The sequence below is a fragment of the Rhodococcus sp. NPDC057014 genome (assembly GCF_042673295.1).
GTDB lineage: Bacteria > Actinomycetota > Actinomycetes > Mycobacteriales > Mycobacteriaceae > Rhodococcus_F.
Genome location: NZ_JBHUSF010000029.1, coordinates 1 through 48269 on the forward strand (window position 1 = coordinate 1; position 48269 = coordinate 48269).

Annotated in this window: 39 protein-coding genes and 1 pseudogene; 24 read left to right on the plus strand and 16 right to left on the minus strand. The window is 67.4% G+C overall.

Features of this window, described 5'->3' with window-relative positions; all coding sequences use genetic code 11:
- A partial coding sequence (locus ACFTZB_RS08950) for a hypothetical protein (RefSeq protein ID WP_378431158.1) occupies positions 1-351 on the minus strand: 351 nt, incomplete at its 3' end.
- Between the two features lie 158 nt (positions 352-509).
- On the opposite strand from ACFTZB_RS08950, the gene ACFTZB_RS08955 reads away from it, so the two are divergent.
- The gene (locus ACFTZB_RS08955; protein WP_378431159.1) at positions 510-1727 is read left to right on the plus strand and encodes a CaiB/BaiF CoA transferase family protein; all 1218 of its coding nucleotides are present in this window, start codon (positions 510-512) and stop codon (positions 1725-1727) included.
- Positions 1728-1794: 67 nt separating this feature from the next.
- The gene (locus tag ACFTZB_RS08960; protein WP_378431160.1) at positions 1795-2688 is read left to right on the plus strand and encodes a hydroxymethylglutaryl-CoA lyase; all 894 of its coding nucleotides are present in this window, start codon (positions 1795-1797) and stop codon (positions 2686-2688) included.
- Between the two features lie 351 nt (positions 2689-3039).
- Here the strand turns inward: ACFTZB_RS08960 and ACFTZB_RS08965 are convergent, their stop codons facing one another.
- The gene (locus ACFTZB_RS08965) at positions 3040-3774 is read right to left on the minus strand and encodes a haloacid dehalogenase type II (RefSeq protein ID WP_378431161.1); all 735 of its coding nucleotides are present in this window, start codon (positions 3772-3774) and stop codon (positions 3040-3042) included.
- Between the two features lie 133 nt (positions 3775-3907).
- Here ACFTZB_RS08965 and ACFTZB_RS08970 point away from each other — a divergent pair, with 133 nt between their 5' ends.
- Entirely contained in the window at positions 3908-4546 is a 639-nt protein-coding gene (locus ACFTZB_RS08970) for a GntR family transcriptional regulator (protein ID WP_124392389.1), read from the plus strand.
- Between the two features lie 3 nt (positions 4547-4549).
- Here ACFTZB_RS08970 and ACFTZB_RS08975 read toward each other — a convergent pair whose 3' ends face one another.
- Complete coding sequence (locus tag ACFTZB_RS08975; protein ID WP_378431162.1) at positions 4550-5761, minus strand: PucR family transcriptional regulator; 1212 nt, start codon at positions 5759-5761, stop codon at positions 4550-4552.
- A 132-nt stretch (positions 5762-5893) separates the two neighbouring features.
- Between ACFTZB_RS08975 and ACFTZB_RS08980 the strand changes: the two genes are divergently transcribed.
- From ACFTZB_RS08980 to hppD, 3 genes are all read left to right on the plus strand, one after another.
- The gene (locus ACFTZB_RS08980) at positions 5894-7228 is read left to right on the plus strand and encodes a Glu/Leu/Phe/Val dehydrogenase dimerization domain-containing protein (RefSeq protein ID WP_225858122.1); all 1335 of its coding nucleotides are present in this window, start codon (positions 5894-5896) and stop codon (positions 7226-7228) included.
- 13 nt (positions 7229-7241) lie between these two features.
- On the plus strand, positions 7242-8657 hold the full coding sequence (locus ACFTZB_RS08985; RefSeq protein WP_378431163.1) for an amino acid permease: 1416 nt from the start codon (positions 7242-7244) through the stop codon (positions 8655-8657).
- Between the two features lie 65 nt (positions 8658-8722).
- Positions 8723-9937: a 4-hydroxyphenylpyruvate dioxygenase gene (gene hppD / locus ACFTZB_RS08990; protein WP_378431164.1), complete on the plus strand. Its 1215-nt coding sequence runs from the start codon at positions 8723-8725 to the stop codon at positions 9935-9937.
- Between the two features lie 66 nt (positions 9938-10003).
- Here the strand turns inward: hppD and ACFTZB_RS08995 are convergent, their stop codons facing one another.
- From ACFTZB_RS08995 to ACFTZB_RS09010, 4 genes and pseudogenes are all read right to left on the minus strand, one after another.
- Positions 10004-11677: a sigma-54-dependent Fis family transcriptional regulator gene (locus ACFTZB_RS08995; RefSeq protein ID WP_378431165.1), complete on the minus strand. Its 1674-nt coding sequence runs from the start codon at positions 11675-11677 to the stop codon at positions 10004-10006.
- Between the two features lie 106 nt (positions 11678-11783).
- Complete coding sequence (locus tag ACFTZB_RS09000; RefSeq protein ID WP_378431166.1) at positions 11784-13232, minus strand: aldehyde dehydrogenase; 1449 nt, start codon at positions 13230-13232, stop codon at positions 11784-11786.
- Between the two features lie 172 nt (positions 13233-13404).
- Positions 13405-14121: a LysR substrate-binding domain-containing protein gene (locus tag ACFTZB_RS09005; RefSeq protein ID WP_378431202.1), complete on the minus strand. Its 717-nt coding sequence runs from the start codon at positions 14119-14121 to the stop codon at positions 13405-13407.
- Positions 14122-14142: 21 nt separating this feature from the next.
- A pseudogene (locus tag ACFTZB_RS09010) lies at positions 14143-14325 on the minus strand (LysR family transcriptional regulator); the annotation flags it as partial.
- A gap of 207 nt (positions 14326-14532) precedes the next feature.
- Here ACFTZB_RS09010 and ACFTZB_RS09015 point away from each other — a divergent pair.
- The 4 genes from ACFTZB_RS09015 to ACFTZB_RS09030 all read left to right on the plus strand — a co-directional run bounded on the left by ACFTZB_RS09015 (position 14533) and on the right by ACFTZB_RS09030 (position 20245).
- The gene (locus ACFTZB_RS09015; RefSeq protein ID WP_378431167.1) at positions 14533-15867 is read left to right on the plus strand and encodes an MFS transporter; all 1335 of its coding nucleotides are present in this window, start codon (positions 14533-14535) and stop codon (positions 15865-15867) included.
- Positions 15868-15902: 35 nt separating this feature from the next.
- The gene (locus tag ACFTZB_RS09020; RefSeq protein WP_378431169.1) at positions 15903-17168 is read left to right on the plus strand and encodes an alpha-hydroxy acid oxidase; all 1266 of its coding nucleotides are present in this window, start codon (positions 15903-15905) and stop codon (positions 17166-17168) included.
- 108 nt (positions 17169-17276) lie between these two features.
- The gene (gene mdlC / locus ACFTZB_RS09025) at positions 17277-18863 is read left to right on the plus strand and encodes a benzoylformate decarboxylase (RefSeq protein WP_378431171.1); all 1587 of its coding nucleotides are present in this window, start codon (positions 17277-17279) and stop codon (positions 18861-18863) included.
- A gap of 20 nt (positions 18864-18883) precedes the next feature.
- Positions 18884-20245 (plus strand): FAD-binding oxidoreductase, encoded by a 1362-nt coding sequence (locus ACFTZB_RS09030; protein WP_378431172.1) that lies wholly within the window; start codon positions 18884-18886, stop codon positions 20243-20245.
- Positions 20246-20284: 39 nt separating this feature from the next.
- Here ACFTZB_RS09030 and ACFTZB_RS09035 read toward each other — a convergent pair whose 3' ends face one another.
- The 5 genes from ACFTZB_RS09035 to ACFTZB_RS09055 all read right to left on the minus strand — a co-directional run bounded on the left by ACFTZB_RS09035 (position 20285) and on the right by ACFTZB_RS09055 (position 24563).
- The gene (locus ACFTZB_RS09035; protein WP_378431174.1) at positions 20285-21595 is read right to left on the minus strand and encodes an MFS transporter; all 1311 of its coding nucleotides are present in this window, start codon (positions 21593-21595) and stop codon (positions 20285-20287) included.
- 67 nt (positions 21596-21662) lie between these two features.
- Entirely contained in the window at positions 21663-22898 is a 1236-nt protein-coding gene (locus ACFTZB_RS09040) for an alpha/beta hydrolase (protein ID WP_378431176.1), read from the minus strand.
- On the minus strand, positions 22895-23140 hold the full coding sequence (locus tag ACFTZB_RS09045; protein WP_378431177.1) for a hypothetical protein: 246 nt from the start codon (positions 23138-23140) through the stop codon (positions 22895-22897). Before ACFTZB_RS09045 ends, ACFTZB_RS09040 begins: the two co-directional genes overlap by 4 nt.
- On the minus strand, positions 23137-23781 hold the full coding sequence (locus ACFTZB_RS09050; protein ID WP_378431179.1) for a VOC family protein: 645 nt from the start codon (positions 23779-23781) through the stop codon (positions 23137-23139). Before ACFTZB_RS09050 ends, ACFTZB_RS09045 begins: the two co-directional genes overlap by 4 nt.
- 23 nt (positions 23782-23804) lie before the next feature.
- The gene (locus ACFTZB_RS09055; RefSeq protein ID WP_378431180.1) at positions 23805-24563 is read right to left on the minus strand and encodes a maleate cis-trans isomerase; all 759 of its coding nucleotides are present in this window, start codon (positions 24561-24563) and stop codon (positions 23805-23807) included.
- A gap of 276 nt (positions 24564-24839) precedes the next feature.
- On the opposite strand from ACFTZB_RS09055, the gene ACFTZB_RS09060 reads away from it, so the two are divergent.
- From ACFTZB_RS09060 to ACFTZB_RS09085, 6 genes are all read left to right on the plus strand, one after another.
- On the plus strand, positions 24840-26942 hold the full coding sequence (locus ACFTZB_RS09060; protein WP_378431182.1) for a hydantoinase/oxoprolinase family protein: 2103 nt from the start codon (positions 24840-24842) through the stop codon (positions 26940-26942).
- Positions 26943-26954: 12 nt separating this feature from the next.
- Entirely contained in the window at positions 26955-29279 is a 2325-nt protein-coding gene (locus tag ACFTZB_RS09065; protein ID WP_072942631.1) for a hydantoinase B/oxoprolinase family protein, read from the plus strand.
- 40 nt (positions 29280-29319) lie between these two features.
- Entirely contained in the window at positions 29320-31017 is a 1698-nt protein-coding gene (locus tag ACFTZB_RS09070) for a (2,3-dihydroxybenzoyl)adenylate synthase (protein ID WP_072942630.1), read from the plus strand.
- Positions 31018-31175: 158 nt separating this feature from the next.
- Positions 31176-32759 (plus strand): FAD-dependent monooxygenase, encoded by a 1584-nt coding sequence (locus tag ACFTZB_RS09075; RefSeq protein ID WP_378431185.1) that lies wholly within the window; start codon positions 31176-31178, stop codon positions 32757-32759.
- Positions 32760-32797: 38 nt separating this feature from the next.
- Positions 32798-33598 carry a TetR/AcrR family transcriptional regulator gene (locus tag ACFTZB_RS09080; RefSeq protein WP_378431187.1) on the plus strand — a complete coding sequence of 267 codons (801 nt, stop codon included), beginning with the start codon at positions 32798-32800 and terminating at the stop codon, positions 33596-33598.
- Between the two features lie 210 nt (positions 33599-33808).
- Positions 33809-35830, plus strand: coding sequence for a GMC family oxidoreductase (locus tag ACFTZB_RS09085; RefSeq protein ID WP_378431188.1), 2022 nt, complete (start codon positions 33809-33811; stop codon positions 35828-35830).
- Positions 35831-36104: 274 nt separating this feature from the next.
- Here the strand turns inward: ACFTZB_RS09085 and ACFTZB_RS09090 are convergent, their stop codons facing one another.
- Together ACFTZB_RS09090 and ACFTZB_RS09095 are read right to left on the minus strand one after the other, a co-directional pair.
- Complete coding sequence (locus tag ACFTZB_RS09090) at positions 36105-36908, minus strand: sugar phosphate isomerase/epimerase family protein (protein WP_378431189.1); 804 nt, start codon at positions 36906-36908, stop codon at positions 36105-36107.
- Position 36909: 1 nt separating this feature from the next.
- Positions 36910-38067 carry a dihydrodipicolinate synthase family protein gene (locus tag ACFTZB_RS09095; protein ID WP_378431191.1) on the minus strand — a complete coding sequence of 386 codons (1158 nt, stop codon included), beginning with the start codon at positions 38065-38067 and terminating at the stop codon, positions 36910-36912.
- A gap of 167 nt (positions 38068-38234) precedes the next feature.
- Here ACFTZB_RS09095 and ACFTZB_RS09100 point away from each other — a divergent pair, with 167 nt between their 5' ends.
- The 4 genes from ACFTZB_RS09100 to ACFTZB_RS09115 all read left to right on the plus strand — a co-directional run bounded on the left by ACFTZB_RS09100 (position 38235) and on the right by ACFTZB_RS09115 (position 41207).
- The gene (locus tag ACFTZB_RS09100; protein WP_378431192.1) at positions 38235-38984 is read left to right on the plus strand and encodes an SDR family NAD(P)-dependent oxidoreductase; all 750 of its coding nucleotides are present in this window, start codon (positions 38235-38237) and stop codon (positions 38982-38984) included.
- Positions 38981-39814, plus strand: a complete 834-nt coding sequence (locus tag ACFTZB_RS09105; protein WP_378431193.1) for an aldo/keto reductase — start codon at positions 38981-38983, stop codon at positions 39812-39814. The genes ACFTZB_RS09100 and ACFTZB_RS09105 overlap by 4 nt, the downstream gene beginning before the upstream one ends.
- Before the next feature lie 90 nt (positions 39815-39904).
- Positions 39905-40549, plus strand: coding sequence for a dihydrofolate reductase family protein (locus tag ACFTZB_RS09110; protein WP_378431194.1), 645 nt, complete (start codon positions 39905-39907; stop codon positions 40547-40549).
- A 28-nt stretch (positions 40550-40577) separates the two neighbouring features.
- Positions 40578-41207, plus strand: coding sequence for an alpha/beta hydrolase (locus tag ACFTZB_RS09115; protein WP_378431195.1), 630 nt, complete (start codon positions 40578-40580; stop codon positions 41205-41207).
- Between the two features lie 14 nt (positions 41208-41221).
- Here the strand turns inward: ACFTZB_RS09115 and ACFTZB_RS09120 are convergent, their stop codons facing one another.
- On the minus strand, positions 41222-42004 hold the full coding sequence (locus ACFTZB_RS09120; RefSeq protein ID WP_378431196.1) for an IclR family transcriptional regulator: 783 nt from the start codon (positions 42002-42004) through the stop codon (positions 41222-41224).
- 86 nt (positions 42005-42090) lie between these two features.
- Between ACFTZB_RS09120 and ACFTZB_RS09125 the strand changes: the two genes are divergently transcribed.
- Genes ACFTZB_RS09125 through dmpG form a run of 3 tightly spaced genes read left to right on the plus strand, consistent with a single transcriptional unit; the run spans position 42091 to position 44902 of the window.
- Positions 42091-42906, plus strand: coding sequence for a 2-keto-4-pentenoate hydratase (locus ACFTZB_RS09125; protein WP_378431197.1), 816 nt, complete (start codon positions 42091-42093; stop codon positions 42904-42906).
- Positions 42903-43874, plus strand: a complete 972-nt coding sequence (locus tag ACFTZB_RS09130; RefSeq protein WP_378431198.1) for an acetaldehyde dehydrogenase (acetylating) — start codon at positions 42903-42905, stop codon at positions 43872-43874. Before ACFTZB_RS09125 ends, ACFTZB_RS09130 begins: the two co-directional genes overlap by 4 nt.
- The gene (gene dmpG, locus ACFTZB_RS09135; protein ID WP_378431199.1) at positions 43871-44902 is read left to right on the plus strand and encodes a 4-hydroxy-2-oxovalerate aldolase; all 1032 of its coding nucleotides are present in this window, start codon (positions 43871-43873) and stop codon (positions 44900-44902) included. The genes ACFTZB_RS09130 and dmpG overlap by 4 nt, the downstream gene beginning before the upstream one ends.
- A gap of 7 nt (positions 44903-44909) precedes the next feature.
- On the opposite strand, the gene ACFTZB_RS09140 is transcribed toward dmpG, so the two are convergent.
- Positions 44910-46367, minus strand: a complete 1458-nt coding sequence (locus tag ACFTZB_RS09140; protein ID WP_378431200.1) for a catalase — start codon at positions 46365-46367, stop codon at positions 44910-44912.
- 278 nt (positions 46368-46645) lie between these two features.
- Here ACFTZB_RS09140 and ACFTZB_RS09145 point away from each other — a divergent pair.
- Positions 46646-48269 (plus strand): methane monooxygenase (locus tag ACFTZB_RS09145; RefSeq protein ID WP_378431201.1); only part of this gene is annotated, 1624 nt, incomplete at its 3' end.

The following is a 48269-nucleotide window of genomic DNA, read 5'->3' on the forward strand; positions in this document are numbered from 1 at the left end:
GCGCGGAGGAGTTCGCGGCGGCGGGGACGCGTTCCAGCCTGCTTGGGCGGCCGAGAACAGGTGGTCACACCCGTCGCGCCGCTTCGTGACCTCGCGCTGAAAGACATTCCCCACCAAGCGAACTCCGGCCCCCAACTGAGCATTGTGGTCAGCCATACCTTCCACGGTGGCGATCAGTGCACCAGATCGCTCAGCCCGCATCGAACCGAGTGCCCGCAGCCTCATTGCATGTCTCAAAATGTAAGATTTACCCCATTTGAAATGGGTAAATACCATCCCAATATTCGAGATATTGGTCTTGCTCCGGTTGTGTTGGCGGGCACACCTTCCGTAGGGTTCATCGTGATTCACTGAAACGAAGGTCTTCGTTTCCTCGAGTTTTCTTGCCAGAGCATTCGGCTCTCCCGATCGGAGACGCCCAGCAATGCATCGACTTCTGCATCCTCGGCTCCGCCGTGATGCAGTCACCGTGCCGGCACCCGATCGGTGCCGATTAGGAGGTCATCACCATGGAGAAGACGGACATCGGTCCCCTCGACGGGATCCGAGTGCTCGAACTGGGCAATTTCGTCGCCGCTCCGTTCGCGAGCAGGCTCTTCGCGGACTACGGCGCCGACGTCATCAAGATCGAACGCCCCGACATCGGTGACGAACTGCGCGGGTGGCGCCGGTGGCGGGGAACGACGTCGATGATGTTCCGGACCATCGCCCGCAACAAGCGCTCGGTCACCCTCGACCTCCGTACCCCCGAAGGAGCCGATGCCATTCTCGACCTGGTCCGCCAGTCCGACGTGATCATCGAGAATTTCCGCCCGGGCACCCTCGAACGCTGGAACCTCGGACCCGACCGCCTCGCCGAGGTCAACCCCGACATCGTCCTCGTCCGGATCTCCGGCTACGGCCAGAACGGGCCGTACAAGGACAAGACCGGGTTCGGAGGCGTCGCCGAAGCCTTCGGCGGCCTGCGCCACATCACCGGATACCCCGACCGCGAATCCGTGCGCGCTGCCGCCCCGATCGGCGACATCCTCGCCGGACTGCACGGCGCCGTCGCCGCCCTGGTCATGCTCCTGGCAAGAAAACGCGACGGCGGCCACTCACGGCCCGCCGTCGCCGACGTCGCCCTCTACGAATCGGTGTTCATGGCCGTCGAATCACTGGTCCCCGACTACGACGCGTACGGCATCAACCGCGAACGCACCGCCGGCAACCTGCCCGGCGTCGTCCCCAGCGGCGTCTACCCCTGCCGCAACGGCTCGGTCATGATCGCCGGCAACTCCAGCCGCGTGTTCGGTCGCCTCATGGAAGCGGTAGGCCGGCCGGATCTCGCCAACGACCCCACCCTCGCCGACGGCGACGTCCGCTACCAGCGCGAAGCCGAACTCGACGAAGCGATCACCTCGTGGACCACGCAGCACGACGCGGCCGAGGTAGTGACCGCACTCGATGCCGCCGGAGTTCCCGTCGGGGAAATCCTTTCCGCCGCCGACATCGTCGACAACGAGCACTTTCGCAGCCGCAGCATGCTGCAAAGCCACAAGATCCGCATCGAAGACGACCTAGAAGAGGTACGAATGCCCGGCGTCGTCCCCCAATTCGACGGCGTCGCGACACCGGTGCGGTGGGTAGGCCCCGAACTCGGCGAACACACCGACGAGGTTCTGACCGGGCTACTCGGCCTCGACGACCGGCAACTCGCCCACTACCGCGAGCGGAACATCATCTAAGACCACCCATCGCTGGACGGTGCCCTGCACTCTGCCCACGGCGCCGTCACGCACCGAAAGGTTGCCCATGCCCGTCATCATCACCGACGTCGTGCTGCGCGACGGCCTGCAGGACGAGAACGCCATCGTCAGCACCGACGACAAGGTCGGCATCGCCGACGCCCTCATCGCCGCAGGCGTTCGCAAGATCGAAGCAGCCTCGTTCGTCTCCGCCGCCCGCGTCCCCCAGATGGCCGACGCGGAGACGCTGATCCCACGGCTTCCCCGCCGGCACCCCACCGTGGAGGTCAGCGCCCTCGCCCTCAACGCCAAGGGCGTGCTGCGCGCCATCGCCACCGGTGTCGACGTGATCGAAATCGCCGCTTCCGCGAGTACGGGACACAGCCGGGTCAACGCCGGCAAATCCTCGGACCAGGCGCTCGACGACCTCGCCGAAGCCGTCCGCGCCCACCCCGGCCAGCGCTTCATCGGCGCCGTCTCCACCGCGTTCGTCTGCCCTTTCGACGGCATCATCGCACCGGAACGACTCGTTCGGGTCGCCGAAACGTTCGCCGCGATGGGAATCGACCGCCTCGCACTGGCCGACACCCTCGGCACCGCCACCACCGAGCACGTCCTGCGCTCCGTGGGAGCCGTGCGTGACGACCTCCCCGACGTCGAGATCGGCCTGCACCTGCACAACGCCGACGGGCAAGCCCTCGCCACCGCGCTGGCCGCAGCCACCGAACTCGACATCGCCCACTTCGACAGCGCCATAGGCGGTTACGGAGGCTGCCCGTTCGCCCCCGGCGCCCATGGCAACGTCGCCACCGAACAACTGGTCTCCCACTTCCACGACCGCGGCATCGACACCGGCATCGACGAAGCCCGACTCGCCCTCGCAGTCGCCACGGTCAAGGACGCCCTCGCCCGCTCACCGCGCATCGTCGAACCAGCGCAGACGAATGTCCGCATCATGTGACTTGACCAGCCATCCTCCGACACCGGCGGCTACCAGAGCGTGTGAGGGGGTGCGGGCGTTCCGCGTCGGCCTGGCCGGTGGAGATGACGACCACCTTCTCGGGCGCGGCCTCGAGGGGTCTTGCCCTGGAAATGCGCTACCGTGCGGGGGAACTCACCGTCCGACTTTCCGCTTCCCATTCCCGCGGAGAATTGCTCGCGTCGCGACGAAGTCACTGGCGGAAACCGTCGGGGCGCTGGAGCAAGCCTTGCCGGTACTCGTCCGCGTGAACGCGAACCTACGCGAGCACGCCCCGCGACGAAACGGCGTCATCGACTCGGAGTGACGTGGCGGGATGGGCCCCGCGGCGCGTCATTCGGTCCGCCCCGCCTCCTTCGCGGCGCGTGCGGCGGCGGCGAATTCCGCCATGGTGGGGAATTCGAGGGCGTAGGTGTAGTCGTCGGAGGGTTCGGGAGTCGCGCCCCAGCCCGGGCGGTCGTGGCGGCGGTTGATCCACACCGAGGGCAGGCCGTGGCGCTTGGCGGGCACGTGGTCGTGAAAGAGGCTCTGCGCCACGTGCAGAAGACGCTCGCGGGGAACCCCGAGTTCCTCCAGTGCGCCGTCGAGAGCCTCGAAGTGGTTCGGCGCAGGCTTGTAGGCCTTGACGTCCTCGGCGGTGATGATCTTGTCGAACTCGACTCCCAGGCGTGCGTTGCTGCCGGCGAAGCCCGCACGGTGGACGTTGGACAGGATGATCAGCTTGTAGTCCTGCGCCAGGGAGGCAAGTGCTTCGGCGGAGTCGGGGAACGCCGGCCAGTCGGGGACCGATGCGCCGAGCCTGGCGGCCCATTCGTCGCTGACGTCCTTGCCGAGCGTCTTCCCCGTGCGGCGGAAGGCGTCGGCGAGGATCGCCGGGTAGAGCGCGTCGGGGGTCTCGCGTTCGGCCCGGGCCTCGTTGTCCGCGTACGCGAGGAGCAGTTCCTCGTCGGTCGACGCCAACCCGGCCTCCTTCGCCCAGGGCGAGAGGACAGCGGCGATACCTGCCTCCCAGTCGATCAGGGTGCCGTAGCAATCGAAGCTCAAGGCGTCGTAGTCGGCCAGATTCATGGTGGTTCTCCTAGCGGGTTTTCGTAGTGTCCCAGCCCGGCAACCAAGGCGGTAATACTGTTATACAGTACAACAGAGCGCGTGAGGGTGGAAGACGGTATAGCAGATATACTGCGGCCGGAGGAGAACGCTAATGAGCCCAGTGCTGCAAACCCAGACCACCCGCGACGCGCTGGTGGCGGAGATCCGTGCCCAGATCCTCGGGGGTGCCCTCGCGCCCGGGACCCCGCTCACCGAGACGGGCCTTGCCGCCATGTTCGACGTCGCGCGCCCCACGGTGCGGTCGGCGCTGCAGGTGCTGACGAGCCGTCACCTCGCCCAGCAGTCCCAGGGTCGGTCGCTGATCGTTCCGGTTCTCGATCACGAGGACGTCCGCGATCTGTATTTCGTGCGGATTCCACTCGAGCTCGAAAGCGTCCGGGTCATCGTCGAGAACGGCATCCCCCTCGGCGAGGCGGAGCGGCAGCTCGAGAAGATGGAACAGATGCCGGCCGACGCCAGTTGGGCGGACCGAGTCGAAGTCCACTCGGCATTCCACGTCGCCATCATCGACGCCGTCGGCAGCAATCGACTCAGCCGAATCTATTCGACACTGCAAGACGAAATGCAGTTGTGCCTGGCGCAGATCCAGAAGTCGTACCCGAATCCCCGCGACCTCGCGACAGAGCATCGAAAACTCCTGGACGAGTTACGATCCGCCGACCTCGATCGTGCGCAGGGCGAGATGCGCAGGCACCTCGAGCGCGCGGTGGAGAACTACGAGACCACCTGATCGTCACGCCTGTCGGTCGGCGAGGTGCTGGTGCAGTTTGAGTGCGACGTGCAGGGCCGTGGCGCGCCAACCGTCGTCGAGGGCTTGATCGCCGAGTAGTTCGCGTATTCGGTTGAGCCGGTAGTACAAGGTGGCGCGGTGGATCGAGAGGGCCTCGCAGGTGGCGTCGACGCGCCGCCCGGCGTCGAGGTAGGCGACGACTGTCTTCCAGTGCTCGATACTGCCGTTACGAAGGAGGCGATCGGCGTCGGCGCTGAGGTTTCGCACCGTGTCCTGTCGTAGCGGTCTGCCGTAGAGCAGGCGCCAGGATCCGAGGTCCTCCCACTGCCGGAAGCGCGTCGAGCCGGTGTGCGGGTTGGAGAGTTCCGCGGCGAACTGCGCTCGGTGACTGCACTCTTCGAGATCGTCGGCGGTGTCGGCGGCGGCGGTGCCGGCCCCGACCACCTCGTATCCGGCGGCGTGCACGGCGCGGGTCAGGGTCGATTCGACCTCCCGAATCTCCCCTGCGGTCGTGTTCATGGAGACGGTGACCAGTCGGTCTTCGGCATACCGGGCCAGGAAGGGTCGGGCGAGCCGGCGGCGGGCCAGCTCGAGTTCCAGGTCTTGGTTGTCCTGGTCCGCCGGTTTCCCTCGGCGGCGCCGGCGGACTTCGGCAACGTGCACGCGCAGGTCCCCACGCGGCGGTAGGCGACCGCTCTCCAACGCTTCTCGGACCGCGGCGGATGCGGTCTGCCGTGTGGTCGCGGCCGTGAGAAGGCGGGCGAGTTCGTCTGCACGCTGGCGGATTTCGGTGTCGTCGGACGCGAGGAGCGGCGCCAGCGCGGAGACGGTGCTGCCGGCGTCGGACATCTCGCGTTCGGTGACGGGGGGTTCGTCGAACAACCACAGGTAGCCGAGCAGCGCCCCTTCCCGTCGGATGGGGAAGCAGACCCGCGGGAGCATGCCGTAGTCCTCGTTCCGGGGGAGCCGCACCGGCTCGGTGGAGGTGGCGACCCCGAGACTGAGCATCCACGGCAACGGAGGTTTCGGGGGCGCGCGGTCGATGATCGCGGTGACCCGGATCTGGTCGATCGGCCCGGTCTGGGCGCTCGCGCACAGCAGCTCGAAGCGGGGATTGTCGACGGCAACCGAGCGGTGCAGAGCGTCGGCCAGGTCGTCGACGAGCGCCTGCATCTCGCTGAGGCGGCTCGGTCCGTTTCCGTCGACCTTAGACATATGTCGAAGGTACTCGAGATGCGTGGCTAGAGACAACGCACTGGTCAGAGCTCCACGATGGAAGTCACTGGAACTGCGACCCGGGTCACATCGGGAGTAGCCGGGTAGACGTGGAAGACGAGGAGACACATCGTGGATCAGAGCATTTTCGCCCCGCTGAAGGCCGCCGGCCTGACGTCGTTGAAGTTGCAATACGACTGGAGGACGGATCGGCACCGCCTGTATGCGGCGAAGGAGTGGGATGCCGATCTGGACTTCGCACAGTACAACCGCAGCTTCCATGTGGAGAGTCTGCTGACGTCGGACGCGGTGTACCTGGGTCACGAGCAGGTCCTCGCCCTCTACGCCGAGCACGGCCTCGCCGACTACCTGAACGAGATCCTCGAGCTGCTGCGCGGCGGCAAGCACTTCGGCATCGAGGTCTACTACCACCAGGGCCGCGACATCCGGTTCATGTGCCACCAGCACAGCAGACGGCAGGGCCTGATGAACAAGCGCCACGCCACCCTGGCCGGCGGGATCCGTCGCCATCCGCTCGAAGAGCGCGAGTTGGACGTGATCATCGACGGCCTGAACCTCGGCCGTGCGATGAGCTTCAAGAACATCGCCGCAGATCTGGACTTCGGGGGCTGCAAGACCACCGTGCAGATGGACCCGCTGAACCTCGACGACCTCGAAGCGCTGGGCTTCCTGTCGTTCGCGCTCGACCACTGCCGCACCATGACCGGCCCGGACATGAACTTCCCCACCGCGATGTCCGACGTCATCAACGCGCACTTCTCGAAGTCGTTCACCAGCGGCCCCGCGTCACCGCTGGGCGAGACCGGCAAGCCCACGGCATACGGCACCTACCTGGCCCTGAAGGAGGCCGTCCGGTTCGCGGAAGGCACCGACTCGCTGTCCGGCAAGACCGTGGCCGTCATGGGCCTCGGTGCGGTCGGCTGGTCGATGGCCGAATACCTGCTCGACGGCGGCGCCCGCGTCGTCGTCTCCGACATCGACACCGCCCGCGCCGCGGACTTCCTCGCCACCCACCCCGGTCGGGCGGTCGAGTCGGTGCCCGTCGGGGCGATCATGGACATCGAAGCGGATGTGTTCTGCCCCTGCGCGATCGGCGGAATCCTCGACGAGGACACCATCCGGCGAATCCAGTTCCGCTACGTCTTCGGACCGGCGAACAACCAGCTCAAGGCCACCACGCAGGACGAGGAGATCCGGCTGGCCGACCTGTTGGCGGAACGCGGCATCCTCTTCCAGACCGAGTGGTGGCACAACACCGCCGGCGTGATGTGCGGCGCCGAGGAATACCTGCACGGAGCCGACGCGAACACCGCCGACCTGATGGCCAAGGTCGAACGCATCGTCCCCGCCAAGACCCGGGCCAACCTCACGCAGGCGAAGGAACTCGGCATCACGCCCACCGAGAACGCCTACCGCACCTGCGTCGACACCATCTACCAGCGATAAGAGCGAGCACACCATGGACGAACCGACAACGGCCGCCCCCGCGCAGATGCAGCGCGGACTCCAGAACCGTCACATCCGGATGATCGGCCTCGGGTCGGCGATCGGCACCGGGTTGTTTCTCGTCTCCGGGTCCACCATCCACACCGCCGGACCCGCCGTCCTACTGGCCTACGTGGTCGCCGGGGCGGTGATCTTCCTGATCATGCGGATGCTCGGAGAAATGGCCGTCGCCCGCCCGGTCTCCGGCTCCTTCAGCGAATACGCCCGCGAGCACTGCGGCCCGATCGTCGGGTTTGTCGCGGGCTGGAACTGGTGGATGACGTGCATCGTCGTCAGCATGCTCGAGCTGACTGCGGTGGGCACGTTCATGAATTTCTGGTTCCCGGGCCTGCCGCACTGGATGACCGCCGCCGTCGCCCTCGTCCTGATCACCGGCGTCAACCTCATCCACGTCAGCGTATTCGGGGAGTTCGAATTCTGGTTCACCCTGATCAAGGTCGCCGCCGTGGTCGCCATGATCGTCTTCGGTGTCGCCATCGTCTTCGGGGCGGGGCACTACGACTCCGCGGCGTTGAGCAACCTGTGGGACAGTGGCGGATTCGCCCCGCACGGGGTGACCGGGATTCTGCTGTCCCTGGTAGCGGTCACGTTCACCTTCGGTGGCATCGAGTCGCTCGGCACCACCGCCGGTGAGGCCAAGGATCCTGCCCGCAGCATCCCCAAAGCAGTCAACGGCGTCATCGTCCGCATCTTGGTGTTCTACGTCGGCGCGATCGGGGTCATGCTGATGATCTGGCCCTGGGCCCGGGTCGGGGTGGACGGCAGCCCGTTCGTATTGATGCTCGACGGGCTCGGCGTCGGTGGCGCTGCAACCCTGCTCAACATCGTGGTGCTCGTGGCGGCCCTGTCGGTCTTCAACACCATGGTCTACAGCAATGCCCGGGTTCTGCACGGCATGGCCGCGAAGAAGCAGGCACCGGCGCTGCTCGCCCGGACCAATCAGCGCGGAGTGCCGGTCACCGGCATCGTGATCAACTCCGCGATCACCGGGATCGTGGTGCTGCTCAACTACCTCTTCCCGGGTCAGTTGCTGATGATCCTGGTGGCGATCATCCTCTCCGCCGAGATCATCACGTGGAGCACCATCGCGATCAGCCACCTGCGATTCCGGCGGACCGCCGGTGCCGGCGCCTTCCGGTCGCCGCTGTTCCCCTACGCCAACTACCTGGTGCTGGCCTACCTCGCCGGTGTGGTCGCCCTGATGACCCAGCTACCGGATTTCCGCGCCGGCGCCATCGCCCTCCCACTCTGGCTCGCGGGCCTGCTGCTCGCTGCTCTCGTCTACCGGAAGATTCGCCGCAGCCGCGGGCACACCGACACCGAGTCCGCCGAGACCGGGCGGCCCCTGATCGACCACACCCCCACCTGACACCGGCACACGCAAAGACACTGCCGCCAAGAGTTTTTCACCCCGTACAGAATCGGAGAACATCCATGCCCCACAACACGCTCACCGCCCAGGAGACCGAGGCCGAGCTCGATCTCGAGCAGCTCCAGCAGCTCGTCGGCCTGGTCGACTACGACGCGAGCACCGACCCGTTCCCGGTCAGCGGCTGGGACGCCATCGTTTTCGTCGTCGGAAACGCCACGCAGACCGCGCATTACTACCAATCCGTGTGGGGCATGGAGCTCGTCGGCTACTCCGGACCGGAGAACGGCAACCGCGACCACAAGGCATTCGTCCTCAAATCCGGCTCGATCCGCTTCGTCGTCAAGGGCGCCGTCGCCCCCGACAGCCCCCTCGTCACCCACCATGCCACCCATGGCGACGGCGTCGTCGACATCGCCCTGGAAGTACCCGACGTCGACAAGTGCATCGCCCAGGCCAAGCGGGCAGGCGCCACCGTTCTCGACGAGCCCCACGACGTGGCCGACGAGCACGGGAAGGTCCGCATCGCCGCGATCGCCACGTACGGGCAGACCCGGCACACCCTCGTTCAGCGCGTGATCGACGGCCGCCGCTACGAAGGGGCGTATCTGCCCGGCTACACCGCGGCGCAGAGCACCTACGTCAAACGCGAAGGCGCACCCAAGCGACTGTTCCAGGCCCTCGACCACATCGTCGGGAACGTCGAACTCGGCAAGATGGACGAATGGGTCGGCTTCTACAACCGGGTCATGGGCTTTGTGAACATGGCCGAATTCATCGGCGACGACATCGCCACCGACTACTCCGCACTGATGTCGAAGGTCGTCGCCAACGGCAACCACCGCGTGAAGTTCCCGCTCAACGAGCCGGCGATCGCCAAGAAGCGCTCGCAGATCGACGAATACCTCGACTTCTACCAGGGGCCAGGCGCCCAGCATCTGGCCCTGGCCACGGGCGACATCCTCCGCACCGTCGACGAACTACGCAAGGAAGGGGTCGAGTTCCTCTCCACCCCCGACGCCTACTACGAGGACCCCGAGTTGCGCGCCCGCATCGGCCAGGTCCGCGTTCCCGTCGAGGAACTGCAGAAGCGGGGCATCCTCGTCGACCGCGACGAGGACGGCTATCTGCTGCAGATCTTCACCCGCCCACTCGGCGACCGGCCGACGGTGTTCTTCGAGATCATCGAACGCCACGGCTCCCTCGGCTTCGGCAAGGGCAACTTCAAGGCCCTGTTCGAATCCATCGAGCGCGAGCAGGACAAACGCGGCAACCTCTGACACGCCTTCATTGGTTCCCGATCGGTCTCCACGCCCGGACGATCGAGGGATCGTCGGCCGCCTTCGTCAACGCTGACGATTACCGGGTAGTTCGGAGGGCGCGTCATCGGGCGCCGGCAGGCGCGGACCCGTTGGCGTGACGGCGATTCCGAAGGTTCGGATGGCGCGATAGAGGGTGGTGCGGCTGATCTCCAGCTGCTGCGCGGCGGCCTTCTTGTTTCCGCCGGAGTCCTTGAGCGCCTTGACGATGGTGTCGCGCTCGGCCTGCTCCAGCGCGGTCAGCTGACGGGTCATCCGGCCGCGCCACTGCTCGGGGAGGTCGCCGACCGTGATGTCGCCCGCGCTGCGGGTGTCGCTGGCAGTCTTCACCGCGGTGTGCAGTTCGCGGAGGTTTCCGGGCCATTGCTGACCGGCGAGCGCTTCGAGTGCGGCCGGGGTGAACCGCACCTGGGAGGCCGCGCCGAGGTCGTCGAGCATCCTGTTCACCAACGCCGGGATGTCGGGGCGACGGTGCCGCAGCGCCGCGAGTTCGATTCGCTCGGTGCAATGCGCGACCAGCGTCGCGTGCTCCGGTCGCAGATTCTCGACCGGTGCACTGGTCAGGATGGCCCGGGCGCGTGCCGTGCGGAGGACGTCGGCTGTGCGACGGGCCAGGGCCGCCGGGAGAAGATCCACCGCTTCGATCACGACACAGCCCGGTTCGGCGAGCTTGCGCCGTACCTGTTCCGCCCACGTCCGCTCACCCATCTCGACGACCTCGGCGGCATCGAACCAGGTGCTCGGCTCGCCGGCCGCGGCGCGGGCCGCCGTCGTGCGGCCGGTCCCCGCCTCGCCGGTGACGAGGACGGACCCGGTCGCCGCGGCGGGGCCGGGCGGCAGCACCATCGATCGCCTGGTGAGCTCCTCGTGGAAGCTGAACAGGGCGGCGCCGCTTCCCGGGATCCGGAGCACCGAGGCCGACAGGCACTGTCCCGTCGACAGGCGGATGTCGCGGGTCGACTCACGATCCAGCGGCGCCTCGACCGCCAGTGCGCGCAGCAGCGCATGATCCGCCGGTTCGAGGATCTGCACCGCCGCGGTGTTCGCGAGCAGGATGTCGTCGCCGATGGCGATCACCGCGCGGGTACGGGCACGGGCCGTCGCGTCCTGAAAGCTGCGGAAGATCCGTTGCTCCGCCTGACGCGACTCCTCGAGGAGCCGCTCCCCGATCTGCCGTGCCGACCGAATCACGAACGGCGCCAACAGGGGGCTGTCGTCCTCGCTCAGGCAGGTGATGTCGAGGACACCCTCGATCCTCCGGGTCACCGGGTTGACCACCGGTTGGCCGTAGCAGCTGAATTTCTTCAGCGCCTCGATGTAGTGTTCCTCGCCGCGGACCGCCAGGCCCCGGCGCAACTCGAACGCCGTGGCGATGGAGTTCGTGCCAGTCGTCTCCTCGAGGAATCGGCGGCCTTCCACGGTGCCGACCCTCTCCAGTTTCGGTTGCAGATGCCGCTCGCCGTAGCGGAGGTCGACCAGTCGTGCGTTGCGGTCGGCGAGGATGACGGCGAAACCGGCCCCGTCCAGTTCACCCGCCATCTCGTCGAGCACCGGCGCCGCGGCGACCATGAGCCGGCTGCGGCGGTCGACTTCCTCGATCGCCGCGTCGTCGACGGACGCTCCCGGGTACAGCCCGCTCATCGCCACGCGCTGCCAGGACTGCGCGATGAGCGGTCGCGACGAATTGTCGAGTTCGGTCATGTCCCGACATTCCCTTCCACAGCTGACGCCCGTTTGTCGAGTCTACGTCCGGGCGGGCCTGGAGGACCCGGGCCTGCCGATACGGACCACCGACCCGGATCGCGTATCAGCCCAGGTAGACGGACTTTAGTTCCTGGTAATTGGCGAGTGCCTCGGGCCCGAGTTCCCGCCCGATACCGCTGGCCTTGACGCCACCGAACGGTGCGGTCGGTTCGGGCAGGTAGGTGTTGACGCCGATGGTGCCGGTCTGCACCCGCTTCGCCACCGCGAGGCCGCGTTCGGGGTCGTTCGTCCACACGGTGCCGCCGAGTCCGTAGTCCGAGTCGTTGGCGAGACGGACCGCGTCGTCCTCGTCGGCGTAGGGGATCAGCGACAGCACCGGTCCGAAGATCTCCTCCTGTGCGATGGTGTGATTGTTGTCGACGTCGGCGAAGACGGTCGGTTCGACGAACCACCCACGGTCACGGTCGGCGGGCCGCCCGCCACCGATCGTGACGCGCGCACCGTCGCCGCGACCCTTGGCGATGTACCGTTCCACCCGCTCCCGTTGCGCCGCCGTGGCCATCGGGCCGATCTGGGTGGTGTCGTCGAGTGCGTCGCCCACCTTCAGTGCGCCGGCGAAATCGGTGAACAGGTCCACGATTTCGGTGTAACGCGCCCGCGGTGCGAGTACGCGGGTGCCGAGGAAGCACGTCTGCCCGTTGTTAAGAAGCGTTGCGGTGAACAGCTTCTCCGCGACATTCTGCAGGTCCAGACTGGCGTCGTCGAGGATGATCGCAGCGGACTTGCCGCCCAGTTCCAACGTCACCGGGCGCAGCAGCCTGCCGCACACCTCGCCGATGGACCGGCCGGCGGCGGTGGAGCCGGTGAAGCTGATCTTGTCGACGTCCGGGTGGGCCACCAGGTGGGCACCGACCTCGCGGCCGCCGGGGACGATGTTGACCACACCCGCCGGGATGCCGGACTCGGCGACGGCCTCCGCGAACGTGTAACTGTCGAGCACCGTTTCCGGGGACGGCTTGATCACCAGCGTGCAGCCCGCCGCCAGCGCGGGGGCGTATTTGAACGCCGCCAGGGTCTGCGGGAAGTTCCACGGCACGATCGCGCCCACCACACCGAGGGGTTCGCGGCGCACCAGGGTGTTGCCGCCGAACAGGCCGGGGCGGGTCTCCTCGGTGGCCGTGTCCCGGGCGAGGCCGGCGTAGTAGCGCAGCAGGATCACCGGGAACGCGCCCTCGAGCTGGCGGGCAACAGCCACGGGCATGCCGTTCTGCGCACTGACGCGCTGGACGACGTCTTCCGCGCCGCGTTCGAGGATGTCGGCGAGGCGTTCCATGGCGGCGGCGCGGTCGGCCGGGGCCCACTGCGCCCACCCGGCCGGATCGTCGAATGCGCGGCGGGCGGCCGCCACTGCCGCGTCGACGTCGGCCTCCTGCGCCTCGGGCACGGAGCCGATCGGCTGTTCGGTGCTGGCCGAGACGACCGTGATCCGCTCACTCGTCGTGGGTCGAACCCAGTCGCCGCCGATGAACAGAGAGTCGTAGTGCAGATCCATGAGAAGTCCCCTGGGAGTGTCGTCGAGAATGATCAGACGGTGCTGCCGGCGCCGAGATTGCGGCTGTGGCGCAAGCGCGTTGTGACGATCATGACAGCTCGGCAAGGGGCAGTCGTGTTCCATTTCTGGACACACCGTGGAGCACGACACGAGCGGTGTTCTCGACGAGGAGTCAGCGACCGGGGTCGTCGCCTGCCCGGGTCAGGGCCGTTTTCATGATGCTGCGGAACCATTCCGTTCCGGGGTCCGGGAGCACGCGTTTGTAGGTGTACAGCGAGATTTCCACGGCCGGCACCGGGAAGGGGAGTTCGAAGGTCGTCACGCCGGCCATGCGACAGAACTGCTCCGAGACGGAGGCCGGGATGATCGACAGGTAGGGGGTCGTCTCGAGCAGCGGGGGAAGGGCGGCGAAGTGGCTGATGCGCAGTGCCACGTCCCGGGAGTGGCCGAGCAGCGACAGTGACCGGTCGACGTCGGTGTGGCCGGCGGAGACGTCGACGGCGATGTGGCGTTCGCGCAGAAATTCCTCGAGCGTGGGTGTGGGGCCGATTCGTGGATGCGCGTCGCTGCAGATCCCGCAGTAGTGGTCCTCGAAGAGCACGTCGCGTTCGACGTCGTCGGCAGCGATCCGTGGGGTGCAGATGACGGCATCGGTCTGGCCCTGCCGGAGTTCGGTTTCGACGACGGAGAAGTTGAGCGGCGTGATGTGCAGATCGACGCCCGGTGCGGCCTCCGCGATGCGCGCGAGCACGGGCGGTAGCAGATTCACCTCGCCGAGATCGGTCGCGTGCAGGCGAAAGGTCCGATGCGACGTCGCCGGGTCGAATTGCCCGACGCCGCTGACCGTGCTGTCGATGACCTCGATCGCCTGGCGGAGGCTGGGATACATCGCCGTAGCGAGTTCGGTGGGTTGAAGGCCCCCCGTGGATCGGCTGAAAAGGCTGTCGTTGAACTGTTTTCGCATCCGGCCGAGCGCGTGACTGACCGACGGTTGGGTGAGCGAAAGGCACTCGGCGGTACGCGTGACGCTCCGGGTTTCGTAGAGCAGCAGAAACGTCCGGACAAGGTTCAAGTCGTAGTCGGCCACAACCATTAATAGATGCCATCAATGGGGGTATGTCAAACATTCATTGGATACATTCTTTCGGGAGCGATAGCGTGACGTCGACCACAGCGAAGGCCGCACCCGGATTCCGTGAGATCGAACGACCGAGAGAAATCCACGTTCGAAACAGCTCTTGCGAGCCACCCACAGTCGACCGGCGCCTCGCCCTCAGTCTTCATCGAGAGAGAAGTCACCATGAGTGCTCACCCAAGTCCAGGCACCCGCGACAACACCGGCACGTCTGCGCGCGTCGTTCTCCTGCTGTGCCTGCTGGCGGTCGTCTTCGAAGGCTACGACATGGTGGCCTACGGAACGACCCTGCCCGCGATGCTCGCCGATCCCGCCTGGAATCTCACACCCGCGCAGGCCGGAGTGATCGGAAGTTACGCACTCGTCGGCATGTTGGCCGGATCGATTCTGGTCGGCGCCATCGCCGACCGACTCGGCCGCCGAGCCTTGATGATCTCTGCGACCGGATGGTTCTCCGCGTGGATGGGCGTGTGCGCCATCGCTCCCGACGCCACCCTGTTCGGTATCGCCCGGTTCTTCGTCGGTGTCGGCGTCGGTGCCCTCATCCCTCTCGCGGCCGCCATGGCCGTCGAGTTCGCGCCGAAAGGCAAGAGCCACACCTACAGTGCCATCGTCTGGGCGGGCTTCCCCGGCGGTGGTGTTCTCGCCGCCCTGCTCGGACTTGTCGTCGTCGACGCCTTCGGAGTCCGGGCGATGTTCTGGATCGGACTTCTGCCACTGCTGGTTTTCGTTCCCGTCATGCTGAAATACCTGCCCGAGTCGCCGAGCTTCCTGCTCGCCCGTGGCCGCGTCGCCGACGCGAACCGCGTTGCCGACCGCGCCGGCATCGACCGACCCGAGCCCCCGCGGGTCGGCGAGAAGATCGGGCCGCGCGCACTGTTCACCCGCGAGCTCCGTCGCGCGACGTTGTTGTTCGGGCTGCTGAGCGCGTGCGGACTGCTGCTGACCTATGCGCTCAACACCTGGCTGCCGAAGTTGATGCAGTCGTCCGGCTTCGGCAGCAGCTCGGCGTTGACCTTCCTGCTGGTACTCAACGCCGGCGCGATCATCGTGCCGCTGTTCGCGTCGCGGCTGTCCGACCGGGTCGGACCGCAGGCCGTCACGGCGGCATCGCTCGCCGGTGCCGCCGTCGCCATCCTCGTGCTGAGCACCGACGTCTCCTCCTGGCTCCTGTTCGTCCTCGCCTTCGTCGCCGGCGCCGGAACGATCGGTGCACAAGTCCTCATCTACGGTTTCGCCGCCTCGTACTTTCCCGCATCGAGTCGTGCGGCAGGAACGGCGTGGGTGGCGTCCGTGGGCAGAATCGGTGGCGTGACCGGACCGACGCTGACCGGCCTGGTGATCGCGAACGGTGCGAGCGTCGCCCCCGCCTTCTACCTCTTCGCCGTGATCGCCGTCATCGGCGCGATGGCCGCCCTGCTGGTGCCGCGTCAGCGCGTCACCACGTCAGCCGTACCGACGGCGGCGGCAGGAATCGCGCAGCAATCGGCCCTCTCGTAGCCGGTCGATTGTTCCGAGAGAAAGGTGACACGTCGATGGTGACGTCGCGACAGTTCCCCAGCTGGTCGGGTGTGAAGCCGTTCCTCCGGTTCGACCGGCCGAACCCGAACCGATCGCAGGCGGCGCTCGAGAGGGCCTGCACCATCTCGGATCTGCGGTCGATCGCCCGCAAGCGTGTGCCGAAGATGGTGTTCGACTACGTCGACGGGGCGGCGGAGCAGGAGATCGGAATCGAGCGTGCGCGCAGCACCTTTCGGGACGTCGAATTCCAACCGAGCATTCTGCGTGACGTCTCCGTCACCAGTACCTCGACCACCGTCGGCGGCCACGTCAGTGAACTGCCGTTCGGAATCGCGCCGACCGGTTTCACCCGGCTGATGCATACCGAGGGCGAAATCGCCGGGGTGCGAGCGGCACACGCGCACGGGATCCCCTTCACGCTCTCCACGATGGGCACGGTGGCGCTCGAGGACGTCGCCGCGGCGGCCCCGAACGCGGACCGCTGGTTTCAGCTCTACCTGTGGCGTGAACGGGACAAATCGATGGCCCTCGTCGACCGCGCACGGAACGCCGGCTTCGGGACCCTCGTCGTCACGGTCGACACTCCGGTGGGCGGTGCCCGACTTCGCGACCTACGGAACGGGATGACCGTTCCCCCGACTCTCGGTGCGCGCACATTCGCCGACATCGTCCGTCACCCTCGGTGGTGGGTCGACGTCGTGACCACGGAGCCGCTGAGCTTCGCGTCACTGGATTCGTATCCGGGATCGGTTGCTCAGCTGATCAACGAAATGTTCGACCCCTCACTGACGTTCAGCGACCTCGACGGGCTTCGACGGGAATGGCGCGGCCGCCTCGTCGTCAAGGGCGTCCAGACGGTCGACGATGCCCGCACGTGTGTCGAACACGGCGCGGATGCGATCGTGCTGTCGAACCACGGTGGCCGCCAACTCGACCGTGCCCCGGTACCGCTGCGCCTGCTCCCCCGGGTGCGGGAAGCGCTCGCGGGCACCGGCGCCGAGGTGTACCTCGACACCGGGATCCTCACCGGCGGCGACATCGTCGCCGCGCTCGCTCTCGGGGCCGATTTCACCTTCATCGGACGCGCATACCTGTACGGATTGATGGCCGGCGGGCGACGAGGGGTCGACCGCGCCATCGAGATCCTGTCCGCCGAAGTCGTCCGGACGATGCAACTGATGGGCGTGCGCACCGTCGCCGAACTGACCCCGGAACATGTCCGCTTCGCCGGTGACGTCGGTCGCCTATCGCTCCAGTTCTCCGGTACGGACCCACTCTGACATCGACAACATCTATGTCGGCATAAGAAACATTCATTGGAATTATCGAACGTCCGGACCTAGCGTTGAGACAGGCACCGATCGGTGTCGCCGATCACAAGGAGAACCATGGCAACGGTGAGTGAAGTGACGTATGACCTGTTGCGTGCCCGCGGCCTCACCACCGTGTTCGGCAATCCGGGATCGAACGAACTTCCGTTCCTGTCCGGGATGCCCGACGACTTCCGGTACATCCTCGGCCTGCACGAGGGCGCCGTGTTGTCGATGGCCGACGGCTACTCCCTCGTCACGGGCGAGGCGACATTCGTCAACCTGCACGCCGCGTCCGGATCCGGTAATGCGATGGGCGCGTTGACCAACTCGGTGTACTCGCACAGCCCGCTCATCGTCACCGCCGGGCAGCAGGTGCGGTCGACGATCGGTCAGGAAGTCATGCTGTCCAACGTCGATGCCGGCACGCTGATGAGGCCATTGGTCAAGTGGAGCAGCGAGCCGACCTGTGCGGAAGACGTGCCGCGCACCATGAGCCAAGCCATCCACACTGCGCTGCAGCCGGGCCGCGGCCCGGTCTACGTGTCGGTGCCGTACGACGACTGGGCAGCGGAGGCGCCCGCCGAAGCCGCGCGCCTCCTCGATCGTGAGGTGCACGGCGCGGCAGCATTGTCGGGCGGGCAGATCGGAGACCTGATCGACCTGCTCGAGGGCGCGACGAACCCGGCACTCGTCCTCGGACCCGCCGTCGACGCGGATCACGCCAACGCGCACGCTGTTCAGCTCGCCGAGAAGTTGCGCGCCCCGGTGTGGATCGCGCCGTCACCGTCGCGGTGCCCGTTCCCGACCCGCCACCCGAGCTTCCGGGGCGTTCTGCCCGCCGGCGTCGCGGACCTGTCGCAGACGTTGGCCGGGCACGATCTGATCCTCGTCGTCGGGGCACCGGTATTCCGTTATCACCAATACGTTCCGGGTAAGTATCTGCCCGACGGCGCGTGCTTGATCCACATCACCGACGATTCCGAGGAGGCGGCTCGCGCCCCGTTCGGGGACGCCTACGTCGCGCCGATCGCGAACACCCTCGACGTCCTCGCCACGATGGTCACCGCGAGCGACCGCGCGCCGCTCGCTCCGCCGGCCGATTTCCCCGAGACGGGCTCGGTGGGATCCGGTCTCGATCCGGCGCACCTGTTCGCCCTGCTGCGGGGCGCCGCCCCGCACGACGCCATCTATGTCAACGAGTCCACCTCGACCGGGGACGCGTTCTGGGCGCAGATGGACCTCTCACGGCAGGGTAGCTACTACTTCCCCGCGTCCGGCGGGCTCGGTTTCGGGCTCCCCGCCGCGGTCGGTACGCAACTCGCCGACCCGCACCGCCAGGTGATCGGACTGATCGGAGACGGGTCGGCGAATTACGGGATCACCGCATTGTGGACCGCCGCCCGGTACAAGATTCCGGTGATCATCATCATTCTCAAGAATGGGACCTACGGTGCGCTGCGCGGCTTTTCGAGGATCCTGAACACCGGGGAAACTCCCGGACTGGATGTTCCCGGCATCGACTTCGTCCAGATCGCCGAGGGATACGGGGTGTGCGGCAGCGCGGTCGACACGGCCGAAGACTTCACCACCGCCTTCAAAGCCGCCCTCGCGGCGGGAGAGCCGACCCTGATCGAGGTCCGCACGACCTTCGGTCAGTCGTGACGATCGACCACGGAGGGAACATGAACCACCTCGAGAAACTGACAGAGGCCGTCCCCGCGGACATCGTCGTCACCGATCCCGATCTGATCGAGGGCTACCGCCGCGACAGCGCGGATCTGGTGCCCGCAGGCAAGCCGGTCGCGGTCCTGCGGCCCCGGTGCACTGCGCATGTCTCCGCGATCATGTCGTGGGCGACCCGGACCGGCACGGTCGTCGTGCCGCGCGGCGCAGGCACCGGGTTGTCCGGCGGCGCCACGGCACTGGACGGCTGCGTCGTGGTGAGCATGGAGCACATGACCGCCATTCGAGACTTCGACCCGGCGAATCAGACCGTGGTCGTCGAAGCCGGAGTCGTCAATGCGGACGTCGGCCGGGCAGTCGCGGAAGCCGGGTTGTTCTACCCACCCGATCCGGGCAGCTTCGAGGTGTCGACCATCGGCGGCAACCTCGCCACCAATGCCGGGGGTATGCGGTGCGTCAAGTACGGGGTCACCCGCAACTCCGTGCTCGGACTCGAAGTCGTCCTCGCCGACGGCCGCGTGCTACACACCGGCGGCCGGACGGTCAAGAACGTCGCGGGCCTGGACCTGACCCAGCTGTTCATCGGATCCGAAGGTGCGCTGGGCATCATCACCTCCGCGACGTTGCGGCTTCGCCCGACTCCCGCCGCCACGGCGACGTTCGTGGCGACCTTCCCCACCCTCGAGGCCGGGGGGAGGGCGTTGAACGCGATCTTCGCCAGTGGTGTCACCCCGAGCATGCTCGAATTGATGGACAACGCCACGATCAACGCGGTCGAGGACTACCGGCGGATGGACCTCGACCGGGAGGCGGCGCTGCTCCTGATCGGCCAGGCCGACGGAACCGACGCCCTCGCTCAGGTCGAACGGATGGCCACATGTTGCGACGAGGCGGGCGCCGACCTGTCCGTCGCCACCGCCGATCCCACCGAGTCCGACATGTTCCTCCAGGCGCGCCGGCTCGCCGGGTGGGCCACGATGGAGCAGTTCCCCACCGTCGTCGAAGATGTCGGTGTGCCACGCACCCGGCTCGCCGAACTCCTCGCGACGATCGCGGAGATCTCCCGGGACACCGGAGTCCGCATCGCGACGGTCGGGCACGCCGGCGACGGCAACGTGCACCCGATGCTGCTGTTGCCCGACCTCGGTGAGGACGCCCGCCGCCGGACGATGGAGACCGCCGACCGCATCTGCGCCGCAGCCATCGCACTGGGCGGAACGATCACCGGTGAGCACGGCGTCGGGGAACTCAAACGTGAAGGGCTCACCCACCAACTCGACGAGATCTCACTCGACGTGCAGGCCCGCATCAAACGGGCCCTCGACCCGGCCCTGCTGCTCAATCCCGGTCGCGGATTCTGAGCCCGCTGACGGCGGCGACCTGCCCGGTGAAATCGATTGTCATGACACGGCTTTCCGGTCTTCGGGCAGGGCCGCGGGGGTTTTGACGACTGAGTCGCCTGCAGTGTGCCGCGGTACGAGTGCGGTCAGTGCTGCGCCGACGACGGCCGGGGCGGCGAAGGCCAGCAACTGCCAGGTGGCGCCCGCTCCGATGGCGACGAAGAAGCCGCCGTACGTCGGTCCGATGATCGCCCCGATGCGTCCGATTCCGAGTGCCATTCCGATGCCGGTGGTCCGGCATGCCGCGGGATAGTGGCTGCCGATGAATGTGTTGAGCAGGATTTGGGTTCCGGTGGTGCCGACGCCGGCGAGCAGCACGAGCAGGTAGACGACGGCGGTGGGTGGGCCGGTGGTGATGAGGATCAGTGAGACTGCGGCGCAGAGGAATCCGAGCACGGTGACGGGTTTGATTCCGTACCGGTCGGCGAGTGCGGCGCCGCCGAGGGCTCCGGCTGCGCCGCCGACGTTCAGGGTCAGCAGGAAGGACAGCGCGGCCCCGAGCGGATATCCGGCCGACTTCATCAGGGCGGGCAGCCACGTCGCGACACCGAAGAGCACCAGCAGACACACCAGGGTCATGCCCCAGAACAACAGCGTCGCGGTTGTTCGCCCGCGGCCGAACAGTGCGCGCAGTCCGCGTTCGGGGTGCGGACCGGTCGAGGTGGCGGGCTCGGGTTCGAGCCCGTACCGTGCGGCGATCGCCGTGGCCGCGGTGGTGCGGCCGCGGGCGGTCAGGTAGGCGGGCGATTCGGGGAGATACCGGAGCATCAGGGGCAGAAACAGCAGTGCCGGAACCAGCCCGGCCACGAACATCGCCCGGAAACCGTACGTGGGCACGAGCCACAGCGACAGCACGCCGGCCAGAATTCCGCCGATGCTGGTGCCGACGAATCCCGTTGCGACCGAGCGTGCCCGGGTTCGAGTGTGGGAGAACTCGATCAACGTGGCGGCAGCGGTCGGCATGAGGATGCCGGCGCCGATTCCGACCGCCATCCGGCCGATACCGAATACCGCCGGGGTGGGCGCGAGTGCGCAGACACCCATCGCCGCGGAGAACACCAGGACCGCGGCGACCAGGGTGCGGCGGCGGCCCCAGCGGTCGGCGACGCCGGCGGCGACCAGTGCACCGACGAGCATGCCGACACCGGTGAGGGAGCCGAGCATGCCGACGTCGGTGGCGTCGAGTTGCCAGGGCGCGTAGGCGAGGAGGGAGGGAACGACGGTGCCGTACATCAGCAGGTCGTACCCTTCGAGGACCAGTGCCATCAGGCAGAGCCCGATGACGGGGGCGGTGGTGGGGCGGGCAGTCATGTGTACTCCGCTCGACCGGGCACCCGACGACCGCGGCGCGGTATCGGGTGCCCGGATATAAAGGGGGTCAGGAGAATCGGTCGGACAGCCAGGAGCCGATGTCGGCCGCGGCGAGGGCGGCCCCGGTGGGTGCGCCCTCGGCGATGGGTCCGCCGAAGTGGGTGCCTGCGACCCGGACGTGGGTCTTGTCCGTGGACCCGAGGGCATCGCACATGGTTTTGGCGTCGTCGGGGAAGCAGGCCTGGTCGCCGGTGAGTTCGACGAACAGGGCGGGGGCGGACACGGCGGGTGCGCAGCGCAGGAAGTCGGCGTTGGTGCTGAGCCCGGACCACGTCGACAGCCAGGCATCGGGGGTGGCGAAGCGGCCGAAGCCGACGAGACCGTAGTTGGTCAGATCGGGCCGCCGGCCGAACAGCGACCCGTAGGGGCGCTCGTTGGGGCTCAGGGACAGGTCGGTGAACCGCAGGTCCGCGTCGGTGCGGTAGACGGTGAGGACACGGGGCACGAGGGCGGCACGCCGATCGGCCGGTTCGGCGGTGCCCTTGTACCGGCGGCGCGCGTCGGCGGCCTCGTCGACGCGCTGCCGGGCGATGGCGTCGAGGCGGGCGACGCGGTCGTGTTGCGCTGCCCGGTAGCGGGTGACGAACTCGGGTGCATACGCCGAACTGTGTGGGGGTTCGGCGAATCCGTTGGCCGGATCGAACGGATTCAGCTCGGGATCGGCCGTCAACGGGTCGGATTCGTCGACGACGGACGGGTCGATCAACCGGAGCAGCAGGGCGCCCTGCCCGGGGTGCGGGGCCATGAACACCGCGCCGTCGGGCAGCGGCATCTGCGCGCCGGCCAGGTCGATGGGCCGTCCGGCGGGAGTGTGGGTCAACCGCTCCGCCGCGGGCAGACCGGCCTGCTGGTGATAGAACGCGAACAGGGTGCCGCCACCCGAGTGCCCCAGCGTGACGACGTGCCCGAAACTCTTCTCGCGCAGGAAGACCTGGCCGGCCGCCGCATCGAGCAGAGCCTGCTCGTGCACCAGGGCGACGTCGTTGTTGACCGAGCGGGTGCCCTGCGTCCACACCGCGTAACCGCGGGCGAGCAGTTCGGGCACCAGCACATGATGCGTCAGGTCCTGGCGGGGGTGCATGAGTGCGACGACGGTGCGGGCGCCGGGGACGACGCGCAGCACACCGGTGACCTTCGCCCCGTCCGCGGTCGCGAGTTCGTGCACCGACGTGACGGTGCTGTCCGGCGCCTGCGCGGCGTCGATGTACCGGCCGGCGCCGAGCCGCCGGGTGTCCGCGCTCATCGCGGCTCGATCCGCATGGCGTCCTTGTCCCACTGGGTGATCCGGGACTGCGCCAGTCCGGCGACGCTGCTGTACCAGACGGCGTGACGGCAGCCGGTGGCCCGCCGGTCGATGACGATGTCGGAGTCGGACACGATCCGGAAGTAGGGGCCGACGTGGTCGACGGTGATCGCCGGATCGCGGCCGGCGACCTCCGCGACCGCGGTGTTCTCGGGGACGTCGAGGACGAACAGGGTGGTCATCGGGTCGCCATCTCCTTCGATTCCTGTTGCTGCTGCCAGGCGACAGCGCGTTCGGTGATCAGTTCGGCCTTGCGGGTCAGCAGGGCGTCCATGCTGGGGTCGGGCCCGGTCACCACGTCGACGAGGGCGTCGATGGTGAGGTTGGCGTCGAGGTCTTCCTGCGGGGTGACCGGGCGCAGCGCCCGGGTGATCTCGATCATGTAGCCGTTGGGGTCGTGGGTGTAGATCGACTCGATCGTCTCGTGCTGGATCTGCATCTCCACCGGCCACGCGCTGCCGTCGAGGCGGCGGCGGTATTCCATCAGGTCGTCCTCGCTGTCGACGTGGATGGCGAGGTGCCGGGAGCGGATGAAGAAGATCGGCACGTCCTCGGCGAAGCGGGAGTACGAATCACCCTGCGGTCCGCCGTCGAAGGGTTCGAGACCGAAGTAGTAGAAGAAGGCCAGCCGGTCGTCGTTGCCGATGTCGAAGAAGAAGTGGATGAAGTCGGGGTGCTTCTCCGGTCCCCACCCGGCCGCGCAGATCGAGTGGACGACCGGGAACCCGAGCACGTCGCGGTAGAACGTGACGGTCCCGGCCGGATCGAAGGTCGGATAGGCGACATGATCGACGCCTTTGACGGTGTGCTGCAGTTCGGACATGGTGAACTCCAAGGGGTTCGGGGCTATTGACGGGCGGCGGCCGGTACGTCGGCGCGGAGCAGACTGCCGGCCCCGGGGATGTCGACGGGAAGGTCGAGGGCGCGCAGCAGGCTGTAGGCGCCGGCGGTGGCGGCCGAGAGGACGGGCAACCCGAACTCGTCCTCGGCGGCCTGCACCAGGGGAAGCGAGGGCATCTGCACGCAGGCGGAGATCACGAGTGCGTCCACGCCCCGCAGGTCCAGGGATCGGGCGGCGTCCATCACCCGCTCGCCGGGGATGCATCCGACCTCGGCGTTGTCGGCGACCTCGAGTGCGCGCCAGTCGTGGACCTGGATGCCTTCGGCCTCGATGTACGCGACGACCTGCTCGGCGAGGGGGCGCAGGTACGGGGTGACGAGGGTGATGCGCCGGGCCCCGATGGCCCGGAGCGCTTCGATCAGCGCGCCGGCGCTCGAACGGACCGCCGCCTCGGAGCCGCCGGTGGCGAGTTGTTCGGCGACCAGCCCTTCGACGCGCTGATGCTCACCCGGACCGACCGACATCAGCGCGACCAGGCAGGCGTAGAGGATGGCGTCGACCCCGGCGTCGCCGAGTTCGAGAATGCACCGCTCACGCTGGGCGTTCATCGCCCGCAGTTGCTCGGGCGAGACGGCCTGCATGCGCATCCGGCTCGAGTGGAACGAGAACTGTGCGCCGGCGTGCTGACCGAGCAGCGCCGGCATCTCGGTCTCGACGGTCACATTGGAACTCGGGACGACGAGTCCGATGCGATGAATGCCCATGGTGTGCCCTTCTGAAGTCGAATTGTCGCGAGGCGGGGGAGTGAGCACCCCGGCACGCGTTGTTTTACGCTAATGACGAGTATTCGACGTCCACGACAATTCGTCAAGCCCCACGTCCAGGTCCGTGAACGGCGCCCGGGACGTGACCGCTCTCACAATCCGCTCTTGACATGTCATCAGCCACGTCGAATACTCGACATTGACGTAAGACGGTGTTGGAGGACGACCTCGCACCGGTCGGGAACTTCCACCTCATTTCGAAGGAGCGCAGAGGTAATGGCATATGTGATCGGAGTGGACGTCGGTGGCACGTTCACGGATGCGGTATTGGACGACAATGCCGGCACAGTTCTCGCCGCGAAGGCTCCCTCGACCCCGCCGGACTATTCGCAGGGCGTGATCGACGTCCTCGACGTGCTCGCCGAGCAACTGGGATGTCCGGTCGAGGAGATGCTGGCGAACACGCACCACATCGCCCACGGGACCACGTCCTCGCTCAATGCCCTGGTCATGGGGAACGTGCCGCCGGTGGGGTTCCTCACCACCAAGGGTCACCGCGACTCGATCTACATCATGAACGTCGAGGGGCGGTATCTGGGCAGCTCCCCGGAGCAGCTGCAGAACGTGATGGGGCAGAGCAAGTCTCACGGCCTGGTACCGAAGAAGCATGCCCTCGAGGTGACGGAGCGCCTGGACCGCGACGGCAACATCGTCGTGGCACTGGACGAGGATTCCGCCCGCGAGGCGATTCACGCCCTCGTCGACGACGGAGTGTCGGGCATCGCGGTCTCGCTGCTCTGGTCGTTCCGCAACCCGGCGCACGAGCAGCGGATCCGCGAACTCGTCCACGAGATCGACCCGACGATGTTCGTGTCCCTGTCGAGTGAGGTGAGCCCGCGTATCCGCGAGTTCGCCCGCAACGCGACCACCATCATGAGCACCCAGATCGGCCCCGGGCTGCGGGACTACCTCGGCGAACTGGAGACGAAGCTGCGTGACCGGAAGCTCGCCGGACCGCTGCTGGTGATGCAGAGCAACGGCGGCGCCGTCGCCGCCGCCGAGGCGCCGAAGAACGCGATCAGCACCGTCGGATCGGTGCTCACCGGCGGCGTCGTCGGAGCGGTGTCGCTCGGCACCCAGCTCGGGCACCGCAACATCATCGCCACCGACGTCGGCGGCACCACCTTCCTCGTCGGACTCGTCGTCGACGGTGAGCCCGTGCGCGCGTCCAGCACGATCATCAACCATCACCCGATCAACGTCCCCACCCTCGAGGTGCACGCCATCGGATCCGGCGGCGGCGCGATCGCCTGGGTCGACCAGGGCGGCAACCTGCAGATCGGCCCGCACAGCGCGCAGGCCGTGCCCGGGCCTGCCTGCTACGGGCAGGGCGGCACCGAACCCACCAACGCCGACGCGAACCTGGTGCTCGGGATCCTGCCCGAACGCGGCCTTCTCGGTGGCCGCAAACCACTCGACAAAGAACTCGCACGGGAAGCGATCCGCACCAGGATCGCCGAACCCCTGGGCCTGTCGATCGAGGACGCCGCCGCCGCGATCTACGCGGTGCAGAACGCCCAGACCGGTGACCTGCTCCGCAAGACCGTGGTCGAGGCCGGACACGATCCTCGCGACTTCGTGCTCTACGCATTCGGCGGTGCCGGCCCAGCGCACTGCGCCGCCTACGCCCGCGAGGTCGGGGTCCGCGAGGTCGTCGTCCCGCTCGGCCAGGTGGCCTCCGCGTTCTCCGCCTACGGTCTGGCGTCGTCGAACATCGTGCTCGCCGCCGAGCTGTCGGACCCGGCCGCGATGCCACTCGATCCCGTCCGGGCCGAACGCAACTTCGACCAGCTCGAGCACCAGGTCCGGGCAGCGCTCGACCGGCAGGGGCTGAAGTTCACCGGCGTGGAGGTCGAACGGGAAATCGACATGCGCTACACCATGCAGCTGGCGGAAGTGGCGACACCGGTGCCGGCCGGAAGCCTCGACGCCGAGGGAGTCGCCCGGGCGTCGGACCTGTTCGAGCAGCGCTACGCCGAACTCTACGGACAGGACAGCGGATTCCGGGAGGCCGGGATCCAGGCGATCACCTACCGGGTGCGCGTCACCGGCGTCCTGCCCTTCTCCCCCACCCTGCCCGAACTGAAATCCGCGGACTCGGCCGACGCGTCCGCCGCAAAGATCGGCACCCGCAAGGTGTGCCTGGACGGGCGGATCGGCTACACCGACACCGACGTCTACGACTACAGCACACTGCTCGCCGGACAGGTCCTCCAGGGCCCCGCGATCGTCGAGGTCCCCACCACGACGGTCGTCGTCCCGCACGAGACCACCGGCACCGTCGACCGCCTCGGCAACCTCAACATCGTCGCCCAGTAGGAGCACCCGAAGATGACCATGCAAATCCCCGGCGCCGAAATTTTCTCGAGCCGACCGATCGACCCCGACGAACTCTCACGCTCACTGCCGCCGTCGCTGCCCGTCCACAGCGTCACCCAGGAACAGATCGACGAACTCGACCCGCTGACCTACGAGGTCATCCGGCACCGGCTGTGGTCGGTCACCGACGAGATGGGCGAGGCCCTCAAGCGGATGTCCGGCTCCCCCATCGTCACCGACGCGAACGACTTCGACTTCGCGATCAGCGACGAGATCGGCCAGGAAGTCCAGGTCGGCCTGTACAACACGATGCTCGTCGGCGCCGTCGACCTCGCCATCTACTGGACCCTCCGGCACCGCGCCACCAACCCGGGCATCACCGAGGGCGACATGTTCCTGTGCAACGACCCGTGGGTCGGGGGCGGCCTGCACCAGAGCGACGTGATCGTCTACCAGCCGGTCTTCTACGACGGCAAGCTGTTCGGGTGGACCAGCGCCATCTGCCACGAACCCGACCTCGGCGGGTCCGGGCTCGGTTCGTTCGACCCGTCGGCGAAGGACGTCTTCTCCGAGTCGTTGCCCACCCCGCCGATCAAGGTGGTCCGCGACTACGAACTGCAGCGCGACGTCGCCGACGCCTGGGTGCGGCGGTCGCGGGTGCCGATGCTCGTCGGCCTCGACCTGCGCGCGAAGATCGGCGCCAACACCGTCGGTCGCAACCGTCTGCTCGCGGTGATCGAGCAGTACGGCGCCGACACCGTCAAGGCCGTGATGAAGCGGATGATGGCGGACGCCGAGGGGCGTCTGCGCGGCAAACTCGACTCGTTGCCGGACGGCACGTGGAAGGCCACCGGCTACCAGGACCAGTCCCATACCGGTGACCGCGGAATTCACAAGATCACCGTGGCGATGACGAAGACCGCGGACCATCTCACCTTCGACTTCACCGGCACCGATCCGCAGACCGGTGTCATCAACTGCACGTACGCCGGCATGCGGGGCGGCGTGATGCTCGCCCTCCTGCCGATCCTCGCGGGTGACATCCCGTGGTCCGCCGGCGGGCTGATGCGCTGCTTCGATCTGGTCTCGGAAGAGGGCACGATCAACAACGCCACGTTCCCCGCCGCGGTCAGCCGCGGTCCGATCGGTCCGGCCTGGCTGACCGGGACGCTGATCGCCGAGTGCCTGTCCCAGATGCTCGACCGCTCCGTCGATCTCGGCAAGAGCGTTCAGGCCGCGTGCTGCGGCACGTGGGACACCGCGGTGATCGCCGGTCTCGACGAGCGGCCCGAGCAGTCGGTGCCGTTCCTGAACATCATGATGGAACCCATGTCCGGTGGGTACGGGGCCCGCCCGACCGCCGACGGCATGGACACCGGTGGCCTGTTCTGTATTCCGATGGGCCGGATCCCGGACACCGAGATGACCGAATTCCTCTACCCGCTGCTGACGCTGTGGCGCCGGGAGGAACCCGACTCCGGCGGGCCGGGACGCCAGCGCGGCGGTGTGAGTGCCTCGATCGCCGTCACCCCGTACGGCACCAGCCTGCCGATGGGATTGGTCCTGGCGTCCGCGGGCAAGGCCGTCGCCCAGAACAACGGACTCGCAGGCGGTTACCCCGGCAACACCGGGGTGGAAGTCCTCGCCCGCGACACCGGCGTGGTCGAGCAGTTCGCTGCCGGCCGCATCCCGGGCTCGCTGGACGACCTCGGCGGCGGTCGCGAATTCGGTGCCTGCTACGCCGAAAGCTATGTCGCCCCAGGCGAAGTGCTCTACATGCACTGGCAGGGCGGCGGCGGATACGGTGACCCCCTGCTGCGCGATCCGGCCGCGGTGGCCGCCGACGTCCGCGAGGGCAAGGTCACCGAGCACGGTGCCGAGACCGTCTACGGTGTCGTCCTCGCCGACGGTGACGCCGATGAGATCCGGACCTCGGATCGGCGGGACGCGATGCGCACAGAGCGCCGGAATCGCTCCGGAGGAACCCTGCCGGACGCCCCCGTGGTCGACCTCGCCGGGGCGCGCAGGCTCGACGACAACCTGGCCGAGGTCACCGTCGGAGACACCCGGGTGATCGCGTGCGCCCAGTGCGGACGCCTCCTCGGCGACGAGAAGAACAGCACCTCCCTCGATCTGGCGCGGTTCGAGGGCCCGTCGTCGACGGCCGGGCCGCAGGTCACGTCCGATCCGGCAGAGTATGTGGACGCCCCGGTCGTCTTCCGGCAGTTGTGCTGCCCCGGTTGCTGGACGGCCGTCTACTCCGGCATCGTGCCCGCCGATCACCCCGATCACGCCCTCGATGTGGCCCGGCTCCTGCCCGCGGTGGCGGAGCGGTGACTTTCCGGGTAATCGCACAATGGAGGGAAGGAGGACCGCGGTGACATTCTCGGACTGGGGCGGACGCCTCGTCACGTTCCCCGGCGACCGGGCCGCCCGCTATCGCGACAGCGGGGCGTGGAGCGACGACCCCACCGGGCGGCGGCTGCATCAGGTCGCCATCCGGTTCCCGGATCGGCCGGCGGTGATCAGCGCGGAAGGCTCGATGAGCTTCGCCGAGCTGGACAGGCGCACCGACGAGATCGCGGCCGGGCTGATCGGGCTCGGACTCCGCCGACTGGATCCGGTGATCTTTCAGCTGACCAATCGGCTCGAGACGGTCCTTGCGTGGTACGGATGCATCAAGGCCGGGCTGGTCCCGGTGGCCACCCTGGCCGCGCACCGCATGCACGAGATCGGGCACGTGAGCCGCACGGTCGGCGCCGTCGCCCACGTCGTGGAGGCCGGACTGCCCACGTTCGACCTCGTCGACTTCGCCCGTGAGCACGCCGACGGCCACCCCAGCATCCGGCACGTCATCACCGTCGGGGACGGGGCGGGCTCCGGCGGGCCGGACGTGATTCGACTCGAGGATCTCGGGGCCGGCGCCGATCCCGGTGCGGCCCGGGCCGCCGTCGAGGAGATCGAGGCGCACACCGATCCGCTCGACGTCGCCGCGTTCCAGCTGTCCGGGGGCACCACCGGTGTCCCCAAGGTCATTCCGCGGATCCACGCCGAGTACTGGAACAACGCCCGGATGTACGCGCAGCGGCTCGGATGGGACCAGGACAGCCGGGTGGCGCACCTGATTCCGATCATCCACAACGCCGGAATCTCGTGTGGGCTGCACGCGGCGCACTCGGTCGGTGCCTGCCTGGTGCTGGCCACCGCCGATGCGCCGACGGCCTTCGAGTTGATGGCGAAGGCGCAGGCGACCGAAGTCCTCATCGGACACGGCCACTACCAGGCGGTGCTGGGCCCGGACTTCGACAAGGCACGGGAGACGCTGCGTCGCGTCGTCCTGTCCGGTGCCAAGGTCCCCGCCGAATTGTTCGACCGCGTCGACGACGGTGCCGGCCACTGGGCGGGGCAGTTGTTCGGGATGTCCGAGGGACTGTTCACGGTGACCCCGCTCGACTCCCCCGCGCGGGCCCGCCTGACCACGGTGGGCACACCGATCGCCTCCGACGACGAAATTCGCATCCTCGAACCCGGCGGCGAGAGGGAACTCGCCGACGGTGAGGTGGGTGAATTGTGTTGCCGTGGGCCGTACACCATTCCCGGCTATTTCGACGCGGCCGACCACAACGCGGCCGCCTTCACTCCCGACGGCTTCTACCGCACCGGAGATCTCGCCGCGATCACCGTCGTCGACGGCGGGCGCTATCTGTCGATCGAGGGCCGCATCAAGGACCTTATCAACCGGGGCGGTGAGAAGGTCAACGCCGAGGAACTCGAACTACTCCTTCTCGAGCATTCCGGCATCGCGGATGTCGCGGTCGTCGCCATGCCCGATCCCCGCCTCGGGGAGAAGACGTGTGCGTATCTGATCGCGAGGGATGGGGAAGATGTGCCGCTCACCGAGATTCAGGAGCACCTCGCGAAACTCGGCGTCGCCAAGTTCAAGTGGCCTGAACGACTCGAGTGGGTACCCTCCCTGCCCCACACGAACGTGAACAAGATCGACAAGAAGCGGTTGCGTGCCGAGATCGCGGCGAAACTCCTCGCCGAGGCGGACGCGCCCCGCGCGGTCGTGTAGGGACCGCAGCGCGAATCGACTGCGGATCACCACTTTCGGGGCATGCCTGCACAGGTGTGCCCCGAAAGTCGTTCACCCCTATTCGTCGCCACTGGATTGACCAATCGACATATATGTAGAATAATCAACACAAACGTCACACAGACTGGAGTCAGCCCATGAACCTCGAGCGAGTCGCAGTGATCGGCGGCGGCCCCGGCGGTCTCTACGCCGCAAGACTGCTCAAGCGAAGCCACCCGGACGCCGAGGTGACCGTCTACGAACAGAGTTCCCCGGACACGACATTCGGATTCGGTGTCGGTCTGGCCTCCCGAACGCAGCGCAACCTCCGCGACGCCGACGCCGCGTCACTGGACGCGATCGTGGCCGCCGCTCACCCGCACGAGATGTCGATGCAGGTCGGCAGCGAGGTCGCCCGGCTCGCGCACGGCGATCTCCTCGCGATCGCACGCACGACGTTGCTCGCGGTGCTGCAACAGCACGCCCAGGACGCCGGCGTGCACCTGCGCTTCGGCGAACGGTGCGAGGCCGCGGACCTCGACGCCGACCTAGTCATCGCGGCGGACGGCATCAACAGCGCCACCCGCACGCAGCTCGCCGACGAGTTCGAACCGCGAATCGACACCGGTGCCGGACTGTATCTGTGGTGCGGAACCGACTTCGCACTCCCCAGCGCCATCTTCGTGCCGGTCACCACCGAACACGGCACGTTCGTCGCCCACGCCTACCCGTACGCGGCGGATCGCAGCACCTTCCTCATCGAAACCGATGAAGCCACCTGGCGGCGAGCCGGATTCGACGCGTCCACCGATCACACCGCACCCCAGGACAGTGACGAGGTCTCATTGCAGTACCTCCAGGACGCGTTCGCGGAGACCCTGCAGCATCATCGGCTCATCGGAAACCGCACGAAGTGGATGCGGTTCCGCACCGTCGGCTGCAGACGCTGGCACAGCGGCAACGTCGTGCTCCTCGGCGACGCCGCCCATACCGCGCACTACTCGATCGGATCCGGCACCAAACTCGCGATGGAGGACGCCATCGCGCTCGACCACGCCCTGACGAGCGCGGCGAACCTCGACGATGCCCTCACCGAATACGAGCGGATCCGCCGCCCCGCGGTCGAACACCTTCAGCAGATCGCCCACCGCAGCGAACTCTGGTGGGAATCGTTCCCGCAGCGCTTGGATCTGCCCGTCGATCAGCTGATGATCGCGTACATGACCCGGGCGGGGAAGGTCGGTCTGGACCGGTTCGCCGAGTCGGCGCCGACCGTCGTGTCCCAGGGCCTCGCGAGTTACGCGAGCCGGCCCGCCGACACCGTATCCCCCGCCGACATCACGGACTGGATCCTCTCGCAACCACTGGTCCACCACGGTGCGGACTTCGCCACCCGGATCGCGCCGGCAGACCTGCGCGACGCACCTACGACGGCGAAGATCGACGTCGTGTCGGCCTCCGCCTGGGACGCAGGGGCCGACACCGTCGTCGACAACGCACCGCAGGCGGGGACCCTCTGGCTCACCGGACCGGACACCCGCGCCGCCGTGCTGAACCGCCTCGACCTCGCGGAACGTCTACTCCGGGCCACTTCGGTGACCGTCGTCGTCGAGGCCCCCGCGACACACCGTGCCGACGTGGCGGCCGGTCTGGCGAGCGCACGAGCGCACCTCGCGTTCTTCACCGCACCGGCGTCCGCGGAACCCGAGTCGGTCATGTCCGGCACTCGGGCACCGGCATGACTGCGCGGACCGCATCCGGCTCCCACTATCCTTCGGGCATGACACGTGAGCAGGCCACGCCCAGCCGGCGAGGCCGCGGCAAGGCAACGGCCGGCCCGGCAGCGCAGCCCTCCGAGGACAGCGCGGCCGGTCGCAATCCTCGCCGCGAACTGGTCGAGAAGCAGATCATGGAGCAGGCCACCCGGCTGTTCGCCGAGCGGGGATTCGCCAGCACCACCCTGCAGGACATCGCCGACGCCACCGGTCTGACCCGGCCCGCCCTCTACCACTACGTGGCCAACAAGGACGAACTGCTCTCACGGCTCGTCAGCGAGAGCACCGAGACTCCCGCCGCCCTGCTGCACGAGATCAACGAGCGCACCGAACTCGGCCCCACCGAGAAACTGCGCGAAATGGCGGTCGCCATCGCCATGCACCAAGGAGAGAACCCCGACCGCTTCAGGCTGATCATCCGATCCGAAGCGGAACTTCCGGAAGACATCGCGCGCAGGTACCAGCAGAGCCGACGCCACGTGCTGAAGGAATTCATCACCGTCATCGAAGACGGCATCAAAGCCGGCGAGATGCGTCCGGTCGATCCGCGGACGTCGGCACTCGGCATCATCGGCATGCTCAACTGGATCGCCTGGTGGCACCAGCCAGGGAAAGAGGACGACGACCGCGCCGTCGCCGCTCAACTCGCGGACATGGCACTGCGCGCCGTCGTCCACGAGGAGTCCACCCCCACCGGGCTCGAAGGGCCCGCGCGGGCAATCGCACTCCTGCGGCAGGACCTCAACTACCTCGAACGACTACTCGAGAGCACGCCGAACACCCCCAGCGACGACGCGGACGGCTGAAAGCTACCGCCAGCGCATCCAGCGAGGTGACGGCGATCAATAAGGCTGGGCAGTAAACCCAGCGGTGCATCGGCGAGTTGGCGGGAGCACGTTCTGCAGCAGTGGGGCGTTCGGTCGCAGGTGACATCCGATGCAGATCACGCCGCATCGGGGCCGGTCCAATGCGCTGGCGGGCGTTCGTAGTGCGCGCAAACTCGCTGCTGTGAATCGTTGGTACAGGCGATGGGGTGGAGTGGCCGTTCGTACACTGTCCAGAACTGCACTGGCCGTGTCGCATTGGCGACGACAGAGATATTCGCGCGCGGTTCCCCATGTACTGGCGGAAGCAATTCGCACACTTTCGACAACCGCGATGTGCGGATTCCGGCCACCCAAATGCGCTATCCCGAAGCGGATCTGGATACCCGCATATGGCACGAGCTCAACAGGCTCGGGGGCGGCGAATACTTCGTATCCGGGGATCCAACCGCCGTTAAGGATGCCGCGTGCTCTTACGCGACCTATGGGGTGAAGCGCGCCGCGAACCGTGGCAAATGTGCAGCGAGATGTCGACTCGGGCTTCACGTGCGAAGTTATAATTCGGGTGTCGTTCAGCGTCGACTCGCGAACGGAGAACACAGCATGACCGAGGCGGACTACGTCGTTGTCGGAGCGGGCAGCGCGGGCTGTGCACTCGCGCGCAGGCTCGCCGAGAGCGGCGCATCCGTCGTGTTGCTCGAAGCGGGTGGAGTGGACAACAAGGGCTGGGCCAAGATGCTCTTCCAGATCCCGGGTGCGATCAACGTCATGCACTCGACCCCGCAGCTGAAGAAGCGATTCGATTGGGGTTACAAGTCGACACCGCAGCGCAACGCGCTCGGCCGCGAGATCCCCATGACGTGCGGTCGGATACTCGGCGGATCGAGCTCGGTCAACGGGATGCTCTTCGTCCGGGGCAACAAGAAGAACTTCGACGACTGGGCCGCCGAAGGCTGTCGGGGTTGGGCCTACGACGACGTCCTGCCGTACTTCAAACGGATGGAGGACTGGGAGGAAGGCGCGAGCACGTTGCGTGGGTCCGGCGGACCGATCAAGGTCACTCGCCAGCACACCATCACCGACGCCGCGCGCGCATTCATGGACGCCACCGCGACGCGCCTGGGTGTGCCGAAGCTCGACGACTACAACGGCGAGAGCCAGGAAGGTGTCGCAGTTTTTCAACAGAGCGCCTCGAAAGGTCTGCGGTACTCCACATCCACGGGCTACCTGCATGAGGATCCGTTGCCCAATCTCACCGTGCGCACGGATGCGACGGTGACGAAGGTCGTCATCGAAGGCTCCCGCGCGTCGGGCGTGGAAATCCTGACCAAAGGCGGCAGGCAGGTGATCGGAGCGTCGCGCGAGGTCGTCGTCTCGGCCGGCACATACGGGTCGCCTCAGATCTTGCAACTGTCCGGGATCGGCCCTGCCGCGCACCTGAAGGAGCACGGTATCGCCGTCAACGCAGATTTGCCGGTTGGCGACAACCTGCACGACCACCTCTTCGTCCCCCTCTCGTTCAAGATGAAATCAGCGTTGCGCAAGCCGACGGCGCCGTACTTCATGTGTGGACTGGCGGCGGAACGGGTTCGTCCGGGATCGTCGTGGGCCGCTGGCTCCTCATTCGAATCAGTCGCATTCGTGCGCACCTCGCATGCGCGCGAGATTCCCGACCTGCAACTACTCAGCCTCTACTGGGTATATCCGTCGCCGAATCAAGACTCCGACAAACGAGTTGTCCCTGCTACCAAGAAACCGGGTCAAAGCGTCTTCCCGGCGCTGATCTACCCGAAGAGCCGGGGCACCGTTCGGTTGGCCTCCGCAGATCCGACGGCCGCACCACTGATCGATCCGGCGTATCTGACGGTGCCCGAGGACGCCGAGGTGCTTGTCGAGGGCATCACCATGGTCCGCGAGATCATGGCGGGAACCGGTGACAATGAAGGCGAACTCATTCCGGGTGCGAAATTCACCGACGACGCCGCGTTGCGCGAAGAGTTGCCGAATCGCATCCACACCGTCTATCACCCGGTCGGATCGGTCCGGATGGGTGTCGACGAGCGAGCGGTGGTGGACCCGCAGCTTCGGGTGCGCGGAATCGACGGACTGCGAGTCGCCGACGCGTCGATCATGCCGAGCGTCACCGGTGGCAACACCAACGCGCCCGCGATCATGATCGGCGAGCGGTGCGCAGACCTGATCCTGCACGGCTGAGGGTCCGCGCTCGCTGATCGCCCGGTCGACGTCTGTGACGTGGACGTTGCCGGCCGACTCCCAGGCAATCGGGCGGACCGGTCGACGTGCTGGTCCAGGTCTGGGGCTGTTCCCTCACAGGCATGGGCGGCGCCAGCCTCCGATGCGATGACCTCGACTAGTTGGTCGGCGAGGCTTGCGAGCCGGCTGCGGAGCACACAGGGGTCCGCAAGGACAACGCCTCAGGTCAACGCTCGGTGGCAACAGGGGACGATGGCAGCGAGACTGCGGCCACTCAGATGCGCGCGAGGCCTTCGGCCGCGGCCTCGGTGGCTACGAGGGCGGTCTCGGCCCACCACCGGTCGCTGAGGACTTCGACCTCCACGAGTCCCCGATAACCGGCGCGCTCGCACTCGGCGACGAATCCGGTCATATCGATGCAGCCCTCGCCGGGCATGCCGCGGCTGCTCAACTCACCGCGGATCGGGGTCACCCAGTCGGCGAGCTGGACGGAGAACAGCTTGTCGCCGGCCCGGGCGATCTGGTCTGGCAGCGCCGCGTCCCACCACACGTGGTACGAGTCGATCCCGATCCCCACCAGGTCGGAGTCGATGGACTGGACCAGGTCGTTCGCCTCCTGCAGCGACGTGATGACGGATCGGCTCGACGCCATCATCGGGTGCATCGGTTCGACGGCGAGCCGCACCCCGGCCGCTCGCGCGTAGGGCTCGAGTTCGGCGATGCCGTCCGCGACCTGCCTTCGGGCGCCTGCGAGGTCGCCGTACGCGGGGCCGCACACCAGGTACAGGCATTCCGCATTCAGGGCGTGTGCCTGATCCACGGCAAGCCGATTGTCGTCCATGGTCTTTCGTCGCAACGTGGCCGTCGGTTGCGGGAACATTCCGCCGCGGCAGATGCTGCTGACCCGCAGCCCCGACTGCCGCAGCCGGGTGGCCGCCGCGGTCAGGTCCAGGTCTCCGAGCACGTCCCGCCACAGGCCGACGCCGCCGAACTCCCACTTCTCGGCGAGGTCGGCCACCTCCGTGAATCCCGATCCCTTGACGGTGACGGAGTTCAGGCTGCACCGCGCGAGGTCCATGTCAGCAGATCCCGTGCACCGCGAAGTACGCCGAGGCGCGTGCGGCGGTGAAGTCGGGGTCGATGAACAGGCCGATCGCGTCGGCGGCGCGGACCAGTTCGGCGAGATGGGTCAGGCTGCGCCCGGTTTCGAAGCCGCCGATCATCCGGAAATGGTCCTGCTTGCCGCCCAGGTACGCCAGCCACGCCACCCCGACCTTGTAGTACTGCGTCGGTGCGGCGAACAGCAGCCGGCTCAGGGTTTCGGTGGGGCCGAGGATGTTCCGGAAGCCCTGCTCGTCGCCGTCGTCGAGGCGGGCGAACGCGGCGGACGCGAACGGGCCGAGCGCGGCGAACGCACCGAGGAGGGCGTCGCTGGTGTGGGTACCGTCACCGGCGATCAGGTCGACGTAGTTGTAGTCGTCGCCGGTGAACACCCGGACGCCGTCGGGCATCCGCCGCCGCAGGGCGATCTCGAGGGCGGGGTCGAGCAGCGACACCTTGATGCCGCGCACCCGTTCGCGGTGGTTGCCGATGATCTGCAGGACGGTGTCCATTGCCGCCGACGGGTCGGAGAATCCCCAGTAGCCGTCGAGTGCGGGATCGAACACCGAACCCAGCCAGTGCAGCACGACCGGCCGGGTGGCTGCCGACAGCACCGCGTCGTAGACGGAGAGGTAGTCGTCGGGGCCGCCGGCTGCCCGGGCGAGGTGTCTGCTGGCCATCAGTACCACGTCGCCGCCGGCGGATTCGATCGACTCGACCTGCTCGAGGTAGGCGTCGCGGATCTCCTCCAGTGAGGGCGAATCGGTCTTCAGCTGATCGGTGGCGACACCCACGACGACCCGGCCGCCGGCCGATTTCGCCTCGGTGAGGGTGCGGACGGCGAGTTCGCGCGCGCCGGCCCAGTCGAGCCCCATGCCGCGCTGCGCGGTGTCCATCGACTCGGCCACCCCGAGCCCCAGCGACCACAGGTCGCGGCGCAGTTGCAGGGTGGCGTCCCAGTCGATCTGGTCCGCCACGTTCTCGGCAGACGCGCGCAGCGGATCGGCGATCACGTGCGAGGCCGCGTACACCGCCCTGCTGGTCGGCGCCGTGGACCGAGTGTTCAGCCGGGCGGGCGCACCGAGCACGAGGGTGCCGGTCGAACGATCGAGGTCGGGAAGAACAATCGAGGCCATGAAAACTCCTGAAATCGCTTTCTTGCTGAAGTAGGGATCACGATATACCGTGATTAATAGCAAGGTCCAGACCGCATTAGGTCTGAGTTCAACCATAGAAAGCATTTTCTGACGCGGATCGGTCGGGAACGTCGACCGTCGCCGCGCCACCCGAAGGGAGCCACACCGTGGGCGCATCAACGCAGGTCACCGAACTGAAAGGTAAGGCCGCCATCGTCACCGGTGCGGCCGGAGGAATCGGATCCGCTATCGCCCGGGCTCTCGCGGCGCAGGGCGTCATCGTGGTGGGAGTCGACGCCGACCCGAAGATCACCGAGTTCATGGACGGGATCGGCGGGCACGGGCTGTGCGGGGATCTCACCGATCCAGCCTTCAGCGCCTCCGCCGTCGACCTCGCCCAGCAGGTGGCCGGAAGCCTCGACATCCTGATCAACGCGGCAGGCATCCAGCTGCGGACCCCCGCGATCGACGTGGAGGAGGACGGCTGGCAGCGGCTGGTCGACGTGAACCTGTCGGCCGTGTACCGGCTGACCCGGCAGGCGATGAAATCGCTGATCGCGTCTGGCGGCAGTGTCGTCAACATCGCCTCGCTGTCCGCCGACCGCGCAGTGCCCGGCATCGTGCCCTACGGCGCGACCAAGGCCGCGCTCACCCAACTCGGCAAGGGACTGGCGGTCGAACTGGGGCCGCAGGGCGTGCGCGTGAACACGATCGCGCCGGGCTACATCGAGACCCCGATGACCGCCGAGGTGCTCGGCCAGGAGGAGTTCCGCGCCCAGAAGCTGAGCCGGATTCCGTTGCAGCGGTTCGCCGAAGGTGACGACGTCGCCGACGTCGTGCTCTTCCTCGTCTCCGACGCCGCCCGCTACGTCACCGGCGTCGTGCTGCCCGTCGACGGCGGGTATTCGATCACATGACCGAGGCAACGACGATTCCGTCGGTGACCCTGAGCAACGGGGTCGTGATGCCCGCCATCGGATTCGGGGTGTTTCAGATTCCCGACGACGCCATGGGCACCACCGTCCTGCACGCACTGGAGGCCGGGTACCGGGCCTTCGACACCGCTCCGATGTACGGCAACGAACGCTCCCTCGGGCGCGCCCTGACCGATTCCGGCGTGCCCCGCGAGGAACTGTTCGTGACCACCAAGGTCTCCAACGAGGACCAGGGCCACCGGTCGACGCTCGACGCCGTCGAGAGCAGCGTTGCCCGCCTCGGCCTGGACTGCGTGGACCTGTGCCTGATCCACTGGCCGGCCCCCGCTCGTGGCGCGTACCTCGACACGTGGCGGGCACTCGAACAACTCCACGCCGCCGGGCGGATCCGGGCGATCGGAGTCTCGAACTTCCAGGCCGATCACCTCGACCGGCTGCTCGAGGTCGCCGCCGTGCGTCCGATGGTGAACCAGATCGAAATACATCCACTGCTGCCCCAGCAGTCGATGGTGGAACTGCACCGGAGTCTGGGCATCCACACCCAGGCATGGGCACCGCTCGCCCGTGGCCGGCTGCAGGAGAACCCGGTCCTCACCGCACTCGCACGCCGGCACGACGTGTCCGTCGCCCAGGTCGTGCTGCGGTGGCATCTGCAGCGCGACATCGTGCCTCTGCCGAAATCGTCTTCGCCGGAACGGATGCGCGCGAACGTCGACGTGTTCGATTTCGCCCTCGACGCCAACGAGATCGCGCAGATCTCCGCGCTGGACCGGGACGAGAGGACCGGACCTCACCCCGACGACGTCAACTGAACCAGGACCTGTCGTGGACCCGCCGATGAGTTCGTCCCGCTCTCGGAGTCTCTTCCTCGGTACCATCGTCGAGAGCGCAGGAGGAACCGAGTGAGTCAGCTGCTGAGAGTCCAGAACTTCAACGTGTCGCGCGACGGGTTCGGTGCCGGTGACGGCCAGAGCCTCGAGAGACCGTTCGGTCACGCTGACCCCGGTGTCCTGTTCGCCTGGGCGGGGGCAACGGCGAGCTGGCACATGCGCACCGGTCCCGGCGGGAGCCGCGGCCTCGACGACTACTTGATCCGTGATTACGACCGCAACATCGGCGCCGAGATCATGGGACGCAACAAGTTCGGACCGCAACGTGGTCCCTGGGAAGATCACGAGTGGCGCGGCTGGTGGGGCGACGAGCCCCCTTTCCACACCCCGGTATTCGTGCTGACCCACCACGTCCGTCCGTCGTTCACGCTCTCCGACACCACGTTCCACTTCGTCGACACCGATCCGGCCACAGTCCTCGCGCAGGCGCGGGAGGCGGCGCAGGGCAAGGACGTCCGGCTCGGCGGCGGGGCCGCCACCATCCGGGAGTTCCTCGACGCCGGCCTCGTCGACACCCTGCACGTGGTGGTGTCGCCGATCGAACTGGGATCCGGTGCGCGACTGTGGGAATCTCCCGACGATCTGCTCGACCGGTTCCATTGCGACGTCGTGCCCAGCCCGAGCGGCGTGACGCATTACCTGTTCTGGCGAAAATGACACAGGCGCATTTCGATATGGTGGAGGTATGAGGGCCCTACTCGTCCTGCTCTCGGTGCTGCTCGCCGTCGTCGTGGCGGGCTGCTCCGGAAATGACGACCCGCCGTCGACGGGTGGTGACACCACCGGAACCAGAATCGCGGTCGGTGGCGGCGACGCCCTGCAGTGGGGCGACGGCGAATACGGAGTGGTGCTGGCCCACGGTGCCGTCTTCGACGCCGCCAGCTGGGAGAATCAGGCCACGGCGATCGCCGACCAGGGCGCCACCGTCATCGCCGTGGAGAACATCGCGCCGGAGTCGATCGCGGCCGCCGTCGCGAAACTCCACGACGACGGGCATGCCGACGTCGCGCTCGTGGGCGGAAGCGCGGGCGCCGACGCGATCCTGCAATTGGCCTCGCAGCGGCCCGGCCTGCCCGACCAGCTGGTGCTGCTCTCCCCCAACAAGGTCGTCGACGGCCTCGGCGACGAGCCCAAGCTGTTCATCGCCAGCGAAGACGAGCCCGTCGCCGACGTGTCGCGGCAACTCGCCGACAGCTCACCGGGCCAGAACAACGACGTGATCCTGCTGCCCGGGTCCGATCACGCGCAGAACATCTTCGACGGCGACAACGCCGACGCGGCGATGGGTGCGATCCTCGAGCGGCTGGCCGGCTGATTCCCGCGCGGACCTCAGTCCGCCCCGGCCTCGGTCAGCGCACGCGTGATGCTCAGTGCAGTGGTGTGCACGGCGGGCCCGACGCGCCGGATGTCGACCTTGCCGATCCACCCCGACGCCGAGACGGCGGCCACCGGCGGTCCGTCGTCGATGCGGACGGCGCTGGCGACGCACGCGACGCCGGGCGCCGACTCCTCGTGCTCGTAGGCGATGCCGGTCGACGCGATCCGTCGCAACTGACGCACCAGCGCCCCGGGCGCGGTGATGGTGCGCGGACCCACCCGCGACAGCCCGGCCGCGACCACGGCCTCGAACGCCGCGGGCGGTGATCCCGCGAGCAGAGCCTTGCCCACCCCCGTCGCGTGTGCGGGGAGACGCCCACCCACGCCGGACGGCAGCCACGGTGCATCCCGCCCCGGGAGGATCTCGACGTACACCACCTCGGCCCCGTCGAGGATCGCCAGGTGCACCGTCTGCCGCGTCGCCTCCCGCAGGTCGGCGAGGAACGGCAGCGCCACCTCCCGGACCGAACGTCGCCGCGACGCGCGTTCCCCGAGTTCGAACAGCCGCAGTCCGAGCCCTACCTTGACGCCGCTGCGCTCGAGAAATCCGACGCCTTCCATCTCCTTCACCAACCGAGACACCGTCGCCTTCGGGATCCCGGTGCGCCGGGTCAACTCGTTGACACCCAGCGTCGTGTCGGTGGGACCGAACGCCGCGAGCAATTCCGATATCCGCCGGACCACCGAGGTCGGCTCGTCACCCGCCGAAGAAGTGTTCCGTTCTACGGGACTCATTCGTTGAGTATCACCATCGAGCCCAGCACAGTACAAGCAGCAACGCGCGCAACGTCCCACTCGAACCAGCCACAGCGAGGTCATCGATGCCCACCACTACCTCTACGGCCCTCCCGAATTCGTCGATTCAGGCCGCCGCGGAGCGGCTCACGGCCGCAACCGCCCGACCGTGTGCGCCCGTGCGGGATCTGCTCGGGACCACCGACATCGCCGCGGCGTATACCGTGCAGCAACTGCTGACCGACCGGCGTCTCGCCGCCGGGGAGAAGATCACCGGCCGCAAGATCGGGTTGACCTCCCCCGCCGTGCAGCAGCAGTTGGGAGTGGACCAACCGGACTTCGGGGTGCTGTTCGCCGACATGGACGTCACCGCTCTGCCCGAGGTTCCCAGCGGCCGGTTGCTGCAACCGAAGGCCGAGGCCGAGATCGCATTCGTGCTCGGCGCCGACCTGATCGACGGCGACCTCGACGACACCCAGATCCGCGGCGCCGTCGCCCGCGCCGCCGCCGCGCTGGAGATCGTCGATTCCCGCATCGCGGACTGGGACATCACCATCACCGACACCGTCGCCGACAACGGCTCCTCCGGGTTGTACGTCCTCGGCGAGAACTGGCTCACCCTGGACGAATTCGAACCCCGCGACGTCGTGATGCAGTTGTACTCGGGCGACGAACTGGTCTCCGAGGGCACCGGCGCCGCCTGCCTGGGCGACCCCCTCGCCGCCCTGGCCTGGCTCGCCCGCACCGCCCGCGACTACGGGCACCCGCTGCGCGCCGGGCAGGTCATCCTCTCCGGCGCCCTCGGTCCGATGGTCCCCACCCCGCCCGGCACCACCGTCCGCGCCGAACTGTCCACCCTCGGCACCGTCACCGCCACCTTCTCGAAGGACACCCACTCATGAGCGACACCCCCAACATCAAGGTCGCGATCATCGGCTCCGGCAACATCGGCACCGACCTGATGATCAAGGTCCTGCGCAACTCCGACATCCTCGAGATGGGCGCGATGGTCGGCATCGACCCGAACTCCGACGGCCTCGCCCGCGCCGCCCGCCTGAACGTCCCGACCACCGCAGACGGCGTCCAGGGCCTGATCGGTCTCGACACCTTCGCCGACATCGACATCGTCTTCGACGCCACCTCCGCCGGGGCCCACCGGGCCAACGCCGCCGCCCTCGCCCCCTACGGGAAGAAGCTGGTGGACCTCACCCCGGCCGCGATCGGCCCGTACGTGGTGCCGCCGGTCAACCTCGAGCAGCACCTCGACGGGGACGTCGACAACGTCAACATGGTCACCTGCGGCGGGCAGGCCACCATCCCCATGGTCGCCGCCATCTCCGCCGTCACCCCCGTCGCCTACGCCGAGATCGTCGCGTCCATCGCGTCGAAGTCCGCCGGCCCCGGCACCCGGGCGAACATCGACGAATTCACCGAAACCACCTCGCACGCCATCGAACAGGTCGGCGGCGCCGCCCGCGGCAAGGCGATCATCGTCCTCAACCCCGCCGAACCACCCCTGCTGATGCGCGACACCGTCCTCGCCCTCATCGGCGACGCCGACCACGACGCCATCCGCGCCTCGATCACCGACATGGCCGCCCGCGTCGCCGAGTACGTCCCCGGGTACCGGCTCAAACAGGACGTCCAGTTCACCCCGATCCCCGACGGCGAACCCGTCCACACCCTGCTCCCCGACGGCGCCGGACCGGTCACCACCAAGGTGTCGGTGTTCCTCGAGGTCGAGGGCGCCGCCCACTACCTGCCCGCCTACGCCGGCAACCTCGACATCATGACCTCCGCCGCCCTGCGCACCGCGGAATCCATCGCCCGACGCATCCAGACCACGATCCCCGCGGAGGTCGCACCATGACCAAGCTCTACATCCAGGACGTCACCCTGCGTGACGGCATGCACGCCGTCCGGCATCGCATCACCCCCGACGACGTCGGCCGCATCGTCGCCGCCCTCGACGCCGCCGGGGTCGACGCCATCGAGGTCGCGCACGGCGACGGTCTCGCCGGCGGCTCCCTCAACTACGGGCCCGGCAGCAACACCGACTGGGAGTGGATCGAGGCCGCCGCCGACAACCTCACCCACGCCACCCTGACGACCCTGCTGCTGCCCGGTATCGGCACCATCGCCGAACTCGAACAGGCCCACAAGCTCGGGGTCCGCTCCATCCGGATCGCCACCCACTGCACCGAGGCCGACGTCGCCGCCCAGCACATCACCAAGGCCCGCGAACTCGGCATGGACGTCTCCGGGTTCCTGATGATGAGCCACATGACCCCCGCCGACAACCTCGCGAAGCAGGCGAAGCTGATGGAATCGTATGGGGCGCACTGCGTGTACGTCACCGACTCCGGCGGCAGGCTCACCATGAACGGGGTCCGCGACCGGGTCCGCGCCTACCGGGACATCCTCGACCCCGGCACCCAGATCGGCATCCACGCCCACGAGAACCTGTCGCTGTCCGTCGCGAACAGCGTCGTCGCCGTCGAAGAAGGCGTCACCCGCGTCGACGCCTCCCTCGCCGGGCACGGCGCCGGCGCCGGTAACTGCCCGATCGAAGCGTTCATCGCCGTCGCCAACCTCCACGACTGGGAGCACGGGTCCGACCTGTTCGCGCTGCAGGACGCCGCCGACGACCTCGTCCGGCCCCTGCAGGACCGGCCCGTGCGGGTCGACCGGGAAACCCTCACCCTCGGCTACGCCGGCGTCTACTCCAGCTTCCTCCGGCACGCCGAAACCGCCTCGAAGAACTACGGCATCGACGTCCGCACCATCCTCCAAGAAGTCGGCACACGCGGACTCGTCGGTGGGCAGGAAGACATGATCACCGACATCGCCCTCGATGTGCTTCGCACCCGTGAGTACTTGTTAACCGCGGGCGGTTAACAAGTACTCACAAGGCGCCGAGTGCTTCGCATGCCTTTCGCACACCTTCGCCGTATGCGGGATCGGCTTGGGTGCAGTGGGCGATGTGGCGTTCGATGACGGCAACCGATGCCCCGGTGATGGCGCGGGCGGTGTTCTCGAACAGCACGGTCTGCTGCTCGGCGTTCATGCTGCGGAAGAGGTTGCCGGGCTGTTCGAAGTAGTTGTCGTCGTCTGCGCGGTAGTCGAACCGGTCGGCGACGGCACCCACTCCGAGCGGCGGCTCGGCGTAGCTGCGCTGGTCGGCGAACCGGCCGTGGGAATTGGGTTCGATACTTGGGATGCTGCCCTGGTTGCCGTCCACTCGCATGGCACCGTCACGGTGGAAGGAATTGACGTGTGTTGCGCCTCTCGGGCAGTTGACCGGGATCTGGTGATGGTTGACGCCCAGGCGGTAGCGGGCGGCGTCGCCGTATGAGAACAGTCTGCCTTGGAGCATGCGGTCCGGGGAGAATCCGATGCCGGGAACGATGTTCGCCGGGGAGAACGCCGCCTGTTCGACGTCGGCGTGGTAGTTCTCCGGGTTGCGGTTCAGTTCGAGTTCGCCGACCTCGATGAGGGGGTAATCCTTCTTCGACCACACCTTGGTGAGGTCGAAGGGATGGTAGCGGTAGGTCTGGGCGTCCGCTTCGGGCATGATCTGGACGGAGAGGGTCCACTTCGGGTAGTTGCCCTCCTCGATTGCGTTGAAGAGGTCGCGCTGCGCCGACTCGCGGTCGCCGGCGACGACGACGGCAGCTTCTTCGTCGGTGAGGTTCTTGATGCCCTGCTGGGTGCGGAAATGGAATTTCACCCAGGAGCGTTCCCCGGCGTCGTTGACGAACGAGTAGGTGTGTGAGCCGAAGCCGTGCATGTGCCGATAGCCGTCGGGGATACCGCGGTCGGACATCACGATGGTGATCTGGTGCAGGGCCTCGGGGAGATTGGTCCAGAAGTCCCAGTTGTTCTGCGCCGAGCGAAGATTGGACTTCGGATCGCGTTTGACCGCGTGGTTGAGATCGGGGAACTTGAGGGGGTCGCGGAAGAAGAAGACAGGGGTGTTGTTGCCGACGACGTCCCAGTTTCCCTGTGCGGTGTAGAAGCGGACGGCGAAGCCGCGGATGTCGCGTTCGGCGTCGGCGGCGCCGCGCTCGCCCGCGACGGTGGAGAATCGCAGGAAGATCTCGGTCTGTTTGCCGACTTCGGAGAAGACGTCGGCATTGGTGTGCGCAGTGACGTCGTGGGTGACGCGGAAGGTGCCGAAGGCGGCGGAGCCTTTGGCGTGCATCCGGCGTTCGGGGATGACTTCGCGGTCGAAGTGCGCGAGCTTCTCGAGGAACCAGACGTCCTGCAAGAGCATCGGACCGCGCGCGCCGGCGGTGAGACTGTTCTGGTTGTCGGGTACCGGTGCACCGGCGACGGTGGTGAGTCCGTTGGGGTTGGTCATCGATTTCTCCTGTCTGTCACCCGGGGCTGGTCGGGTGAATGTGGTTCGGCGAGAGCTTCCCTCAGGACCGAGCGCGATGGCGTCTCAATTTGACATCCCCCGGTGAGCCCGTTCATGGAGGGCGAGGGCGTCGACGATCGCTTCCGCCGCCCGCCACCGCATGGATGTGACAGTCGTCTCACACTGAGACGGTCGAGAGCTGGGTCACGCGGTTCAATCAATCGCACAACGTCCCCCGCAGCCGGCACCCGGCCGGCTCTTGATCCAGGAGGCGCACATTGAGTAGGCAAAGCCTGACAAAGGCCCACGCGAAGATCACCGAACTGTCCTGGGATCCGACATTCGCAACCCCGGCCACCCGGTTCGGCACCGATTACACCTTCGAGAAGGCTCCGAAGAAGGATCCTCTCAAGCAGATCATGCGGTCCTACTTCCCGATGGAGGAGGAGAAGGACAACCGTGTGTACGGCGCCATGGACGGTGCCATCCGCGGCAACATGTTCCGCCAGGTGCAGCAACGGTGGCTCGAATGGCAGAAGCTGTTCCTGTCGATCATTCCGTTCCCCGAGATCTCGGCCGCCCGAGCGATGCCGATGGCCATCGACGCCGTGCCCAACCCGGAGATCCACAACGGTCTCGCGGTGCAGATGATCGACGAGGTTCGTCACTCGACGATTCAGATGAACCTCAAGAAGCTGTACATGAACAACTACATCGACCCGGCCGGGTTCGACATGACGGAGAAGGCGTTCGCGAACAACTACGCGGGCACCATCGGCAGGCAGTTCGGCGAAGGATTCATCACCGGTGACGCGATCACCTCGGCCAACATCTACCTGACCGTGGTCGCCGAGACCGCGTTCACGAACACTCTGTTCGTCGCCATGCCCGACGAGGCCGCCGCCAACGGCGACTACCTGTTGCCGACCGTCTTCCACTCGGTGCAGTCCGACGAGTCGCGGCACATCTCCAACGGTTACTCGATCCTGCTGATGGCCCTCGCCGACGAGCGGAATCGCCCACTGCTCGAACGCGACCTGCGGTACGCATGGTGGAACAATCACTGCGTCGTCGACGCAGCAATCGGCACGTTCATCGAATACGGCACCAAGGACCGCCGCAAGGACCGGGAGAGCTACGCCGAGATGTGGCGTCGCTGGATCTACGACGACTACTACCGCAGCTACCTCATCCCGCTCGAGAAGTACGGCCTGACGATTCCGCACGACCTGGTCGAAGAGGCGTGGAAGCGCATCACGGACAAGGGCTACGTCCACGAGGTGGCCAGGTTCTTCGCCACCGGTTGGCCGGTCAACTACTGGCGTATCGATGCCATGACCGACAAGGACTTCGAGTGGTTCGAGCACAAGTACCCGGGCTGGTACTCGAGGTACGGCAAGTGGTGGGAGGAGTACAACCGGCTCGCCTACCCCGGTCGCAACAAGCCGATCGCATTCGAAGAGGTCGGGTACCAGTACCCGCACCGGTGCTGGACCTGCATGGTGCCCGCCCTCATCCGCGAAGACATGGTCGTCGAGAAGGTGGACAACCAGTGGCGGACCTACTGCTCGGAGACCTGCTACTGGACCGACGCCGTCGCGTTCCGTGAGGAATACCAGGGTAAGCCGACCCCGAACATGGGACGGCTCACCGGGTTCCGTGAATGGGAGACCCTGCACCACGGTAAGGACCTCGCGGACATCGTCTCCGATCTCGGTTACGTCCGCGACGACGGCAAGACCCTGGTCGGTCAGCCGCACCTCGATCTGGACGACCCGAAGAAGCTGTGGACCCTCGACGACGTGCGGGGCAACACCTTCCAGAGCCCGAACGTGCTGTTGAACCAGATGTCCGACGCCGAACGCGACGCTCACATCGCCGCCTATCGCGCAGGCAGCACCG

Coding starts and splice junctions, on each gene's coding strand:
- ACFTZB_RS08955 (WP_378431159.1), top strand. CDS start 510: ATGGAGAAGACGGACATCGGTCCCCTCGACGGGATCCGAGTGCTCGAA.
- ACFTZB_RS08960 (WP_378431160.1), top strand. CDS start 1,795: ATGCCCGTCATCATCACCGACGTCGTGCTGCGCGACGGCCTGCAGGAC.
- ACFTZB_RS08965 (WP_378431161.1), bottom strand. CDS start 3,774: ATGAATCTGGCCGACTACGACGCCTTGAGCTTCGATTGCTACGGCACC.
- ACFTZB_RS08970 (WP_124392389.1), top strand. CDS start 3,908: ATGAGCCCAGTGCTGCAAACCCAGACCACCCGCGACGCGCTGGTGGCG.
- ACFTZB_RS08975 (WP_378431162.1), bottom strand. CDS start 5,761: ATGTCTAAGGTCGACGGAAACGGACCGAGCCGCCTCAGCGAGATGCAG.
- ACFTZB_RS08985 (WP_378431163.1), top strand. CDS start 7,242: ATGGACGAACCGACAACGGCCGCCCCCGCGCAGATGCAGCGCGGACTC.
- hppD (WP_378431164.1), top strand. CDS start 8,723: ATGCCCCACAACACGCTCACCGCCCAGGAGACCGAGGCCGAGCTCGAT.
- ACFTZB_RS08995 (WP_378431165.1), bottom strand. CDS start 11,677: ATGACCGAACTCGACAATTCGTCGCGACCGCTCATCGCGCAGTCCTGG.
- ACFTZB_RS09000 (WP_378431166.1), bottom strand. CDS start 13,232: ATGGATCTGCACTACGACTCTCTGTTCATCGGCGGCGACTGGGTTCGA.
- ACFTZB_RS09005 (WP_378431202.1), bottom strand. CDS start 14,121: ATGTATCCCAGCCTCCGCCAGGCGATCGAGGTCATCGACAGCACGGTC.
- ACFTZB_RS09015 (WP_378431167.1), top strand. CDS start 14,533: ATGAGTGCTCACCCAAGTCCAGGCACCCGCGACAACACCGGCACGTCT.
- ACFTZB_RS09020 (WP_378431169.1), top strand. CDS start 15,903: ATGGTGACGTCGCGACAGTTCCCCAGCTGGTCGGGTGTGAAGCCGTTC.
- mdlC (WP_378431171.1), top strand. CDS start 17,277: ATGGCAACGGTGAGTGAAGTGACGTATGACCTGTTGCGTGCCCGCGGC.
- ACFTZB_RS09030 (WP_378431172.1), top strand. CDS start 18,884: ATGAACCACCTCGAGAAACTGACAGAGGCCGTCCCCGCGGACATCGTC.
- ACFTZB_RS09035 (WP_378431174.1), bottom strand. CDS start 21,595: ATGACTGCCCGCCCCACCACCGCCCCCGTCATCGGGCTCTGCCTGATG.
- ACFTZB_RS09040 (WP_378431176.1), bottom strand. CDS start 22,898: ATGAGCGCGGACACCCGGCGGCTCGGCGCCGGCCGGTACATCGACGCC.
- ACFTZB_RS09045 (WP_378431177.1), bottom strand. CDS start 23,140: ATGACCACCCTGTTCGTCCTCGACGTCCCCGAGAACACCGCGGTCGCG.
- ACFTZB_RS09050 (WP_378431179.1), bottom strand. CDS start 23,781: ATGTCCGAACTGCAGCACACCGTCAAAGGCGTCGATCATGTCGCCTAT.
- ACFTZB_RS09055 (WP_378431180.1), bottom strand. CDS start 24,563: ATGGGCATTCATCGCATCGGACTCGTCGTCCCGAGTTCCAATGTGACC.
- ACFTZB_RS09060 (WP_378431182.1), top strand. CDS start 24,840: ATGGCATATGTGATCGGAGTGGACGTCGGTGGCACGTTCACGGATGCG.
- ACFTZB_RS09065 (WP_072942631.1), top strand. CDS start 26,955: ATGACCATGCAAATCCCCGGCGCCGAAATTTTCTCGAGCCGACCGATC.
- ACFTZB_RS09075 (WP_378431185.1), top strand. CDS start 31,176: ATGAACCTCGAGCGAGTCGCAGTGATCGGCGGCGGCCCCGGCGGTCTC.
- ACFTZB_RS09080 (WP_378431187.1), top strand. CDS start 32,798: ATGACACGTGAGCAGGCCACGCCCAGCCGGCGAGGCCGCGGCAAGGCA.
- ACFTZB_RS09090 (WP_378431189.1), bottom strand. CDS start 36,908: ATGGACCTCGCGCGGTGCAGCCTGAACTCCGTCACCGTCAAGGGATCG.
- ACFTZB_RS09095 (WP_378431191.1), bottom strand. CDS start 38,067: ATGGCCTCGATTGTTCTTCCCGACCTCGATCGTTCGACCGGCACCCTC.
- ACFTZB_RS09105 (WP_378431193.1), top strand. CDS start 38,981: ATGACCGAGGCAACGACGATTCCGTCGGTGACCCTGAGCAACGGGGTC.
- ACFTZB_RS09115 (WP_378431195.1), top strand. CDS start 40,578: ATGAGGGCCCTACTCGTCCTGCTCTCGGTGCTGCTCGCCGTCGTCGTG.
- ACFTZB_RS09120 (WP_378431196.1), bottom strand. CDS start 42,004: ATGAGTCCCGTAGAACGGAACACTTCTTCGGCGGGTGACGAGCCGACC.
- ACFTZB_RS09125 (WP_378431197.1), top strand. CDS start 42,091: ATGCCCACCACTACCTCTACGGCCCTCCCGAATTCGTCGATTCAGGCC.
- ACFTZB_RS09130 (WP_378431198.1), top strand. CDS start 42,903: ATGAGCGACACCCCCAACATCAAGGTCGCGATCATCGGCTCCGGCAAC.
- dmpG (WP_378431199.1), top strand. CDS start 43,871: ATGACCAAGCTCTACATCCAGGACGTCACCCTGCGTGACGGCATGCAC.
- ACFTZB_RS09140 (WP_378431200.1), bottom strand. CDS start 46,367: ATGACCAACCCCAACGGACTCACCACCGTCGCCGGTGCACCGGTACCC.